This is a genomic window from Phaeobacter sp. S60 (assembly GCF_000826845.1).
Taxonomy (GTDB): Bacteria; Pseudomonadota; Alphaproteobacteria; order Rhodobacterales; family Rhodobacteraceae; genus Phaeobacter; species Phaeobacter piscinae.
Genome location: NZ_JSWJ01000042.1, coordinates 1 through 50,722, shown reverse-complemented (window position 1 = coordinate 50,722; position 50,722 = coordinate 1). Strand labels below are relative to the sequence as shown.

Here is a 50,722-nt window from a genome sequence, read left to right as displayed (position 1 = left end):
GGCGGATCCGCATTAACGCCGGTGACGGGATCATCAGCGGTCTCGATCACCGCGCGATAGAGGTCTTTGCCGATGCGGCGATCTTCACCCTCTGGCGTGGTGCCCGCCGTCCATTCGATCTCGGACAGCGGGACATCCGTGGTCATGTTTGCCTCTGTGACATCAATAGGCTCGATGATGATCATGCTGCCCCCTTCGTGGTCTGACGATCCCGTTCTGCTCGCTTCAGGGTTCGTTCTGTCGCTCCGGTCGCCTTGGAAATCGGGCCGAGATAGCCTTCATTTCCTTCCCGCAGGCGCACCACCTCTTTGCGCAATTCGCGCAATTCGGACACGGTGCCATCGTCTCGCGCGCTGCCAACGCTGGCTGAGCGAGGCTCTGTGACGATGTGCTTGCGCTCTAAGGCTTTGATCTGGGCGATACGGTTTGCTTCCGCCTGCGCGCGGGTCGCAGCAGCAATCCCGGCTGTCATTTGACCGATAGCACCGCCCAGGGCGTTCACGGCGCCAACAACATTCTGGACACCCTGATTGATACTGGGCAGCCCGTTCTCCGCTCCAAGCGCACCCTCAACCAGCTGCTCCATACTCAGACGGATCGTTTCAAGTTCCGCCATCCGGACCTCAACCCGCTCGGAAACCAGAGCATGTCGATCCGCAGTATGGGTCAATTGCGCAACTGCATTTTCAACCTTGATGGCAGCAACATACTGCCCCAACGACATATCCAGAGTTTGGCGAGCGTCCTCCAGGATCTGATCGAGGCGCTGCATCTCTTCCTGATGATGCAGCGTTGCAAGGTCGATTTGCTGCTGCAGCGCATCAACAGCCGCTTCATCAGCTGACATCTCGGATCGTGCTTCTCCGGCACGACCTGAAATGATGTTAGACGTGCGGTAATAGTCAGATAGATAATCCGCATAGTTGGAGAAACTGGCGGAGTTATCTTCCCCCAACACACCAAGAGCCTTGGATAGTTTTGCAGGATCAGACCCGCCACCCTGGACATACATCAAGGCGCGCCGACGTTCCCATTCAGCGCCCTCTGCATCTACACGCCGACGCGATTGAGCCGCCTCATCCAGAGTTTCAAACAGAGCGCGCGATGCCTCTGCCGCCGCTTCGAGCGTTTCCAGACGACCGGACAAAGTGCCAATAAGCTGCTCATGTGCGGAGGTGATCGCTTCGCGCTCAACACCGACAGAAACCTGCAGGCGCTTGAAGCGCAAACGCAACCGATCTTCAACAATACCGAGCTGGCTTTGCAAATCATCAGTTGCCGCCTTGATCGCGGCATTCAGGTCAGACAAAGCAGATCTGATATTTTGCTCTTTGAGTTTCTGCGCTTCAGCCTCCAACTGCGACAGGCTATCGCCTGCCCCTTCCAGCGCGTCCGCTGCCTCTTGCGCGTTGCCATGCACAACGGCGAATTCATCCGCGAGACTGATCAAAGTCACATAGGCGGTGCGCCCCTCTTCGGTTGTCCGGTCGAGACCACCGACCAAGTTGCGAAATGCCTCATGGGTGGTCGGCAAAGTCAGGTTCAGTTCGCCAGCGGCCTCATCAAGGGCTTTCTGCGCATATTCCTGCCGCTTGGCCTGCCGTTCCACATCGGTAAACATCAGCTCGAAGTAGGAACCGAGGCCGGTTGTGAACTGCTCAACACCGCCAAAGGCGTCCATGAGTGCTGAAGCGCTTTCAGCCGCCTTGAGACTACCCTCGAACAGAGATTGGTTTAGCAGTCCAAATCCCTCATTTGCAGTGATCAGCGACCCACCTAGCCGGGTGAGTGTTTCATACGCCCCCTCACCCTCTTTGGCATAGTCCTCCGTCTCTAAGACCAGATCGGCCATGCCGTCGCCGAGCTTTGTCAGCTGTTCCTCGAATGCCTTTGCGATCTGTTCCTGACTGCCGGCATTCTGGCCTGTCAGCCAGATCGTGAACCCTTCAGCAGTGAATTCCTTGATCGCATCGGCCCCAAGGCCCATCGCTTCCGCCATCTTCTCGACATTGGTGCGAACCGCGTCAGCACCGTCGTCCAGAAGTTTCTGGATCTCAGGTCGCGTATCATAGTTGACCTGCTTGTCACCGCGCAGGAATCCACCATCCCAGAAATCGAATTCGAAACCGTCAAACCCGTCCGGTCCAAGAGATCCACGTACCGCGCGCCCGTCGTATTCTCGTGACAGGCCCTTAGCCAGAACGGCAATGCCAATGGCGATTGGACCAAGAGCACCAGCAAAGCCTGCGATTGAGGTTAGCGAACCCGTCAAAGCCGCGGCACCCTGGGCACCTAGGAGGCCGGTATATGCACTAAGGCCACCGCCAAACAGAGTAGAGGCACCCAAGCCAAAACCGCTGACGAGGCTACTGCCCAAACCGCTGAGACCAAGTAAACCACCAGCCGGATTACCACCGCCGCCGCCAGAAGCACCACCGCCGCCCAATCCGCCCAATGCTGAGGCAGCATTTCCAGCAAGCGAACCGCCGAACCCCAAAGAAAGCATGATCCGGTTTTTGGCAGCAGTGCTGATCAATTGGATCAACCAACGCTTGAAGATATCACCCATGCTATCCAATGTGCCCTTGAACCCATTGAATAGCCCCTCTGTGAGGGTATCGGTTAAATCGCCCACCAGCGGCAGGGAATCCGCCAATTCCACGTTCATGTTGGCGACTGCCTTGGCCATCTCTTCGTCAGAGAGTAGCCCCTTGAGCTTAGCAAGTTCGGCCAACTCATCATTGTACCGCGCAATCGGGCTGAGACTGGAACGAACTGCCGCAGCTTCTTTTTTCAGCTGATTGGTCGACTTGGCACTGGCGCTCGAAACCTTCTTGAGATTGCGCTCTCTCTCACGAGCAACCGTGCGCTCTTTGTCCAGGGTCGCATCAAGTGCGAGACCATGCGCATACTGAGCGGCTTCCGCATCAACGGCCAATTTCTCCAGCCAAGTCTGAGCGTTTTGACGGCGCGCATCGAATTCCAGCTCTTTGCGAAAGCGTTCGGCTTCAACGGCTGCGCTTTTGATCGATTGGCCAGCCCGCAGAGCATCAATTTCGGTCTGCTTTGCTGCATTGCTCAAGATCCCGCCGCCGATGGCAGACAGCGATCTCATGATTGCGCTCACCTCCGCATTCACACCCGATAGAGCCGCAGCCCAGTTGAAAGTCTCCCCACTCGCCTTTTGGGTTTCCGAGACCGCCGCTGAAGCGGAGTGAATGACACCTTTCAACTGAGTAACAGCCGCAGTAAACGCCGAAGGGATCTTGACACCTTCGGGGTATATTTTCTGGATCACATCGAGTGCGTTTTGCGCCTGTCGTCGGATATCCTCCAACCCTTGCGCATTTTTCAGTTCATCGAAACCGGATTTGATGGCCATCACCTGCTCCGGCAAAAGGCCAATCGCCTGAGCCGCAATATACGCCTCATCTTCCAAAGCTTCGAAATTCTCTTGGAATATCTGCACCTGTTCAGAGGTCGCACCAAGTGCCTTGTTGCGCTCAAGCGCGCTCAGCGCATCATCCATTTGGGTAATGACAGAAGCCGCATCACTGAGGTTGGCAAACAGATCAAAGTTATCTGTTTTCAGGGCGTCCATGGCCCGCTTTACCGACACACCGGACAGATATTCATATGTTCGGCGAACATCTTCAGCGAAGACACCGAATTCCTCGATCAAATCGACGGTGCTACGGCGGGCGATCTCTGAATATCTGCTGTAGTCATCAAGCGCGCCCACTACCGCATCAACGGCTGACGCATTCAATCTTGCCTGCTCAGACATCCGTTCTGAGGCGTCACCCATATTCAGCAGCGTAGGTGCCAGGGCGGCACCAATTGCCAAAGCCGTCCCAAGCCAAGGAACAATAGTGCCGATGCTGCCACCCAGCATTGAGAAAGCACCGGCAGCTTGAGGAGCCTGCTGCGCAACCGCCCGAAACCAGCCGATCATCGGGCCAGAGACAAACACGTCCTGAATCTGAAAACCCACCTGATTTGCGATATACCCGAATTTGTTCACACCTTTCTGCGCGCCAGAGGATGCAGGGCCAACCGCCGCCAGATTTTGCTTCAGCAGCTGCAGCGTTTCAACGCGCTCACGATCAGATATCACGCCCGCTTTTTGGGCAGCGGTCAGGGTCTCAACGGCGGCTTCAAGCTGTTTTTTCCTTGCATAAACCGGGTCGATGCTGGCCCGCAGCCGCTGATAGCCCTGTGCAGCAGCCGCTGTGATGGCAGCTTCCTTCTTTTTGGCCTCAGCCATACGCTCTGCTGCAGAGGTCAGACCAAGATACTTGGTTGCCGCCAGATCCATGACGCGATTTGCATCGGCCTGACTGGCCACACCACTACTGACGGCAGTTTTGACTTTTTCGACAACCGCCTCATATTGCTTGGATTGAGCATAGACCGGATCAAGTGACGCGCGCAGGTTGTCGAAGGAACGGGCATTTCGATCAAGGTCAGCAGCCCATGCACGCGCTGACGCGGAACCGCGGCTGTTTGCCTGTACCAGCCCCATGACTGCCAGAGTGTGATCTTTGACCGATGCCTTGGTCTTACTGACATTGGTATCCCAACCACGTTCCATCGCGCTCATCGATCGCAGGGCATCGCGCGAGGTTTCGTCGAAACTCCCCCTCAAAGAGCGAAGAGAGGACCGCGTTGATTGCACGCCCGAATGGAACCCAGCAGCATCAAAGGAGGCAGAGGCGCGAACTGCGCCGATTTCATAAGCCAAAGCCATCACTCCCTTGGATGCCATTCATTGAAACGAAAAAACGCCCCCGATCAGGAGGCGCTTTTGAGAGCCGAAAAACCGGCCTTGAGTGTGTCGTTGATGAGCTGGCGCTCGTACTTGATACCGGGGTCTTTTTCCGGGCAGTCCTCATAGGCTGGAGAGACCACAAAGGGATCGCTGCCAAGGTGAAGCCCGCTCACATAATCGGCGCTCATAGCGCGCAATTGCTGGGCTTCCCAAGGTTCAAGATCCAGCCCCGCCGCCGATGAGAAAGCTTGGATTTCTGACCAGGCAATCGGCCTTGCACCACCCATCGGATCGAAGATGCACCAGCCGAGCATTTCCGGTGCCATGAAATCCAACAGGTATTCCACCCCGCTTACGTCTGGAAACCCGAATTCAAGTTCATGCTTTTGCCAAATCTTGAAACGATTTGACTGCCACTCTTCAGGACGTGCGGCAAGGAATCCCAGATGTCTGGAATAGAGCCTTAGGCGGTCGAGGCGTTTCCCAGAAACCCTGCACGCGAGGCGCTGAAGTCGCTCAGCTGTTTGACAAAGGCTTCCTCACTGGGGTGCGCGTTCAGCCGGTTCAGGTTCAGGAGCCATTCCGCATCCTCAAGGCCGATCTCTTTCTTGCCCTTGCGGATATTCTTGAAACCGATGATCCGGGGGATGATGATCTTTACCGCCTCGTTATGAAGGTCATCGAATGTGACAAAATCATCCTCGCCATCGTCTGCAGAAGGCTTTTCCTGGGCCTTGGCTTTCTGACGCATTCGGGATTGCTCACGCACCGACGCGGCCTCCTGGCCCTTCACGGTGATCAGGCAAGGCTTGCCATTATCCGCATAGGGATCTTTGTCATTGTCAAAGAGCGGTTTGCCTGTAGCTGCGCATTTGAGATGATAGTCCGCGCCCTGCTCTGAAGCCGCAACGCTGTCAAATTTCGTGAAATCCATGTGTGTTTTCCTTGTTGGTTCTGCGGTTCAAAAGGGCCGGGGGAATGAACCACTTTTCCACCCGGCCCAACCGTTCGCGAGAACGGATCAGACAGTGCTTTCGATGATCTCATCGGGCTGCAATTCGATCGTGGTGGGCGCAGTGACGACCTCACCACCCCCACCCACATTGGGGCGAAACTTCATGACCAGGCCGACCATGTAATAGACAGAGCCGTCCTGAAGCGTGATCGAGAAGTAGTAATCATCATCGCTGGCCAAGGCTTCTTTCATCAGGGCTTGACCGGCATCAGAGTTGTCGAGAGCGATGGTGGGGTTCAGCGTACCGTTGTTGAAAGTCCCCTTGCCTTTCTTGGTGCCGCGTGAAGCGAGCGGATTATGCGTCACGGCCTCCCACTCTTTTCCGAACTCACCAACATTGGTGACCTCGCCCAATACGTCGAAGCTAGCGGCATCGAAGCCCGCTGCATCGTGAGTGGCAGGTTTCGTTTTTGTGATGCCAACGATCACTCCTGACCCGGTTTGAAAACCCATGTGATTGATTCCTTCTGATGTATGGGAACTTGCGTCTTAGACGCCTGTTGAGGCTGTGCGCCTCTTACTCTGGCTTCGGCTGAAGAGCCTCTGAGAACTCAACGAGGACTTCACCGTCCACATGCGTTGCGTCGGCAACGATGCCCCGATAAGTGACGCCATTTGCGAGACTGAATTCCAAAACGTCACCGCGTTCAGGAACTGTCGATCCCTTGAACTTAGCGACAGGGTGGGCGGTTTCGTTTGCCCGCATCGGGCTACGGCCCAGCGTGACCCCCTCCACCACGGTGACAGGTGACTCCGGTTTGGTGCCAAGTGTGGCGCGCGACGGCTTGGAATGCGGGGCTTTTTCTTCTGCCACAGCTGATCTGTCCGCCAGAGCGGTTGATTTTGTGTCCATAGGAACAGTCCTTTTGCAGTGTTGTGAGTGCCGGACTACCGGCGTTCTATTCGCGCCAGGTCAGCGCAAACGTCAGAGAAACCCTTGCCGCCGCCGCAGGATCATTGCTGAACCCATCACGAATTGAAGTCAGCTGAACATTCAGGAGGGGACCGCCTAGATGGCCCTCAAGCGCCGCCCGCACATCCTTTTCAACTGGGATGCTCTCATTTACATCGCGGCCCCAGCAATCGATCTGGACAGACCCCCGCATAGGCCCGTTGCTGGCCAAATGTTGATCACGTCGCCCGCCAACCCGCGTCAATGACACGCGCGGCAAGCCCTGCCCATCGCGAAAATTCCCCCATTCAACCGGAACACTCAGAGCCGACTGGAGGAGTTGCAGGAGGTAACGTTCCATCATCGCCCCCGCGCGCCGCGACGGTTCAATGTGGCTTCAATTTCCTTGCCGATTTCTTCGGCAATCCCACTCAAGATAAGATCTTTATGGGCGTCCCAAGCCGGTCCAAGGCTGGGATCCGGAGCAACCGCGCCAACATATTTTCCGCTCTTGTGATATCGCGGTTCAGTTCCAAACTCGACCAGGTGAGCATGTGGCGCTGCCTCGGTAGAACCGACATACATCGTAACAGCTGTGTTCGATGGGCTGACCTTTGGCTGACCTTGGCGCAGCTTTTCTGATACCCCGAAGGCTTCCTGACCCGCACCGGCCCAGAGATTGTTTGCTTCCCGTGCCACCGGTTTAAGCTGTTTTTTCAACGCGCGGCGAATGACAGGCTTTCTTGCTGCGCGCGGCAGCGCGGCCAAGGAATCGTCGATTTCATCCACCCCGGCAAAATTCAAAACGGATTTCATGGGCGCTCTCCCTGCGTCATAAGAGGGCACTCTCAACGATGAGAAAAACCCATTTTTTGTCAGAGAGGGCATCCACTTCGCGCACGTTGTAGCGCGCGCCTGGCAGATCATCATCCGGCCCGTTTCCGTCGGGCAGTCCGGTGCCAACAGTTCGCATTCGCCAATCTGAAGCGATGTTAGGTGCGCATCCGATCTTACGGATTTTGATCTCAAAAACTGAGCGCCCTTGAAGGCGGGCTGCATCAACAACTTCGGACCCTCGCTTGTAGGTCACTTCTGCCCTACAAATCAGTGTCTCAAAAAAATCTGTCGCATGCCCACCATATTCACCCTCATCGCCCACTTCCGGCCGGTCAAACGCGACACGGATCATAGCGCAAAGGCCCGATATCGTTCAGTTAACCGATCAACACCCCGTTGCACTTGTTCAGGAATGCCTTTGGCTGCGTCCGCAAGTGGCTGGTCATAGTAGAACTTAACCAACTCGCGCGCTGCTGCCTTAAGATCCTCCGGCACCTCATCCACCGATGCAAACCCAGCCGTAAACTCTAACGATACAGCATCCGGGCGATCAGCAGCCAATGGCCACGAATGACCGCCAACAGCAACCAACTGGCGCAACCGGCCACGCCCAACCAGCGCGTAGCGTTCCGCCGGAATTGTTGCAACTGAACCCGCCTCTGTTTGATAACTCAGAGCCTCAACTGAGCGGATGCGCACGAAGGGCAAACGCAGGAATTGATCGTCAAAACATGCCCCCTTTCGCACCCAAGTTTGTGAGACCAGAGGAAATCCCAGCCCGCCGAAGCCATCCTGGTCTACATCCAACGCCGCAGATGCGGAGGCGATGGCTCGCGAGATTTCCGCATCCAGTTCCGGGTCCTCCCCTTCTGGTGAAATAATGCGCAGCTTGTCCTTGGCATCCGCCAAAGTGATGAGGTTGACCGCGCCCCCTGTAAGCCTCTCTAGCCACATCCACCGCGCTCCCGCTAGTCTTTGGGTTTGGCTTTGCCAGCCGCCTCTGACGGTGCCGAACCATGGCTTGCATTTTGTGGCGGCGCAGTCACCTTGTGTTCCGGCGCAACCTGCTGGCCCGCCCCGTCGCCGCCCGGTTCAGTCACCGCCTTAAGATCTGTTTCAACCGCTGGTTCACCTTGGCGCACAGGGGTAAGAACACCCTTGTCCACCAAGTGAGATACAGTTGCCTCTTTGGCCGTACGAACGTCGCCAGACCGATACGGCTTGTCGCCCAAGTGTGGGCGCAACACTTTAAAGTCCATGAAATGTCACTCCAAATTCGAGAGAGGGAAAGGCGACCTGCCGCCTCTCCGATTGATGAGAGAACGGGCGTTAGTCCGCCTGACGTCCAAAATCGCCATAGATGAAAGATTCATCACGATAGACCGCCAGAGCCAGACGCTCTTCCGCCAGGACAGTCACCTTGTTGCGTGTGAAATCATCATTCTGAAAGCCAGTTTCGATGCGAGACGTCCACTGATCGAAGATCTGAGCGCCCATATCGAAAGCCCCAACCAACACCTTATCCAGCGCCATGGCCGGGGTCGCGACCACCGGCAAGCCCCAGAGAGTAGGCGACAACGTGCCCTGTGGGTTGCCGATGATATATCGGCCCTCACCATCCTTCAGGGTTTCGATCCACGCCCAGTCCGCAGGGTGCATAACGATACCGGTGGCGGGATATTCAGCCAGCACCGCCTGCAACGCCATATAGCGCACTTTGTCAATCGAAGTCCCCGCTGGGAAACCGGCAGGTTGCGCAAAGGCCGTGGCTTGCGGAATGATGCCATGTAGATTTTCACCCGTTCCATCGCCAAACAGCAACTGCTGCTCTTCCTTAAAGGACAGCCCGTACAGCAATCGGTTGTCGATGATCGAGCGGATCTGCGACACATCGGACAAGGTCTGTTTGGAAGCCCGGATCCAGTGCGCGATGACCTTGGTGCGGGTCTGGATTTCTTCGATCTCAAAGTCAGATTGCGGCTTCAAGCCGCCCTCGGCAACCACATCTGCATTATTGGAAAACCCGGTTTCGCGGTCATAGTCGATGTTGGGCTGATCCGTCTGACCCGGCATCAGAAGGCCACGCACTGTCATCCGACGCTGAGGCAACGGTGCAATACCAGGCAGGTGGTTGGAATGCACAGCCGAGCCCATGCCGCCTGCACCACCGGTCGTGGTCGTCAGATCCGCCTTGACCATAAGTTCAGCGCTGTCGCTTTTGCGAGGATTATCCTTGAAGCGCTGGAAATCTTCGCTCTCAGTAAACTGACTGCCGACAGATTTGACTTCAGTCGCATTGCCACCGCCGGTGCGATCTAGCTTTTGTTCCAACTCTTCAAGACTACTCTTGAGTCCACCAAGCTCAGTCAAGGCATCATCGGCCTTATCTTTCATGGACTGGCTCAGCTTCTCGCCATCTTTGGCCTTGCCCAGAGCATCTTCCGCGATTGCCTTTACCGCATCAAATTTTGCTTCAAACGCAGCTTTCATTTCCACTGCAAGTTCTGCAGCAGATTTGGTTTCTCCCGACATGGGAAACCTCCTATGTATGATAGATTGAGTGTTGGGTCAGAAACCCATGAGGGTCGTTAGAAACACCCTCGCGTCAGTTTCCGCTACAGCAGGATCCCCCTGCCCTTTCAGGTGGACGCGCGCGGCACGCTCCGCCTGTGAATTCGAGAGGCCAAGCCCCTTGACCGTTGCCTCGAATTCCCGCTCCGTCAGCCGGGCCCCGGCCTTGAGCTTATCAATGAGATCTGAAGGCACATCGCCCTTGCTGGCCACTCGCGCAGTCGGCAGCATGGGAAAAGTCACCAGAGACACTTCCCAGAGATCAACCTCTTGCAACACGCGATTGCCGCCGTCGTCTTTTTGCGCACTGATGGTTCGATAACCGATCGACAATCCGTCTATCGAGCCAGCCTTTATCAAAGCAACCGCCTCTCGCCCTTTCTCGACCTCGGTCAAAATCCGACCCTTAACCCAAAGCCCACGGTCATCCTCGCGCAGCTCCTCCCAAACACCAATCGGGTGTGAGGGATCATGCTGCCATAGCATTTTCACCTTGCGACCTTGTGCAGCCAGCTTAGAAAGGCTCGCGGCATACGCACCGGGGGCAACAATATCCCCGCCTTGATCTACCTCTCCGAACAGACTGGCATAGCCCTCAATTGCACCATCTGATCCAGCCGCCTTCAGATCAAAGGCCATATCTTTTGTCTCAATGGACATCAGCTTTCTCCTGTTTCTGAAAGTGGGATATTCTGCATCTGCATCCGTACGACATCACCGCCCTCGACAGGTTTGCGACCTTCCAATTTTCGGACTTCGTTGATCGTCATCCCACCGATTTGGATCATAGTTTGATAAAAGCTGGCACGGCTTTCACTGTCGCCGCGCAGCAGCCCATCCATATTGATCCGCGCCGAAATCCCTGCCGCCCGATCCGAAGGTGTTAGAAGCTGTTTACGCACCGCCTGCTCAATCCGCTTCACCCGGCGGCGCAGGTAAAACTTGGTGAACATGAGCACCTGCTGATCCACACTGGTCGGCCAAGCTGTCGACGCGCCGGCATGCCCGATCAAAACTGGCGGCACCTGAAAAAAACGGCATATTTCTTCTACAGAATACAGCCGGGTTTCAAGAAGCTGCGCATCCTCAGGTGAAATACTCACCTGATCGTATTCCATTCCGCCTTCAGCGATGAAAGGTTTACCAGAATTCGCCGCGCCGACATATTTTTCCACAAGACGCTCAGTCGTAGCGCGCTGTTCCGGCGTCAGCCATTCCTTGAACTTGATCAGGGCGGAGGGTCGCAAGCCATTTCTGAACATGCCAGCAACAGTGCGATCTGCTGCTAAAGCCGAGGAAAAAGCTTGCATCCCGTATCGCAGTGTCGACATCCCACCAAGAGGGCTTCCCCCAGGTCCGCGAACGTGAAACACATCGCGATCAAGACCATTGAAGGGCTTGCCATCGTCCGTCCAGCGATATTCGAGCCGACCATCCTCACGACGACGTACTGACATCAAATCTGGATTCACCGGGTATAGTGCAACAACTTTGTCACCACGACGCTTCACCGAAGCATAAGCATTCCCCCACAATTCCAAAGAAAGATTCATGAAGTCCCAGAAATCCAGCGCTGTCTGGTCGTAGTTCGGGCTTTCATAGATCACCTGGTGCAATGGATGCGTGCCAGCAACCTCCGCAATCCCATCTTCCGTTTGGCGCACGACCTCAAACGGCAAGGATGACAAGGTGCCACTGATGAGGTTCGCACACCCCCAAACCGCCGAATGCCCCAAACTGGAATGTGCCGAAACATGCTCACCGGCTGCACCGACGTTCCCATCCATGCCCCGCTCATCAGTCCACTTAACAACGCTGTCGGATTTTCGCTGCAGCCCTACTGAGGCGAGCACCTTCGAAATCAAGGTCATGTAGAGGCTCCGAGTGCTGCAAAGAAGCTATTGCGACGATCCGCTTCATTGGTGTCTTCAGGCACCTGACAAAGCGGCCAGATGGCGTTCATGGTGGCGATCATTCCATCAATGGAATCCTCAGGCACCTGTTTGGTCGGATAGATGTAGTCGCCGCCCTGCACCTGCTTTTGCAGAGTGTTGCCTGCCATCCAGGTCAGCACTTCATTACCGTCATTGATCACCCTGTGATCCTCAACACTGGCAATCAGCTTGTTAAACGGTTCATTCAGGTTGGCCGCCCTAGATCGCAACTCAACAGCAGTAATCCCCGCGCTTTCCCAATTGGCGGCCATCTGTGCCGCAAAGGCGGCATCATAGACAACCATCTCAACATCAAGCGCCGGCACATCAGACCAACCCCAAGTGTCATCACCCAACCCGGCAAGCTGCATTACCAGAGCCTCAACAATGTTGAGATCTAGCTCCGCCCCCGGAGTGGTGTAAATCAAGCCACCTTTTTTCCATCCCCAAAGATGCTCGTTTCCCGGTGCATCCACCACCTTTTGCGGCAGGAAATGCCAGCTAAACAGGCGATATAGCTTACCATCAGGGATCAATGCCACAACGCTGGCAGGGTCTCTGCGAGTGGCCAGATCCACGCCGATATAGGCCTTGTGCCCACGATATTGCGCGAGCGTCATACTGGCGTCCTCACTGGCCCGCCATGCCTCCATATCGATGGCTGCAGCGCCAACACTGGTCCAAATATCCAAGTGTTTTCGCAGAAACTCGCCCATTGCTGCCGGACTAGCCGCTGCCTTTTCCCACTCGTCTTGCATGTATTCCAGCGACTTTGCGGTATGCAGACTAGGATTGGCCTTAGCCCAGGTTGCAGGATCACTGGGTTCGTCACCTTCATCGGCTTCAAAGATTAGCCCAAAATAACGTTCGTTCTTTCGGTCGCCATCCAGCAGGCTCTGCAGGTACTTACGCTGCTCGAAACAAATGCCACCAGTGTTATAACCTGCTGTCGTAATGGCAATCAGCAACGGTTGCTCACGCGCCCCAAGGGCCGAAGCCATAGAATCCCAGACATCACGCTTATCGTGCTCGTGCAGCTCATCCACGATCGCGCAATGCGGATTCTTGCCATCCTTGGATTTCGTCTGGCTCGCAATCGGCTGGAACACCGCCGCCGGATCCTGCGTCTTTATCTTATGCTCTTCGACCGTTAGCCCCAGCACCTCATCCAGACCCACACCGTCAGCCTCGCCAGTCACCGCCATGACGCGCGCCGCATCAAAGACAATCCGTGCTTGATGCGTCGATGCCGCCGCCGAATAGACCTTGGCACCCGGTTCGCCATCTGGTCCCAGAAAGTAGAGACCCACACCAGCTAATAGCGTGGACTTGCCATTCTTGCGCGGCACCTCAACATAGGCTGTCCTGAAGCGTCGCAGCCCCGTCACCATATGACGCCAGCCACCAATCTGGCTGATCATGAAGGCCTGCCAAGGCAGCAACGTCAGGCAATCACCGCGCGCCGCCCAGGCTCCCTCAATATGCGGCAATGCCTCGATAAAGGCACACATGTGCTCTGAGGCCTCGCCATCGAACACATAAGGGAACTCATCTGTTCCGGCCCGCTTAAGATCATCTTTGAACCGTTTGCAGGCCTGCTGAATCCGGTGGCAGGACGGTACATTCCCAGCCAAAACATCATCCGCCCAATCCAGCCCGCGCTGGGTCACCGGCGTTGAAAACGATGTATCCAGCATCAAGACGGACCGCGCTTGCGCGTCAGGGGGCGGAAGGGGGTAATAACCTTACCGCCTGACGTTGCTTCCTCTGACGTCGGCTCGTCGAGCAATCCCATGAAAGAGGTCTGAGTGGACTGGCCCTGCTTGGCACGAACATAAGGCGTTCCGAGAAGATCGCGCTCCAAGACCGCGAGCCGGTTTTCATGGGCAGCGCGCTGCTGTGAAAGCCCGGACATGAAGTTTCCTTCGCACGCATCAAAGCCCTCATCGACAATCATAACCGAAAGCCGGTCGAACGCCGCGCGATGGATAGCGTAGCGAACCACTTGCCCAAAAACAGGCTCATCAATCAGCCCATCGCGCTTCAGATAGCGCAAGAGACTTTCACCATGCGCCTTCTCGACGTCGTCAAAATGAGGAGGCCAGCCACCAAGTAGGTTGACAAGTTTTTGAATGTCCGTGCCAGTGTGAAGCATACCCCCCCCCTATAAATTTGTGCGCGGAAAAATCTGATTACTAGCGCCGGTTTCAGCCTTGGAGGTTCCAGACTTTCAGAGCCCCCCTCCCTTGACAGCGCGCCTCTCAGCCCGCTGCTTCTTAATGTCGTGACAGCTCTTGCAAAGTGACTGCAACGCACCGAACCAAAACAATCCATAGTCATCCCGGTGCGGGACCACGTGATCCGCGACGGTAGCCAATCGCTTTGAATGGTCAGGACAAAGGCGACACAACGGCTCGGCATCAAGTTGCTTCAAACGCCTGCCATCTTTGCCCCGCCAACCAGCACTATTGTACCATTTGCGGCTCGGTCTCGCGGTTCGCTGCTTTACCTCAGAGGGCCTGTCTCGCTCCCGCTTCTCCGACCGCGCATGCGCATCACAGTAGCCAGTCCCGACCTCGACCAGGCGGAAACATCCCTGATGCGCGCAGGGCTTCTTTGGCATCCAGCGCCCCCTTCGCAGATTTCAGATGATACAACGCAAAAGCGCCCGCCGGTTTCCCGTGGGCGCATTTCGTGATGATGTACTATTCATGCCTCGCAGGTGACTTAAGTGTCAACACCCTTTTTCAACCTGCCAGATCATAGCCCTGCATTCTGTCCAGAGCTGCACAGAGAGATAGGCGCAGCGCACCAACTGCCTGCCCGTTCTTTGCCCAGCCATGCGAAGCCAAGACGCCTTCCAGCGGCAGATCGCCAAGACACACCAAGTCAACAAGTCGCCGAACATAGATGGCCGACCGCTTGCGCCCGCCGTTCTGTGACGGACGAATACGCCGCACTTCCTTGGCCAGCCCATCGCCGATCCTACGCTGCAGCGCGCGCAACCGGTGGAAGTCACGGAAGATCGCCTCTTCCCGATCACCGCCGCCACCACTGGAATTGACCGCTTCAAGGGATGAACACTTGACACCCGATGTGCTCACCCGCTCCACCAGCGCGGCATAGTCTCGGCCCGCACTGATCTGCCCGGACGTGAACGGCGGCACATAAGGCTGCGGATCTTTCCCCTCTCGCTCCAACCGATGCTGAACTGCCCGATGCGCCTTACGCGCGGCGCGTTCCATTTCATCGAACACATCTGCGACCCGCGCGGCATCCTTACCTTCATGCCCTGACTTGACCGCCGCAAAGCCACCATTGCCCGTCGCCCGGATTTCTCGCGGTGTGAACTGGATCATGGGACCACGCCCCGGCGCCAACCGGATTTCATCACCACAGGCCAACGGCACAGCGCAGCGCGCCTTGATCGCGGCAATTCGATCCGCCTCAGCCTGTAGCCGCGCGACACCATCGGGCGCGACGATCACCACATGTTCGGTCATGCTGCACCCCCGCTCTCGACGATCGCAACAATGCGCCGGCACTTCTCTGCTGCCTGCGCCCGCGCAGCCCGCAGCCGTTGATCTTCATCGGATAAGACACCGCCGCGCTGTTCGGCCTCGGTCATCCGAGTGATGCGCCGCTTGACCTCAACTGACCGCTCGCGGATCTGGCGCACATCGTATTCGCGCGGCCACACCCGATGGCTCCGCAGATGCGCCAACAGTTCCGGCGCGAAATCCTCCGCCATCGCAGCCTTGCCGAGGGCACCGCCGAACACCGCGCGAAACAAGGGCGATGCGTCATCGGCGGGCGCTTGGATCTGCGCCGCCCAGCCCAGCACCTTGGCGGCAATCGGAAACCGATCCTTGCTCTTGCCGCTGGGCATTGATCGAACCTGTTCGGCCAACGCCTGCAGGTTCAGATCCGTCATATAGGCCAGCTTGCCGCAGAGTTCGTCCTGCATCACCTTGAACTGCGCCACGGTCATTCCCGATGGCTTCACCAACCCCAACCGGGTCAGCGGATCAATCAGGTGCTCCCGCACCCGCTTTTCGCCTGCATGCTGCTCTCTAGCGTCCATGTCTGCTCTGCCTTTCTTCTAAGCAATTCCAAGTTATCCACAGGCGTCCCGCCAGAGTTCTGCGCTAGTAAGGTGTTCTGTATTATTCTGTTTTGTGCTGTTCTGTTCTGTAGGGCAATTTCACTTGCCGGGTGAAATCGTGCTGAAATGTAGTGAAATCATTTCAGTTGTATTTCAGTAGGATTTCACGTGCGCCGATGCGCCGACAGCGGCGTCACAGCGCCGGTATACCCCAGCACCTCGGCCATGGCCGCGCGCAGGTTGTCGGGCGTGATGTAGATGTCAGCATGATCGAAATGCTCAGCCAACATCTGGATTGCACCCTTGTCCGCAGCCATATGCTCGGGAACACCCATTTCCTGCATCTTGGTGCGGATCTTGTGCCGCTTCAGCGCCATACGTGAGGAATCCCGCGCAGCGTCCCTGCCGCGCTTGCGCTTGTACATATCCTTCACCACGTCCTCGATATCAGGATGGCCGAGGCGCTCGCTCATTGCCCCCGTCCTGGGATCTTCGACCAACACGGTGATCCACCCCTTCAAGACCCGCGCCCGCACCTGCAACCACTCATCCACGCTGCGAAACCGTGCGAGGTCGGCCAACTCGATATCATCGGTCGGCAGGGTGCCTGCTGGGTCCTCCCGCATGGCCTCTGCCTGAAGGATCACGGCGGTGCCGATGTCTTCCCGCCGCCCCGCCATCACCGAGGTGCGTACGAAGGAAGAACCGAGGAACTGATGCCCATGGAACGGAAACCAGTCATGTGACGATAGGGTTTCCCCCAGTTTCAGCGGCCATGGGTCAGGCATCGCCTGCACCACGTCATTGATTTGGCCGTCCATTCTGACCTCCCTGCTGCTCAGTGTTTTTCTTACGAACCGTCTGAAACGCACGCCCATGCGCGTGGCTGTGTCGAACGAACTCAACCCCGCCCCGACGCTGCAGAAGCAGCCTGTCCAGCTCTTTGAAATCGGAGTCCCAGTCGGCAGATTGCTCACGCCGCTTGGCCACCTGCTTACAGCCATAGACCACAGTCGTATGGCACTGCTGACCGAGGGCCGAAGCGATGGCCGAGACACCCAATTGCGTATGCCTGCGCAGCATCACCATCGCCATTTGACGCGGCCAGGACACTCGCCGTGACCGGTCAGGCCCGATCAGCACATCCGCCTTCAGCTGATAGTAGTCGGCGACGGCCTGGACGACCTCGCGTGACATCAAACGGCGCTGCCGACGTGGCGATGTCCGAGACGCGCCAGCCGGGACCGAGGCGAGAATATCAGACATCAGGCACCCCCATTCAGCAGATACACAGGCCGCATCGCGCCCAGTCCGGTGCAGACAGAGCGCCAGACCTCTGCCGACTGACGCCAACCCTCGATCGGCGGCACCACGACGATCTCGGCTACGCGAGAAACTGGATCAATCTCAGCGCTGGCCGCGCCGGTCTCAAATGCCGATAGCGCAGGCGACAAGGGCAGCAGCCCTGCCCCACTCAACAATCCCGCCCATTCCGCCGCGTAGTCAGCGGCCAACACAGGACCGCTGGGAAAGTCGGAATAAGGCGTGGCGAGGCAGGCGATCCGCCCCCGTTCGCGCGCAGCAACGTCATCAAGCGTCACGCCTGCGCGTAGCAAATCTGTGATACCCCAATACCAGCGCAACCAGACCCAATCGGGCCGGTCAGGAAACGCCAAAGCGCAGGACTGAAGGTCAAGCATGGCACCACCCTTGGGAAAAGGGGCGCGCAGTGCAAACTGCACCAACGCGCCAAGGTTCCATCAGGGAGGATACGGGGGCCACATGCAGGCGCGCCTGCCCCCAATCGGCGACGAAGCGAGGGTGGCGGCCCTCTATGCCCACTGCGTTTCTTACAGAGGTAACCAAATCCGCATAACCAACTGAACGAGAGAACATCTGGTGCTGAACTATTGTCCATTCCGTCACGCGGGACACGTACCATTGGACACAGGGTGCTCCCCGAAAACCGTAAAGACAGAGTGAAATCAGCAATCTTCCACGGGGAGAGCTAATTTTCATATTACGGATCGATATCTGATACTTACGGTAATCTAGCCCTCTGAAAATTAAAGGCTTCGACAACCTTCCACAGCGTTTATCAAATAATATGGATTGAGAAACGATGGAGCCACATTTGATATTTTGTGTGCTGGGACGACGATTCGCAGTCATCGCCCCAGCTGAGGAACCCGCGCACTCATGCAAAGCGCGGGACCATAGGATCGCAGGCACAATACCACTAATGCCCTGTGCGGTCCGGCCAACCACGTCCCGAAAGGAAAAACCGACATGGCTGACTTGTTTGGGGAAGGACCCCCATACGAAAGACACCCAATTACGGGTGTCAAATTGAACGTCACCGCAAAGAAGCGACCTGCACTCGATTTCATTGAGGCAGTCACTGCGCACATCATGTTTTTTCAAGGTGTGTCGGTCACACTCATTGCGCAGAAACTGGGCACAAACCCAGCCCGCGTTGTTGAGGTATTCAAAGGTGAAGAACACCCGGACGCCAAAACTGAAGCCTACAGGCTTCTGAGAGCAGCTTAATCTAAGAAGCCATACCATCCAGGGGGAAACGGGGACCACATGCAGACGCTCGTGTTCCCAATATGAGCACCAATGAGGGTGGCGGCCCTCTGTGCCCTCTGTGTTTCGGCAACCGGCTGGATGAACCAGGGTGGAAATACGAGGTGAACCCGCGCAAAGAGTTGGCAGCGCACAGATGCCCGATACGATCCGTTCCGCAATGCGCCAAATGAAAAAACCGCCTTGACTGACGCCTGTGCAGACACCGTTCATGGGATCCTCTGTCATTTCACAGTCTCTTTTTCAGCTTCAGCAAGAGCATCGAGAATAGCCACGACCGTTCCATGCGAAGGACCGGCGATCTTCCCGCCCTCCAAACGGCAGACATAGTTGGAAGAGGGGAGGCCTGCACGACGGCACAGCTCCGCCTGTGAGAGACCAAGTTCCTCACGTCGAGTTTTGATGTCTTGAATGCAGTTTGTCATTTTTGATGCCATTTATACATTAAGGTATATAAATATACTCGAACGTATAACTGTCAACGCCTAATCCGTCTTGCGCCCTATACCGATACGTACTACCGTTTTCGTTGATTGGGAGAGCTAAGCCGAGCACATGGACAACGCCGCAAGAAACAGACTGAAAGCAGCCCTTGCGCATAGCGATTGGACCGCTGACGCGTTAAGCAACAAGCTTTTTGGAACAGCGACTTATGTTTCTCGCGTTACGACCGGTCGTATTCAGGATCCGTCACCGACACGCTTGCAAGCTATCTGCGATGCCCTTGAGGTCGACATTACCTTCATTTTGACCGGCCGATCTAGCTCTCCAGACCGTGAAGAGCTAATCAACAGTCTTGCGAACGCACCTGAGAGCGTGATCTCTGATGTTGCTGAGTTTGTTCGGCAACATGGCCTTGTGAAGAAGTAAAAACCTTCAATCTTTTCAGATAGAACTGACGTATGGCCCGCAACTCACTGTCGGACGAATGGACTATTGCGCTAGCGATGTCCTGAAAACTCGTCATGCGTGTGGCCTCACTGTCAAAATTGATATTGATTTATACATTTTGGTATACTACCTAGGGGATAGTTATGGTCAAGGAATTTGAGATGAACCCTCATGTAAAATTAGCCTTTGACACATTGTCGCGCTTCTCAGATTTCGGATGCGCAATCGGCATTTTGTTCAACAATGGTCATCCAAAATACTCCCACTTCACTTATCCTCCCACATTCTTGGAAGCCTACCATGAGAAGGATATGGCCCTAAGGGATGCCACCTTGAGGTACGGTTTGACTTGCAATGGTCGTATCGGCTGGTCTGAGCTGGAGAGGCAAGGTTGGGACGCGGCATCCTTCGAACTGGCAAGGTCATTCGGAATTGAAGACGGTGTTTGCTTCGCTCTCGAAATCGAAGGGCACAAGACCATTGCAAGCATATCTCATCGCAAAGGTTGCCCGCCGTCGGATGCCACTCTCGATAGATGCATGGACGCGTTGAGCCTAGCAACTTTGAGTTCGCTTGAAGAACGCAGGACGCTAAAACTATCGCAAGGAACTTTGGATTATCTGTCGGCGATTTCACAGGGTGGAAAATTGAACGATGTCGCCGAAGTTCTGGGACTAACCTACTCAGGCGCTCGCGCAAGGCGGGTGAACGCGCTTGACGAGATTGGCGCCAAGACAGACGCCCAGGCGGTTGTAATAGCTATCCGTGAAGGTGCATTCAGCCCTTACCGAACGGTATAGAGAAAGTCGAAAGCTTAAATCTTAAACTGCTCTTGGATTCTAAATTCAGGAGTAGAAAAATGATTTCAATCGTCGGACCAAACCCCTCCGAGGTAAGCCATCAAAACATTCTGGACTTTATGGCAATCAGGAAGGAGGAATTTGTAGATCGACTAGGATGGGATCTCGTCCATACGTCGCAAGTCGAATGGGATGAATACGACCTCCCGAATGCTCAATTTATAGTAGCATATGAAGATGGAAAATGTATCGGTGGAGCCCGACTTATGCGCACCGACAGCATAACACCTCGGCGCCAGGGGCAAGATCTGTCCTACATGCTGGCCGACTTCCTATCGGGCGCTCTGCCAGTTGACTTCGATCCCGCAGCAATGAAGGCCGAGTTACACCCGAGCGCTGATTTATGGGAAATGACCCGCTTCGTAGGAAGCCCCCATATCACTAGGGTAATACTTGCCCGTGCAAACGAATACTTGGCTGAGGTTGGGGCCCAGTCAGTCTTGACACTGTCCCCCCGCCTAATGCCTTTGGCACTCAGGCGACTGGGATACAAAGTCAGCGTGTTGAGCAAACCCGTCACGTTCGATGGCTTAGAATATGTCGCACTGAGAACCGATATTCGCAGCGACATGCGCAGAACTGGCTAGGGCAGCTTCTCACATTCATCACATTTGTACCTGTATGTATATTTACGACTTGATTTATACCATTACGTATATTTATGTACATACAGGTACAGATTTTGAATGGAGTACAGCGTGGACGATGTATTTGAGACAAACCCCGCACCTGCTAACGCCACAGGCGATATTGAGCGGGACCTACTGACCGATGCGCTCGACACTGCGGGCAACCCAATAGCGCACTGTAACAATTCAAATAAATTCATTTGGTCGTGGTCAGTCCTGAAATCCGCCCGAGGCCAGCGCGTCAATTTCGATAAGCTTGATGAACCCGCGCACCGGATTGAACCACCCAGCAGGATCGCGGACCGCATCCGACGCCACATCGCCGCGACAGGCCTTCCCGCCCGTCCGCCGGCATTGATAGCCCAAGGCGCGATCGCATGACCCGCCAGCCCTTTGCCGAGATGCCACCCGCCCAGCAGGCAGGGATCCTCTGCAATGATCCGCGCTTTCAGGAATTCGCCGCACAGCGCAGCGGCTTTCCCGGCAAATCGCTAATGTCCAGCGCCGCCGCTGAATATGTTCGCATGATCTGCGGCGTGAACAGCCGTGGCCTGCTCAACAGCAACAAGGCCGCTGCCGATCGCTTCGCCGCCCTACGCACCGAATTCGACGCCTGGACAGGCAAAATATCGACCCCTTACCGGTGATCGGAGCAACCATGCAAACCAGTGCGCATACCCAGCCCCGTGTACCTGTCACAGGTACACAGGACGCGCCAAAGCAGACCATCAAAAGCCTGAAAAAGATTGAGATCTTCGGCCTCAAGGCGCTGTGGCTTCACTTTGCCGACGAAATGGACCTGCGCCGCCTTGCAGTCCTTCACCTGCGCATCCGCAGAAAAGAACGGGCCCTGCACGAACTGAAGGAAGAACAACGCCAGATCAGGAGAAAATGCACCCGCCGAATGCAGCGCGCCAGAAGCAGCCGCTGACCACACCCGCAGCGCCAACCCTAAAAGCCGCCCCCCTTTGATGGAGCCGTTACCATGCGAAAATTCAATGCCCGAATTGATGACCGCCACTTTCAGGAAATCCATCATGCATTGGGTTGCCCGTGGCCGGATGAGGTCATGGGCGAGACGTACCGCAACTACTTCTGCACTGGCGACGACACCGAGACTGCGGAACGAATGCGCACGTCCCCGCATTGGACCGGCGGTAACAAAGCTCATGGCTCGACCTATTTCAGCGTGACTGGTGAAGGGCGGTCGGCTCTGCGAGATTACATCCTCGAAAACCTCCACATCCCTGCGCGATATGCTGTGACCTACAAGGGCCAGGGTGATTACCCTCCAAGCTTGCTGCCCGCCAAAAGCCACTCTGCCGCAAGGTATGCGGCATACCTCCACTCGGAATGCGAATGGCCCTTGGTGGAATTCATGGCCGAGATCGCATCGGTCAAGATTCATTCCCGAGCGATCAACCCTCACCTTTCCACCTAACCCCGAAACCGGAGGCACCATGACAGCGTTCATCGGACATCACTACATCAGCGACGAAGGCGCCAACGTGCTCAACGTGATGCGGATTGGCTCGAGGTTATCTGCGAAGGGCGCTGAGCCCATCTCAATCCTCGCCAGGGTTCCAAGCGATGAATGCGGATGCCCAGAGGAGCTGTGGCGCATCGATGGCCTCGATTTGCTCTTTCACTTTGAGGAGGACGGGCAGAGCGAGGCATTCATCTTCGCCGGAGATTGGGAGATGGAAACCACCCTGCAGGCGCGATCTCTCGATGATCTGCGCGCGAAAGCATTCCAATGGTTCGCGGACATTATGGATACCGCGGAAGAGTCCGAATAACCCCAACCTCTAGGAGTTGCACGATGTGGGAGCTAGACCCAGACGAACCACCAGCAACCGACGAAATGGTGCAGGTGCTTTGCGAACAACTGCACAACGAGACGGGAGCCGTTTCTATCGGTGACTACGGCGCAGGCGAAGAGTTTGTTTCCATCGGCTACATCCGCGCTGACAACATGCAGTGGGAAGTTGCGGGCTGGAACATGAGCCAGGACTGCTGGACCTCGGCAGCAGGCTACAAAATCGTAGGATGGAGTCCGCTTGCCAGCCCCAAAGAACCCTAATTCCAACAAACCCCAACCCCGAAACGCACCGAAGCGCCCGCAACCGCACCATACGCAGGAACACCGTGACCAAGCCTGAAACCGTGAAAGTGGGATATGCCCGCGTCTCGACAATAGAGCAGAACCTCGACATGCAAATTACAGCCCTCAAACAATACGGCGTCACAGACGCCATGATTTTCACCGACAAAACGAGCGGCGCGAAGAAAAACCGCCCAGGGCTGCAAGCGGCGATCTCAACCGCGGCGGAGACTGGTGGCGAGTTCGTGGTTTGGAAGCTGGATAGGTTGGGCCGTACACTGCTGGGCATCATCGGCGCGATGCAGGTGTTTGAGGCTAACAACGTCCTGCTGGTCAGCCTGACAGAGCGCTTCGACCTCGCCAGCCCGATGGGCAAAGGCATGTTTCACATCATGGCAGCCTTGGCACAAATGGAGCGCGACCTGATCAGAGAGCGCACCATCGCAGGCGTCAAAGCGGCCCGTGAGCGCGGCGCGCGTCACGGCAGACCGCAAACAATGACACTGGAACGGAGGGAGAAGGCCGCAGAACTTGCCCTAGCGGGCGTATCAGCGACCAAGATAATCCCTGTGATGAAGGCAATGCCCGGACCCAGCATAGCCAAATCTCGCGTCTATCAATGGGTCAGAGACTTCAAGGCACAACACGAATTGCCAGCCTCAAGAAATACTCAGAGCATTATCGGGAGCCAGAAATGACACAGCAACTCATCGCCGTAGATGCCAATGCGCTCGCAAGCCTCCAGGATGAGCTGACAGAAATAAAGCGTCTCCTATTGTCCTCGAAAATCAGCCCGCCAGCAAAATGGATCACAGTCGCGGAATATGCGCAAAAAGTGGGTAAATCCGAAGCGACCGTAAGACGATGGATCAGGGATGGCCAGCTTGAGCGAAAGCAAAAGTTGGTCAAGAACCCAGATGCCTAGTCCAGGCGCTTGGCCAACTCTTCAGCGCTTTCGTTATAGTAAACACGCAGCTGCCTCAGATCCGTGTGCCCTACCATCCGGGCCAGCGCTAGTACGTCAAGCTTTCGTGAGAGCGCAGTGATCGCCGCATGACGGGAATCGTGGAACGTCAAACCGGTGACATCCGCCCTATCCCGCAACTTCCTAAACAGAACATCCAGCTGGCGAGACGAAAGACCAAACACCGGATTGAGATCCGGCAAGGCTCGTAGCAGCTCAATCGCCTTGGTCGACAACGGAACCTCTCGCGGCCTGCCATTCTTGGTATGCGTTAGCAGAGCCACCCGGCGATCCAGATCAACCCGATCCCACTCCAAGCCAGCAATTTCACCCGCGCGCATTGCGCTCTCCAAAGCAAACCTGAACGCATGGAACGCCCTCGCTGTTGCTTTGGTCAGATCTTCACCCGCACTCAACTGCATCGCTTCGATTTCGTTGGCAGTCGGCAGCCGATCACGGGGCTGCGGTTTCGTAGGCTTACGCACGTCACTGAGTGGATTTGCTGCAATCAGTTCCCACTCCCTCCGCGCCACGGTCAGAACTGATGACATGAGCTGCATTTCGCGGATTACACTCGCGGGTGCAACTTCCTTTAGGCGCTGATCCCGCCACTTTGCGAAATTCTTGGCAGACAAATCCTCCAGCCGGATCTTGGCAATCTCATCTCGCCCGATCTTTTCCAGCCGTATCACCTCCCAGCGATGCCCCCGCTTTGAAGGCGAGACCTCGCGAGCATAGCGCTCAAACAGCTCGCCCAACGTCAGCTTCGCCGCAACCTTGTCGTGGTTCAATATTTCGAACTCAGCCCGAGCGGCCCAGTCTTTGGCCTCTTGCTTTGTCGGAAATACCTTTGACTTTCGGACACCATTGCGGGCAACCTCGGCCCGATATCCCGATTTTAGCTTACGAATAGACGCCATGAATTACGCACCGTGCGGAAAATATGCGTAAACGAATACACATTCCTGCACATCATGGGTAGCCACTCAGGCAAGCAAAATCCGTAACCACCTAGATTTGTATGAATAAATATTCAAACATGTTCAGTTCTGTTTGAATGATGGTGCGGACGGCGCGCACCAACATTCCGTCCGACTATATCCGTTTTTATTTGCCCGTCCACTGATATCAGGCCATAAATTCCACAGGCTGTCGCATTCTGTCCGCCCCTGTCCGATTGCAGCGGGGGCCAGTTTGGGGGCCAAAGTGGGGGCCAAGCATGGCGAGAAACAAGCTGAAGGCGGTGGAAGTCAAAAACGGCAATGGCAAGCTGTTCGATGGCGCGGGGCTGTATCTGCTGAAAAGAGAGGCCGATAAAGGCCGCTGGATCTACCGCTACAAGCACCAAGGGCGCAGCCGGGAAATGGGCCTTGGCCCCTACCCTGCGGTGAGCCTTGCAGAAGCGCGCAAGTCTCGCGACGCCTGGGAGGCGGCGCTAAGGTCCGGCGAAGACCCAATTGCGACCCGTGACCGCCAGCGGGCGGATCAGCGCGCAGAAGCCAGCCGGTCAGACCCGACATTCGCAGAGGCCGCAGAAACCACCTTTGAGGCAAAGAAGGCGGGACTGCGGCGAGATGGTGCAAGCGGGCGCTGGCTGAGCCCGATCAAGCTTTACATGGTGCCGGCCATCGGCGGGATGAGAATGTCCCAGATCCACCAGACGGACATTCACCGGGCACTGGCGCCGATCTGGAGGAAAAAGCACCCTACCGCAGAAAAGGCCATTCAGCGCACCAAGATCATATTTGAGCATATGCGGTTCTCAGGCGTGGAATGCGACCCGTTCATGGTGGACATGGCTAAGCACATGCTGGGCGAGGTGCGGCACCAGATCAAAAAGACCCCCGCGTCCGCATGGCAGGACATTCCCCGGATCTATGCGGCCTTGAACCGCGATGACGCATCCCACCTCTGCCTCCGCTTCAAGATCCTGACGCTTGTTCGATCTGCCGGGGTCCGAGACGCCCGGTTTGCCGAGATAGATGGCGACGTGTGGACGGTGCCAGAGGACCGGATGAAGGGCAGTGAGGGCAAGGTTTCTGATTTCCGCGTCCCGCTGTCATCAGCCGCGCTTGAGGTGGTTGCAAGGGCCGAGAAGTGGAAACGCAGCGCCTATATGTTTCCCGGCGGCCGATCCGGCGGCATATCTGACGTTGCAATCGGCAAGGTGTTCAAGAAGATCGACCCGACCGGGACGCCCCACGGCCTTCGCACCAGCTTTAGGACATGGGTTCAGGATACCGACGCCGCGCACTATGACGTTGCGGAAACCGCCCTATCTCACATCATCGGCGGGAAAGTCGAAAGAGCCTATGCCCGGTCTGACATGCTGGAGCGCCGACGCTCACTCATGGAAGCATGGGCGCAGTTCGTGACAGGGGCGAAAGAAAACGTGGTGCCTATTCGGGGTGGGGCCGGGTAGTGCCGGTGACACGGTGAACCTCACGAATGACGCCCTTCTGAATGGCCAACAATCGAGTGACGGTTTGATCCGGTCCCGACCCGAACTCTAAGCCGATGTTTAGCCCAGATTGTGAAGGGAGCGCAGGGGCGATAACCGCCGCGCTTGCCGCTACCAGAAATGTTCGTCTATCCATGACCTCGCTCCTATCACTTCTAGTCTTCATCTCTCGTCTTCGCCTCACGAGGATTGATGACGAAATTCAGCGCCATGCGCAGAGACCGGACCGGCCCCACCCCGAACGTAGACATGCCAGCACCCCATGACGCCCCAGCGGGAAGATTCCCACGCCTGATGCACTCGCGCGCCGCGCCGTCAGCGAGTTGAGCAAATGTATTTTCAATCTGTATTTCCTTGGTCAGGCCATCTTCTGCATAGAGTTCTGGGACCTCTGTCTTCGCCTCAACCCTCATCAGCAAGCCGCGCCGTCGCGCCTCGATCAGAATTTCGTCATCACTGTATTGATTTTCTAGGCGCAATAGGCGCTCGTCATAATCCATAACGATATCATCCGGGGTCCCGTCGCCAAAATTTACTTTCATCGCCTCGCTCCTATTTCGGTTTGTCGGTGTCTGACTGGGCGGCTTCATCGCGATCCAGCTTTTCACTGATGGCAGCGCGGACAAACTCCATCCAATGCAGCTCTTGCGCGGCGAGGTGATCGTTCACGCGATCCCACTGCCCCGGTGTAAGCGTAACCTGTTTGGGACTGCCAAACTTATCCTGCGCTCTCTTAGGTGGTCTGCCCACTGTGGCGGCCTCAACATTTGCTGCGATCATTCGTCTACCTCGCTTTTAGTTTCCGCACGATTTTTTATCCATACAAAAACGCCTCAGTTTCAATGTTCATATTTACACGTGTTTCTATATATGTAAATATAATCTCACAAACAAACCGGAGAGACCATGAGTGAAGTTTTAAAATGCGATGCAGCCGGTTGCGGGCATGTCGAACAAGTGATGCACATCACCGCAGAACACGTAGGAATGCCGTGCCCGAAGTGCGGGTCCAACTTGCTCACGAGGCAGGACTGGGAGGCGTGGCGGCCAATTCAGGCGCTGATGCTGGCCGCTTCTTCTCTGGACAGTGCCGGATCGGGCGAGAAGATCGAACTTAACGTTCGGGTGCATGGCGAAAAGACCTCAATCGAGATCACAAAGCCAAAGCCCACCTGACCCTCTCTCTGCGCGTAGCCCAACTGGATAAGGCACGGAACTTCTATTTCTGAGATTGCGGGTTCGAATCCCGCCGCGCAGTCCAACCCCGAAACGCACCGGAGGCCGCATGTCACCCCAGAAGCCCCGTTTCAATGACCGGATCATCAAGGATGGATTTCCTGATGGCTGGTTCATTCAAGATCGGATCTGCCAGAACGAGGCGCTGCTCTGCCGGAGATCAGATTTTTCGCCAGGTGGAATCACGTGCATCTGCACCCGCCCACGCGCAATGGAAACCGACGACTGGGTTCTGCATGCGCAAATCATCGCCTTCGGATTTGAGGCGGAGAACAACCGCCGCATCCAAGGGCGCAAGTCCTGCTAAACCCAACCCCGGAGGCACCATAAACTTGATGGACAGACGAATTTGGCCCTGCCCTCACAGGACGAAACGAAAGCGCTTTGCAGCCTTGGCTATCACTAACGATGGTACAATCATCAAGCATTTCCCGACACGTTTGGCGGCGGCGCTTTGGCTAAAAACCAAGCGCGAAGCGAAGGCGCAATCATAATCTTCGCGGCCAAATCCAACAATCCCCGGAGGCACCCATGGGAAATATGAGCCGCAGAGGCTTTCTAGGAAGATCCACCGCACTCGCTGCCGCAGCGATGATGCCAATTCCAAAAGCGATGGCGCTGGTGGCGCAAAGCACGCCTTCGCTTCAATGGTTTGCGGTAGGAACCGACGAATTCCTCTACCCATATCTCGCCACCTCTATGGAGAACGCGGTCGCGCAATACGCCACAGAATACGGAAGAACCGTAGGCGACGAATGCCCTGAGTGCGGAGATGCCTCCTGCTTCGAGCACAACGACGACCTCGACGCCGCGCTGCCGTGGATCAAAGATAACGGCTTCGCGTTCGACAGCGACCTGCCGGTTGATCGCGATCCGAGCCTTGCCGAATGGATCAAGGCCGGGTGCAATGTCCCATGCGAGGCCTGCGATTATGGCGAGCCGACGGAGTGCAGGATGTTCGAGGGGAAGGCCCTTTGCGAGGAATGCCTGCAGATAGCGAGGACCGATAGGCTCGACAGGATTGTCGGGACTGCACCGGGCACGCCGATCAATCAACCGCGCTGGCACCTGTCCAGCTAACCCCCCTTTGATGGAGCCAAATATGCACAAAGTGAAGAAAGGTTTCTATGCCATGAGAGGCGTCTGGAAGCACACTGAAAACCGTGATGGCGACACAGCAACAGCCAAGCTTGGCGACTTCACTATTCAAGTTCAGGATCTCGACGGTGACTTTGCTGAATACGAGATCAAGAACGCGAACGGTGAGCAGATCGCTAGCGGGCGATGTGCTGGTTACGACGACTTTGAGGCATGCAAGGCAGCCGCCTGGGCAGCAATGACCCACATAGCCTAGCCCAGAAGGCCCAACCCCGAAACGCAAAAAGCCCCGCTCACTGGCGGGGCTTACACGTTGCAGTCATGCGAGTATCTGTTCTCGTCACCCATGACAGCCAGTTATCCGGTAGCACCTCAGGATCACCGGGCATTGTCGCCCGCGCCTCCCCGTAAGAGCCGCAGCCCGCATCACCAGCTGTCAGAGTTTCGCCGCAGCTGCTCAATGTTGTCAGGGCGGCTATTACCCCGCAGATCTTCCACTGCCTCACGACCGGCCTCCTTTCGCTTTGCGCTGTCCTCCAGCGTCTCGATGTACGTTTCCTTGCGCCCCTCCGCCTTCTGTGACCGCCCATAGGCCCAGATAGCCGCGAGGATCGCCCCAGCGGCCACCAGATAGCCCCAGGAGCGGGATAGGAGGGCGGAGATCACAGATGCCACCCTTTGCGCTTGGCGAGGGCATATGACGCCTCAACCAGTGCGCCGATCAGCAACGCACACACGGCAACGATATCGGGGTCTGCGGCCAGTTGTGCGCCGACCTGATCAGAGCCAAAGAACAGCGCCCCCACGACATAACGCAGGGCGATCCGAGCAAGCGGAGAGAAGTTCATCATTTGCGAAAACCTTTCAGCAGTGAATTGATCAGAGAAAGCCACCAAGGGCGCTCTGCCGTGGCCAGTTCCGGTTGCGGCTCTACGTCGGGACGGGCGACGTGCGCCCTTGGGGCCATGTCGCCTTTGCTATATGTGCTCCATGATAGCTGCCAATGCGGCCCATCTTTGAAGCTGGTCCAGTCTCCGCCCCATTCGATATCGACATCCAGTTCCTCGGCGGCTTCCTTGATAACTGGCGCAAGCTGGTGGTATAGCGGCCAGTCCCATGACACCTCCCCGTCCAACAGAGGAGCCACGTCAACTGCATGCCCGGTCAAATGGCGGCTATTCATAGTCTTTGATGCCCCCGAATTGACCAACTGCCGCTGCCGATTTCTAGTTCGCAGACCCTCCAAAACAGTGAAGTCCACAGGGCTGCGGCTGATTGCAAGTTTCATCACCGCCACCAAGTCTGGGTGGATGCCTCTCATTCGCTTCATGCTGCGTTTTGAAAAGCTGTATGACATGCGTTATCTCCATGCGAAGAAAGCCCGCTGGCGGGCCGTCTGGTTCGATTGTTAGTGGTTTATTTCCGGCGGGACGTAATCCGGGCCAGCACCCTCAGGCACAAGCGCCTGTTGGGATAGAACGCCATTTCCGTCACAGACCACCGGGCCTGTTCTTCGTCGCTCAGGGACTTGTGCATGGCCTTGAGGTGCAGATATGCCGCCAGAGCGCCGCCGCCCTTGAACAGCAGGTCAAGCCAATTGCCAGCCCCGCGCAGCTGCGCCACGGTGAGCCAACCGAGATTGACCGCTGGATGCCCCAAGACCTGCCAGAAAGCCGTATTCCCGACCGCCGCAAGGAAACCGCAGAAGATCGCGGCCTGTAACCAGCCCGGCGCGTCAGGATCAGTCCAGCGCGTTGGTCTATACGCCCACATCACCAGCGCGCCGTAGAACAACAGGGCAACCCCAGCGCCCCAAGAAACCCAATCACCCATCTTTTGTCTCTGCCCCCCGGCTTATCTCGATTGTCTTGCGCAGGAGGTCGCGGCGACGCTTCGCCATCTCATCCCGCAGCTTGTCCGTGCGCAGTTCAGCCCGCGCGAGGGCGGCTTTCTTTGCGGCGGCATCAACCCCGCGTAGAAACTGGGGCCACTTCATTGCCCCCGCTCCCTGTCGTACCGGTCGATTGTGCGAATGGTTTCGACCAGCTCAGCACTATGTTCGCGCTCCCGGTCTAAATGCCGGTCGGTTTGGAGGCTGTTGCGACGATAGAGGTGGCCGACGGCGTAGGACAGGGCTGCGATCACAACAGCGCTAAGCCCACCTCCGATTTCCTCGATGAATAGGGAGAGGTCCATGGTTACACCGGCGGTAGCGCTAAGGTGGCCGCGCGCCATGAGTCGCCACCGGAACCACCAAATGAGCCTGGATCTTCCGCACCTGCAGTGCTGATTTTCCAAGCCAGCATAGCTGTAGCAGTGCCCCCTGCTGTGAGGCTTGCCGTGCGTGACCCTACCAAATCGAAGCCAACGGGCGGTGTTACATCAGTAACCGCGTCATCGTCTATGGCCCCGCAGGCAAGAACCAGTGAGTTTGCAGCGAAACCGGACCTTAATGGAGGGTTAGGCATACCTGTTGTACCATTGATAGAAGAAGCGGTCACGCCACCCGGATTAAACCCCCTGAATAACCCAAAAACCCAGCCGCAATAGTAACTCGGACTATCGACAGGTATTGTATTGTTGCTCGTGATGCGAGTGTTTACACCGTCCCAAGTGGCTAGAAGGAAAGCGGATCCGGGAGATTTGCTTGATTCAGATGATATTTTTTGTGCATTCAAAGAACCAGACGTGTAGATGGCTGAACCCAAGTCGTTGCGGTCCGCAGCCCCAACGCCAATCAGTGCATCGCCGACCTGCGCGTTGGGAAAAGTGCTGGCGAAATCCCAGTCTAAATACGGTCCTGCCGTGGCGACTATTGTAGTGGAGCCAACCAAAGGCCCGCCACCCCCGCCTTGGTTCGCCGCGATAAGCTGAAACAGAAAATCAACATCCATATCAGAACCCCAGTGCGCCGAGGAAGATGTCGCCGCCCTCACGGGTAGCGCCAATCAACGTGATTGCGTTGAAAGACGACGGAGGCGTATTGTTCGGCCACCTAACCGTCTCCGTAGGTGAGGCAATTGTCAGCGTATGGGTGTCGGCTCCATCAACGCGGATCATGACCTTGTCGCCCTGAATGAAGTTCACGAGGTTCAGCGTCCGCGCCGCTGTCAGTGTCACCGCCTGAAAGTCCCCGTTGCTGGGGTCAACATCGGTTGCCGCCCCAAGGTCTGAGGTCTTGGCAACCGCGCCAGCATAGCGCGAGATACCCCCCTCGACGGTGATTTCAAGGGTCGCGTTATTGCGCGCCTCGACATAGCCCAGATCAGCGCCGCCAGACATGGCCATGCCCAAGCGGCTGATCCCGATACCCACGCCATCAGTTCCAGATGGGTACAGGTTCAGCTCACCAGCATCGGTGTTTTCCTCGCCGGGAACGCCTGAGGCGATGAACTTGGCACCGTCCGCCGGGGTCTGAGAAATCAGGCCGGAGCTGCCGCCGTCCAGCGCCGACAGATCCGCCGTCAGATCGCCGCCGACCGACCGGGTGAGCGTCAGGATATTGGTTCCGCTGTCGAACGAAACGCCGGTTACAACGCCGTCAGCCGATCCACCACCGCCCACGGCATAACTCTGAACGCCAACATACTTGCCGAGGAAATCTACCCAAAGGAATTCCGTGACCTGGAACGCGCCCCCGCCGATCCGGGTATTCCCAACGCAAAGAGAGTTGTTCACCACGTCGATGTATGTGCCGGCATCAGAACTCAGACAGGCCAGCCAGTAACGCCGTGCTTCCATTTTCTCCACAGTCAGGGTGCAGGCGTATCCGGCAGTGTTGACGTAATACAGGCAGTCTTGTTGCGGGGTGAAGTTGTGCGGTTCATCAGGCAGGCGAATGCACTCATCGACGCCCACAGGGTATTCCCCGGCAAAGGACGTGGCAGCATCGAGCAGGGACCGCATTGCGCGCGGGTCAGGCTCAAGAGCGACATTTACGATATCGCCATTGCGCATTGAATGGCTGTTGTTCACATCCTGCGCCGATCCATATGGCCCCTCAGGACCGCCGGTGCTGACGAACTCGACCGGGACGCCGCGCAGCTCGTTGTCGCCGTTGCGGTTGTTGGCGGCATGGACGCGATATTTCAGGGTTCGCGCGCCCGTGGTGGCGTCTTTGTAGACCTGACGAACCCAGATCGACCCCTCAAGGCTGTTCAAGGTGCCGTCCAGATCAAGGGTGGTGACAGACGACCATGCGCCGCCGATGGGGTCAGTGGCCGAATGGATCTCAATATTGCGGTTCGCGCTGTTCTTGATGCACATGTACCACGTGTCGTCATCGGCCTGCGTAAGGTCAGGCTCAAGCATCGCGGTCGTGGTGGTGCCAACATTCATCGCGACCGGCGGGCCGAATGTCAGCGTGTCGATATCAAGGCATTCAGCAATATATGGCCGGAATGTCGGGGACTGATTGCCGAACCCGTCAGTGTAATCGTCCTGCGTCCGAATGCTGATGGTCAGATAGACCTTGTCGCCGATGTTGTGGAGCCGTGGCCCCCACAGCAGATCTGCCGCACGGGTCGCCCCCGGAAGCGTTGTCCCGCGCACCCCGCCAAAGGCGTTGCTGCCCTGTAGCTGGCATTTGATGTTCACCGGAGTGCCAAGAGCGCTCAGGACATAGACCGAGAAGTCGTAATCTAGCCCATCGCCTGCGGTTACAGGCATCAACCATGGGTCCATGCGGCGACGGCGCGCCCAGAATGGCTGGCTGTCGCGCCCGCCGGTTGTCGCGTCACCCGCGCCCCGGATCACAGGGAACTGGTTCAGGCGCTTGAGCGTCACCCCGTCATTGGAGAGGTGGAAATACTGCGCGGTCACATCTTGGTTTTTGAACGCCGACATAAGGAACAGGTTGTCAAGCTGCCCGCCCTCGCGCCGCAGCCCATCAACGTCGAACCCCCACAGGGCGCTGTCCAGACCTGTCGCGGTGCTGTCTACGGTGTGGCTCGCACCATTGCAGAAAACCCGCTGGCCGTCGCGCAGGTCACCACGCTGGATCGCGCCGCGCAGCTTGTAGATGTCGGAGAACTCAGGCCCGATCTCGAACGCCTTAACGCCGCCAATGGTGGTTAGATCAGGGTCAGTTTCCGACGCGTTAGTGACGATGTATCGGGTGTTTTCCGTCTCAGCGCTGAGAATGGTCCCGACCGGGTAGCTATCTGTTGCGTCCGCGCGCAAATCGGTCCCGTTGGCGAATGACTTGATATCGCCCGCGCCGCCTGTGCCGTCCGGCAGGGTCACGGTCGCAAGGTTTCCGGTCAGCTCCACATCGCCGCCGATCAGGTCAATCGCGGTCGCGGTGCCCAGCGGGTTGCCATCGCTGCGGATGTTGACACCCTGAACCGCCGAGGTGCTGAGAGCGCTTGCCGGGACGCGGGAGATATCGCCGTCAACCTCGACCAAAACCGTGTTCTCAGGGCCAAGCGTCTCGACCTGCGGGAGTTCGTTCGCGTTTTTCTGCGGTGTTCTTGTCATGCTCTATCCCTCAGCGAAGCTCAGACCAGTTTGTGAAGCCGCCAGTTGTCCGGTAGAAATGATCCGGCGGAATTGTTGCAGAGGCTGCGGTTTCAAACGAACCCGGCGCGCCGAGGGTGGCGATGGTCACCCATGCGCTCCCGTCAGTTGAAACCTGCGCAAGACCACTGGTGGACCCGTGGACCATCCACTGAATGGGGCGCCCGGTGGCGTTCTGATAGGAGGTATTGGCGTTGCGCGACCCGGTCAGGTTCTGCCAAGACTGCCCCACACCCAGCGCCTTGCCGTCTACCTCAGTGCCCACAAACGCCTTGACCGACTGCTGGCTGGGCGCGGCGGTTGCGCTGTCGCTTGCCATGTCGTCCTCATCGAGAAACCCGCGTGTGGCCACGGCGCCAAGGCCAAGAGTGGTGCGGGCCGACGCCGCGTCAGACGCTGCAATGAGAGACTTGCCGTAGGCCGTGACCGCGTTCCAAAGCCCGGTAAGGTTCGCAATCGCTGCCTGCACGTTGGTCGCGCTGTTCCCGGTGATCGGGGTGAACTTCACCAGCCCCGCGCCGGTCTCGTCTGTGGTGGTGACGTGCCAGTTATCTGACGGGAACCCTGGCAAGCTGGTGTTCGTGTCAGGATCGCGGATATCCAGTTTCAGAACCTTGTCCGTGAACACTGCGATGAAGTTGCCCGCGCTGTCCGCCACCAGAGGCGGAGGAACCACAACCGTTCCAGCCTTGTCCGAATAGACCGTCAGAGGGGAAACCGTGCCCTCCTTGAAAAAATACGCCATTGCACCGGGGACAATGTCGCCATTGCCATCCAGCGCACGGGGCATCAGAACCCTGTTCGCCATGGTTTTCGCCTCTATGTGGGGAATTGTGCGGACCGCTCTGGACTGGCGGCCTGTTCGTGATTAAGTTGTGTGGATGGATGTTTTAGACGCCCCGGCGGCCTTCGTGGCCGCGACCCTCCTCCTCGGCTTCATCGGCGTAAGCCGTCGCATGGATCGAGAGGAGACAGCACGCGGGAAGGTAAATTTAAGCACGAACCTTGCCTTTTGGGCGTTCCTGTTTGCCTCTGCATATGGGGTATTCTTCCACCTCGAACACCCATTCTGGGGTGACGTTATCGCGTCCTTTGTGGCAGGGCTGATCTTCCTTGGCCTGTCAGTTCTCGCAGGCGCTGCACTCCGTCACTTGCGAGGGGAGCAATCCCAGAAGTAGCCGCCCCGGCAGGCAATGAGAGCGGTATTCTCTGCGGAACCTGACCGGCCATCGCATCCTTGAGGGCATCAGCGCCGCGCATCGCTGTCCGGTCTGCCGCTGATTTTGCCGCCGCCCCCGCCGCCATGATCGGGATCGTCGCGCCTCCGGTCTGGATGCCGCCGAAGATATGCAGGGCCATCATCAGGCCGTTCCCGTTCGGTGACAGCTTGCCGACACGACGCAACACGTTTTCAGACGCCGAACCATGCACAAACTTGCGCATCATATCGACCTCATCAGCGCTAAACCAGCGGGCCTTGTTCGGGTTGTTGATGATAGAAGTGACCGCCTGCCGGTACTTGTTCAGAATGTTACCGCCGGATCCGGTTGAAGCTGTCTGATCAGCAGCCTTGCTGAAGGCATCGTCCAGAAGCTGGTATTTTGCATACCGGGAGTTGGCAGCGCGGGCCAAGCCCATCAGGTCGCTTGCCCCTGCCCGTTCATCAATCAGGTCATCAAGGCTACGGATCGCGTCAAGGATTTGAGGCTGATCTTTCGCCGAACCATACCGGCGCCACATATTCTGCCGGATATCATCCAGCTGAGAGAGCGTTGTGGGTTTGCCCTGGCGGTTCTCCAGAACCCGGAGAACCGCGCGAGAGGCATTATCCACTTCCTCAACATAGTTGCCGCTGTCAAACACGTCTGAAACGTTCTGGTAGAGGCGCTGCATGTCATCGCCGCTGAAGGTTTCGCCAGACTGATCGACCGCACGATATGCAGCATTCTTCGCAGATTTGAGCGTCTGGATCGTCGGTTTTTCCTGTGACCGTTGGAATACCCGCGAAACGCCCTTCGGAATGCCAGTCAACCCGTCGATCACCTTGGGTGCAGCGCCGCCGATGATCCCGCCAAGCGCCGCAGTTGCCAAGCCGTCAATAGCCCGGTTGCCAGCCCCGCCTTCACCCTCTGCAAACCCATAAACCGCCCCCGAAAGCGCGCCAAGTGCGGCGCCAGCCCCAGCCCGGCCCAACTTCGACTGCATCATTTGCAGCAGCTTTGCCCCGCCAAGACCGGGCAGAAGTGCCGGCGCAATCTCTGAGGCAAAAGAAAGAACAGGGTTTTCCTCCCGGAACTGTTCTTGGTTCTGACGGTAAAAATCCCGACGCTCCTCATAGCTGCCGCGACCCAAAGCCGCGTCGAACGCAGCCGCCGCCTCATCCCCGACGATGCCGAGGGTCGCGCTTTCGCCCGCCGAGTTGAGGGCCGTCCCCAGCTTTTCGCCGGGGGTCATAACCCCGTTATCCAGCCCGACCACATTGTCGATCACGCTTGTGATCATTGTTGGATCGCCCTGCACGACGTCGTTCAGATCGACGCTGCCTTGCTGACTGCCCATGCCGGGGTTTTGGCCTGCTGGCGAGGTGCGCAGGAGGCCCATCAGATCAGTGTCAGCAGGGTCCGATTGCGGCGCTGGCGCGGGCTGTGTTGCGTATTTCTCCCAAGGCCCTGCGGTCGCCTGTGGTGCGGCAGACTGCGGTGCCTGCGGCTGTGTTCGGTATTTCTCCCAAGGACCGGCCATTATTCCACCTTCACCCAATTTTCAGGATTGCCCGGATCACCGCCTTTGAAGCGATAGCCGTCCTCAGTGACGCCCGGTTGTGGCGCCTGGAGCCCACCAGATTGTGGTTCCGGCTGTTGCGGGGCCGCGCCCTGCTGGTCCATCCGGTCAACATAGGCTGCGCCGGGGCCAGAACCCAAACGGATACCTTCAATGGCGTTCGCCCGGTTGCGACGCTTTTGCTCGATCACCTGCGGGCTATCGCCCGGAACCGGGAAATACTGGATTTCGGCGTTCTCAAATTCCTGCGGGGAGATGACCGCGCCACTCTCGCGGCGCAAGATCGCGTTGATAAAGTCGCGTCGGGCCTGATCGAACCTCTGGAATTCCTCGGTGCGCATATAGTTGCCAAGGCCAAGGGGTATTGCATCGGCATTCTGCTGCAAAAACTCAAGACCCTGCTGCTCCAGCTCGTCAAGGGTCCGGCCCGCATCCTTCACACGAATTAAGAAACCAGAGTTTATCCCCTCATCAACGTTCAGATCCGGCATGTCACCGCCGCTCTGCCCGCCACCATATTGCACCGTAGTCCCGTCAGCCGTTGTGACGCTGAACCCCTGACCTTTCTTGGCCTGCGCATACTGGATGCGGTCGAGAGGCTGGCGGCCTGCGGCCCGTTCCTCTGCGGCGTAGCGCCCGTATTCGTCGGCAGGCTTCGGCGGTGCATTCAGTTCCTGAACCGATTTCAGCTTGTCCAGAACGTCGCCATACATCGCGGCGACTGTCGGGAATTCGTCAAGGCTCTGCAATGGCTCCTCGCCAACGGTGCCTAGAAGCTGGTTCAGGCCGTTCAGATCCCCGCGCTGATAGAACTGCATCCCCTGAGCGATACCCTGTTCCACGCGTGCGGCCTCTGCGGCCCGCTCTTGCGCGCCAAGAGACGCGACATAGGCTTCCGCCTCTCGCCCCATTGCAATCCGGCGCTGCTCCATCATCTGCGCGCGTGACTGCATGTTTTGCTGTGCGCTCTGCATCTGAACCGCCTGCATCGGGTCAAGCTGGGCCAGCGCATTCAGCGCCTGCGGCTGACCGGCTGCGATATCCGCGCCCTGCGTCTGGAACAGGTTACGAAGCGCGTTCTGGCTCTGGACTTGGTTCGTCTGCTGCGCGGCTGCCGATGACCGGGCCAGCGCGTTCACGATATCCGGCTGTTGGGACATCAGGGGCAAGCGGGTGTCGAGTTGGGCCATGTGCTGTCCTCAGGTGAATTTGAGTTTGGCGCGCGGTGTGACCTGCGTCAGGAAGTTGCGCGGGTCGATTTGCTGCATTTGCGGCGGCTGCGGTGGCTGTTGCTGGGTTAGGGCATTCACAGGCGCTCCCTGCTGGCCCATAGGGGCCGAAAGCGCGTTCTGCAGGGGCTGGCCCCCGAAATCACCGCCCGCCAGCGCGTTGGCCGCCTCTATGCGCCGGTCAAGGTGCGGAATGCCGGGGCGAAGGAACTGCTCGCTGTAGATCCGCGCGGCATCTGCCGGGGTTTGGGCTTGGGAAAGTGCTGCAGCGGCCCGTTTCTCGGTGTTGGCCAGCTCCCACATCGTGAAGTCAAGCTGCGTGTTCAGATCGCCCAGAGGCGCGCCTCGATCTGCAGCGTAGCTCTCAAACTGACGGCGGCGCGGGCCGGTCCACATGTTCAGACCGTAGCCACCTAGCGACCCGGGAACCACAGGGTTGTACTCGTTGATATCCGTCTGAAACCCGTCGCTCTCGATCTGCATGTTACCTGCAGCACCGATTGCGATATGGCGCGGCATCCCGCGCGCGACCAGACCGTTGATAACGTCTTGAGCGCTCGCCATGACCTACCCCCAGAACCCGCCAGAAGCCCAAGGCGCGCTGAGAGCGTTCGCAGGCTGGGGCGTGGCGCCGCTGGTCTGGTTTTGATAGTTCCAGATCCCGACGCCCTGGTTGATACCGTTGGATAGAGCGTTACCCATGCCAATTGCACCCGACGCCTGAGCGTTCCCGATGCCGGCCAACGCGCTTCCTGCTCCGCTGGCGTAATTCGCACCGGCATTGGCGATGTTGCCCGCAGCGGCTTGGCCTTGTGCAGCCTGCCCGGTCAGTCGGTTGAGATAGTCGCTGTAGAAGCTGCCCGCGAGAGCGTTACCGCGATCCTGCTGTGCCTTGATGGTCGCGCCGCTGAACAGGCTCCCTTGGCTCGCCGCGCTGCCGTCGATCTGGTCCTGAGACGTCTGAAGGACATATTGTTGATACGGGGTGGCTTCAAAGCCGCCGTATTCGGTCCCGCCAGTCGGGTTCGCCTTGGCATAGGCATCAGCTGCAGCCCGGTCGCCGAATGTCTGCTCTCCGACCCGATATCGCGTCACATCTCGCGGGCCGTAGTCACGCACCTGTTCGGTGTATTCATCAGACCACCCGGCGTTATGCACAACGTCCTTCAGAGAGCCGTCGCCATAGACCTGATCGGTGAACTCAACCACCCTCTGAGGATCGCCGCCGATCATCGGACGGTCGCCGCCCAATAGCTCAAAATTCAAGACGTTCTGATAGTTCAGGCCGCTGTCATAGAACGGCTGAAACCGCTCTTTCGTCTCATCGTAAATGCGGCCTTCAAGCTCAAGCTGGCTGTTTGCTGCCCGCTCTTGAGATTTCGCTGCCTTGCGCGATGAGGACGCGCCCAGAAGCGAGGATCCAATCCCTATTGCTGCTCCAATACCCATGGCCCCAGCTCCTTCATGATTACGTTTCCGCTATCCAGCGTCATTTTTCCGGTCTCTCGAAAACCAAGGCGCCGCGAAAAGCTCAGTGCGGCGCGGTTATTTTCAGCGGTCCAGCCGATTATCAGCTGCGGGCGCTCAGCCATCCAAAAGGCGCGCAAGATCGCCCGCGCAGGCTGGACAGTTCGCCCCCAAACTTCAGGCTTCACCCCGTAATGGGCCATCCAAACGCCGGGCCAGTGATCAGGGTGAAAAGCGCCGCAGACGCCATCGCAGGCCCAGTATTGAAAATCGCCTCCGGGCAGATCCTCAGGCGTGATGTCGCTCGCTTTTTGCTGCGATTTGTGGTGAAAGAACTCCCGCGCCTGATCAACAGATATGCGGCCTGCCTTCATGGGTGCTGCGCCTCCAGCGCCTCGACCTTCGCTTGCAGCTCCCGGATCGCCTGCGCCATCTTTTCAAGCGTGATCTGCGTTTCCATGGTGCTATGACCGTCCGGCTTGACCAGCGGGACGTTCGCCTGTGGTGTTTCAACGTTGATCATGCCAGTTCGATCTCCCCGACCGCCTCAATCGTCATATCCGTGTTGTCGCTGAGGGTGATTTCAAAGTTGGCGTTGCGGAACTGCCCCAGAGAGCGCCAGCGCACCACCTTGTCATACTCCCCTGCGCGGCCCATCGACCGCACCTTGTCCCGCGACCACGTTTTGCCGCGGTCCTTCGATACCCGCAGAGAAACCTTGCTGTCCGTGCTGACTGTGACGTCGTCGCCAGTGGCCAGAGCGGTATAGCCGTCCGTCGCCATCATGTATCCGCCGCCGATATGCAGCCCCGGTGAGCGCTGAGCCGTCAGCGTGGAATTGCCCACCGCCCCGATCAGGGTCAGGCGCGGGACACGGAACCGATTGCCGTTGTTGCGGATCGTGCGGGATACGGCCTTGCCAATCAGCGGCTGGCCGTCATCGCTCGGGATGCGATCAAGGCTGAACACCCGGCCAAAGGCTGAGCCGACGAAATCAGCGCCAAAGGCCTGCACCGAATGCGTGGCAGACCACGGCGTCAGGCTTCCACCCTCGGCGCGCTCGTGCCATTCGTCCATGACCATGTCGTAAACCCACGCCTCTCGGTCAGCGAAGCGGATAACGCAGAACTTGTGGCCCTCATCCTGATAGTAAAGGCAGTGGGTGGCGTCTTTCTGCTCCAGCGCCGTCTCAACGCCGCGCGTCGATACAGGCCGCATAGACCCGCCGGAAACCAGATAGGCAATCCCATCATTGCCGACGAAGAAAGCGCCGTTCGGGAACTTGATAAACAGGCCAAACCGCAACAGTCCGGTGTCCATGTCGCCGCCACTCATCGGTGCAAGGAAGTTCTCTCCGCCGGTCTGATACCAGCGTTCGATAGACCGCTCTTTGAAGATCCAGTAGATGCCCTGGATCACGGCACCGCGGATGATGTTGTCGTCGGTGCTTTCTGCCGTCGCAAAGCTGAGCCCGTCAAATGTCTCCGGCTCGGTCACGTCGGACCAGCCGAAGCGCCGGCCATTCAGTTCCGTGATAACAGTTCGCTGGCCAAGAAACTCGACAGAACCAACGTCTGAGAATGCGCCGGTATCAGGCTGCGTCAGCGTCTCGCCATCCCAAACGTAGTAATCCCCACCGGCCGTCACGACAGCGGACCCATTATTGCCGGAAATGGACACGTCACCGTCAGCCGACACCTGCCCCAAATCCGAAACAGTGCCGTTGCCGTCGATGCAGGACAGGTCCGCGCCGGATACCGCGAACACCTTGCCCGCTTCCTGCTCCATCGCCCGCAGTGGCGCCGATGCCAGATCGACAAAAGGCACCATGCCGGGAACGCGCTTGAGGATGGGCTTATCGCCCGCCTTCTCGCGGTAGATGTTGATCAGCCGCGCCGGATCTGCCTGCTGGTTGTCGCCGTCCTGTCGGCTGCGCCCGATCCACTCAACGCGCATCAGATCAACCGTCCAAGATGCTGCTGGAATTGCGGCGAGCAACCTTGCTCGGAACCTCAGTCAGGCCGCGCTCAAAGGAAACGGTGTCGATGGTCATATATGCCGCCTGAATTGCTCGAAAGAAGTCGTCAGCGTCGAAAAATGGCGGCACCACAAAATCCGGTGACAGCCGAGTTGCCAGCATGTAGACTACGCCGTCGTGATACTCTGGCCCCAGCGAAAACACATCCGACAGGCCAGCGTCCGTATGCTCGATATCCACGCTGCGGAGCTTCCATTCATGGAGCATGCCATTCAGCGCTTCAATGCCAACTGCGGCTTCGTCGCCGGTCGCCTCGTCATCGAGTGCAACCACGCCAGTCTTGCGATAAGCGCGGTTGATGATTTCCGCCATTGTGGTCACGCTTTTGCGCCCTTGAGCTTGGCAGGGCTATCCACCCAGCCCTTGGGCAGCTTCCCATCGGGGAAAATCTCGCCAACAGGTTCACCGTCAGGCCCGGTCTTATAACCCCAGGCCGGGCCTTTTTTCGCCTCATCTGTCATGGTTTTCGCCTCATCTGTCATGGGAAAGGCCGAGGCAATAAGCCCCGGCCCATCTGTTAGCTGGTAAGGCGCGCACCGAGGCGGGCGTCCACGGTTTCGGCCTTGTAAAGGATGTCGAAACGGAAGGTCTGGGCCAGAGTGTTACCGTCAACAAATTCCGTGCAGGAGATTGTGACCTTTTCGCCCGACTTGGTCGTGGTCTTGACACCGGAGCCGTTGGGAATATCCAAAGGCCGCGTGACAAGCGCAATCGCCTTGGGGTTCAGAAGCAGGGACTGCTTATGGACGCCATTGGCAGAGCCGGTCTTGACGGTAATCGCGGCGTTGTCCGCCGGAGCGGCAGAAACGGTCTGATACGCACCCGAAGTCACAAGGGGCGGCGACAACTGAACGGTCGCATTGCCAGAGCCGTCAGAGTTCACATCGGCTTTCACCACGAAGGTCTGAAGGCGCCCGGTGTCCTCTTTCGAGACCGGGTTGACCGCGTTCACGCCAGCGATAGTGATGACATCGCCCTTCTTGAGAAGACCCGTACGAGACGCCGACCATCCATCAGTGACCAGAGGCGACGAAAAGCTCTGTTTCGCAGCAGCATAAGTCACATTTTGAGCCGCGCCGTTCACCAGCGGGGTCCCGCCATGGTTCCCGACGGTGTGCGTCGGCGCGTAGACGGTCTGATAGTTGGTAAAACCGCCGTAACGACCAATGGTTGCTTCTTCAAAGGCGGTCTTGGCCTTGCCTTGGACATAGACACCCTTCAGCCCATCGGCCAGCTCAAGAGACGCGTCCGTGCCGTGAAACGCAACGCGGCCAGAGTTCGAGACCGCGCCATCGGTTAGGATCGCCCCAACTCGCCCCAAGTCCTTGAATGTGGACGGGACGGTGCCAGGAGTGCCGGAGAAGTGATAGAAGTCGGAGTATTTCGACGCGATATGCGCTTCCACCCGATCCTTCATCGTGATCATAGCTGGCTTCAGGATATCCTCAGAAAACCGGTTGAAGTCAAAGGTCCGCTCAAGCGCCCCGATCTGGACCGGGACGGTGTGCGTCTTGTCCAGGGTGATCGGGATGGTGGCCTGCTCGATATCTTCGCGGTAGCCTGTGATGTCGATATCATCCGCTTGGCCCTGATACTGTGTCGGACGGCGAATGCTGATCGTGTTGCCGACCTTCTCCGCGCCTCCGGGAGCCTGCCCTTGCAAGTCGGTGTGGACAGCGTTGCCCATGACCAGCTCATTCTCAAGGAGCATGATAGCTTCCTTAAGGATCTTGTCGGTAGTGTAGAAGTCGTTTGACATTTTTCAGGGTCCTTAGTGGGTTCCACCGGCCTCACGCCAAGCGCGGTACTCCGCTGCCGACATTTTTGAGGGGTCCTTGCTGACACCCGCTCCACCTTTCAGGGGCGTGACCGGGTCCGGTGCTGTGGTTGTGGTGCGGGGCTTTGGCGTCTGCGCCTTCACGGTGCGTTCAAGCATCCGCATGGCCCCTGCAAGTTCGGGCGCTGGCATAGCGGCAAGATCAGCCGCCAATTCCTTGTTGCTGCCAAGGTAATAGGCAACGTCAGCGCCATTGTCGGATAGGCCCATGAAATAGGCCATGTCCTGACTGATCGGCACGCTGTTGTCGCGGGCCACGGCGTCAAAGTCTGCATAGCGGGTGCGGGCGTCATCGAATTGGGCAGCCAGATTTCCAAAGGCTTCCTCAACTTGCTTTTGATGCAGTGCCTGCGTCTGCTTTGTGCTTTCCTCGGTCTCGCGCTCAAGATCCTTGACCTGACGGTCTTTCAAGCGTTGCTCAGCCTTGTAGGCCGACAATTCCGCAAGATATTCGTCGTGGTCTTGGAAGTCCTCAGCGTTGGGCCGGTTGCTCTCAACACCTCTGACGCGGTCAAGCTCTGCCTGCAATTTGGCGGCTCGGTCCTGCGCGTCTTTGGCCTCCTGCTTCACGCGGTCCATCTGTGCCTTTCGGCGCTGGTTCCGCGTTGTGCGATCACTCTTATCCTCGGGTTCCGGCTCTGCGCCTTCTACCTCGGCGGGCTGACCATCAGTCTGCCCTTCTGTGTTTCCCGTCGCTTCCGACGCCTGATCTGCCTCAGGGGTCACGGCTTCTGGGGCTGCCTCCGCTTCGGGGGCAACCTGCGCTTCTTCCGTCATTGCTCATTTTTCCTTAGAAAATGGGGGTTGGCCCCTGCTGCTGTTGCGCCGCCATCATCGACAGCGCCCGCGCGACCTCCGCTTGTACAAGCTGGGATACCGCTGCGTTCAGTTGACCGTTCTTGGCGGCCAATTCGAGTTGTTCGTTCATGACCTCAAACTGCGCTTTCTGAGCGTCGGCCTCAGCCTCGGTGGCCTCGGCTCCCGCCTTGCGCATTTCGATCTGCATCGCGGCCTGTTGAGCCTGCGCCTGTTGCGCTTGCTGTTGCATGGCCGCCTGCATTTGCTGCTGTTCCTCCGGCGACATGTCCTCTGGGTCGCGGAACTGAGGGGGCAGGCCCTTCTTCAGGCGCTCGGCAAACTGATCAGCGTTTGGCCAATCCATGGCGTCCGCGATAAGATCGCCTGTAACCTGAGCCGCGCCCGGAACAACGCGGATGAACTCCAGCATGCCCTCAGCGGTTTCCTGCCGCTTGGTGGCGTAGTTAGGGCCAACATTGACGCGGATGTCGTACTTTCCGACCGTCAAATCATTCACCGGCACTGCGACGGCCTGCCCGTCTGGCGAAAGCGCAATCTGCTGGTCGTTGATTGTCGTCATCTTCTCAGCGTCATCCTTGCCGAGAATGCGAACGTTGCGCTTGGTGTCGTAGATCTTGGGGATCATATCGACCAGAATACGGCCAGCCGTGGCGATGGCCTCTGCCATGTTGTCGGAATAGATCGAGGTCGAAACGTCGCTTTCCATCTGCCGCTGACGAATTGCGACACCTGATTTCTCGTTGCTCGACTGGCCTAAGGCGCTGTCATAGATACCCGTCGTGGCCTTCATATCCTCGGCTGCGCCCATGACCTGCTCAAGCATGGCCTGAGAGCTGATAGGAGGCGTCGCGCGCTGAGGTGCGCCAGGGGCTTTTTCGTCGGGGTTGTAAGGGAGGTATGGCCGGTTCCTTGAGTTGGCCTCGTTCCAGAACTGCTCAAGGCCTGCGATCTGCTTTGCAGTGACCAGATACGGCGCCTTAGGTTGCATCCCGGCAAACTCGGTCTGAGCCGAACGCCAGTAATTGTACATCTGCTGCGCGTCTTTTGCGTAGCGGATCACGCTGGAGCGGTGAACGCGGTCGCCGACGTGCCACTCCTCACCAGTGACAGCGACGACAGGAATAAACCGGGATGGCACCTCCTGCGGCCCTTCTAGGACGTCCTGCCCGCTGATCTTGGACCACATTACCTTGTGGGTGTTGACCTTGCGGCGCTTGACCTCAAACATGGGCGCAACGAAGTCCTCGGCGTCAACAACGGAGCCATCGGCCAAAAGCACAATCTCGCGGCTGACCGGCTCTTTCCAGAAGTATTCAGCAACGACAACCTTATCGCCTTCCTGCCAATGCTCAAGGCCGTCCGTGGCGCCATCGACCTCAACATCAGACGCAGACTTGCCTGGGTATGCCTCTTCAAACTCATCGCGCGTGATCTGCTCTGTGATAAACAGGTAACCGGCATCCTCGCGGGTCGGCATCTCTGCCTTAGGGTCGCAATAGACGCTGAGAGAGTTGCGGATACCTTTCAGCTTGATCTCTTGCAAAAAGCTGTCGTCGCTCTCGTATTCCGTCAGGATGCGGAACCAGCCAATAGACGAACCAGCTGCCAGTTCTGCCGACCGCTCATAGACGCGGCTGGCATTGCTGGCATATTCGATTTGTCGGATCAGGCCTTCGTAAATCTCGGCAGTTTCGCTGCTGGCGCCCTCGTCGGCAGGCATCACATTAATGGCAGGGTTCATGCGGCGGATGTCGCCCGTGACCTGCCGCACGAACTGGGGCATGCGGTTCAGGGTCAGGCAAGGCTTGCCCTCAGCCTCGCGCTCTTTGCGGATATCATCCGGCCACTGTTTGGCAACCAGCTTTTCCAGATCGTCAAGCGCTTCCTCGCGGTTCTCTCGATCTGCCTCAATCGCTTCGGCCATCCGGCTCCGCGCCAGCTTCAAGATCTTGTCGTTTTTCATGTTGCCAAGAACCCTTTGCCGCCTGCGCTGCCATAGAACCGGGACACATCAGGGATAGTGTCCACCATGTCGGGGAAAAGCTCAGTGCAAGCCCAGACCAAAGCGTCAGCCCGATCCGGGCTGTTGTCGCCCTGATATCCCTCGTTTGTGAATTGCGTGAGCTGGTTTTCCAGCTCCGGGTATTGCCCTACGTGTCGAATGCGGCCCTGCGCGTAGAGGGCTGCGACCGGCTCAGCCCGAACGTGTTTGCCGCGGCTGGCGCGGACCTGAATGACATTGACGTGTGGCGCGACTGTGCGGATCGTATGTTCCACCATGTCGCCGCCCTGGTTGACCTCTGCGACAATCGCGTCGGCCTGATGCTTGTGATAGAGCGTAACGGCGGCCTTGGCCCATTCTGCGGGTGAACCACTTTGGCTGCCATCCTCAAGGACATAGCCTGCCTGATCACTGTCTGTACCCGACGCCCCAACGGCAACAATGCCGTGTTCGTCGCTTTCCTCTGTGTTCGTAACCGCCGGGTCCACCGCAATCACCGTGCGCCGCAGCTCTGGCGGCGTTGCAACCCGGTATGTGTCGATTGTCCCTTGGGACCACAAAGCCCCCGGCAGGTCGCCAAGGATCTCCGCGTTAAGCTCCTGCCTGCCAAGCCGCGTCCCGGCGTAGCGCTCCTGCACTTTGCGTAGGAACGACTTTGCGAGGTTGGCCCGGTTGTCCATCGTGCTGCCGCGCGTAACGTGAACCTCGCCCTCTTTGCTGGCCACCAGCGCCTTGATCAATTCGGTTGGCCTTGGCGTTGTTGTCACCAGCGCCTGCGGATGCTTGCCCAGACGAAGGCCGAACTGGAGCATATCCCACGTTTCGCGGGCATAACGCCATTTGGCCAGCTCGTCACACCATGCGGCATCGAACTGAGGCCCGCGAAGCTGGTTCGGCTCTGTCGCATTGTAGCCCAGAGCAATCGCCCCGTTCTTGAACGTGACGCGCACCGGCTTATAGCGAACGTGCGGCTTTTCATCCTCAGGGAACACAGAGAGCAAACCGCTGTCCCCGTTTATCATGACCTCCTCAAGGTCTTTTTGCGTCTCCGCGATAAGCGCTATCCTCTGCGCGCCCGCTTCAATCTGCTCTCTGATCCACTCCGCCCCGGTGCGGGTTTTCCCCCAACCACGACCCGCGAGGCACAGCCAAACGTCCCATTCACCATCGGGTGCAATTTGATCCGGTCGCGCCAGGAAGCCCCGCCAATCGTAAAGAAGGGCCTCGGCCTCCTGATCGGATAGCTGCGAGAGAGCCTTGGCCCTTTCATCCGCAGGGAGGGCGGCAAGCCGCTCGGCAAGTGAGCTCATTCACTGGTGCGATCTGCAAGCGCGTCGAGGAAGGTGGCCAGCTTTGAAGACCCCGTTTCCGTCTGGATCGGCCCACCATTAGGCCCTGAGTGTTCGACCTTGGAGCGGTCAACGAACATGCCTAGATGCTTGCCCAGCTTCTCCAGCGCGGCCATCTTGTCCCATGCCCGGATCTTGTGGACGTGGTCGATAATCGGGTTTCCATCCTCATCATATTCGCCGCTCGGCTTCTTCACCACCTCAACAGTGCTGACGAAACCAGCGACGTCGTCTTCCCAATCCTGCGCATCGATCAGTGCGCCGCCAGTCGTCAGCACTTTGCGAAGATCAGAGAATGCCACCTTGGCAAGCTCTTGCAGCACTTTGTCCTGCGTGATCTCGGTGCGCTTTGACCGCGCCTCCTGCGCATCACGCACGGCCTCCATAACTGAAGTTTTCTGAAGCAGCTGATACCCCTGCTGCTCTGCGGTCCTCTCGCTGTATCCAGCACGAATGGCCGCCTGCGTGGCGTTCAGGTCAATGAGGTATTCTTCCGCGAAGCGCTTCTGCTTCTCGTTCAGTTTCGCGTTATCGCCGCTCATAGGGGCAACCTCCGCTGATATTGTTGATTTATGGATATCGAAACGCGCCCAAGCGGGTATTCACCACCGGGCGCAATGTTCCATTTGTGCAATTATGCGCGCGGATTGGCCACTTAATCCGCAACGATAAGCCAATCATCGGCCAGCATATCGGCCTGGGAGGCAAGCCAGCCGGGCTGCCACTTCTTGTCCGCAGTCCACATGGCCAAATAAGGCTGACAGTCGAGAGGAGTTTCCTCACCAATCCATTTCGCGGTGCGATCATTCACCTTTCGGGCCGTGCCTTGAGTGTTGAACGGCGGGAGCTCCAAGCGCGGCATCAGGACAATGAACATTCCCTTGCCGTTCCAGCCCGCCCGAGCAACACGATGGCCTTCTTTGACGGCTTGGAGCGCATGGCCAAAATTCATGCTCCCGGACGACTGATAGGCCCGCTCAAAAACATCAGCGGGCGACCAGCTGATATAGCCTTCATGATCGGGATGATTGGAGGCGCCGCCATCTACATATTCGACCAAAAAACCGGCATCGCTACCGTCTTCATCTGCGGGCAGCTCCCAGCCGCGATAGTCGTTGTACGCCTGCCGGTTCATAGGTACGGCTTTGATCTGCTTCGTGCCGTAGTAGACTTCAGACATAAGGCTTCCTTTACTGTGCTGGATTTAGGATTTTCCCCGTCGCCCCACATTCAGCATCGTCCTGAAAGCTCTCGCTTCCCCGCACATGCTGTTGACGCCTGAGCGCATGATGGGTTCTGGCCGGTGACGGGGAGTGCCGGAGAATGGAGTGGTGCGGGACGTATTGAAATCCGACGCGTACCCAAAGGCAGAGGCGCCGGACAGGTCTGGGACGCATTGCGAACCAGGATTAGCAAGTTGAACGCGGGCCGGTCGCTACTCCGGCTCCGGCCTAGGTCGCTACACCCGGCTCCGCCCCTTTGGATCGGGGTGCTCGCATCCGAGCTCTCACGGTCTGGTCGCGCTATCTCCGTCAGGTTCCGCCATCAGGTTCTAGCGATCTTCTAAGCGTGTCTGCTTTCCACGCCGCCGCGCTCAGGTGGTGCCCCGGCCCTTTGGATTGGTTTGCAGGTGATCAATCCCGCCTTATCCCCGGCCCCCAAAGGTGGTAGCCGTAGCCCCAGAACACCGCCAGAAAGCGGTTGTGCGGGTCTTTCCCCGCCTGTCAGCCCTGCGCTGGACCTGCGAAAGGGGCGCGACCCCAATATGCTCTGAATTGCAGTAGCACCCAAGGCCGCTGGGGCTTTGGGTTGCGCTCGCACCTACCGTCTCACCGGGTCTGGCGGTCACCGGCTGGGCCGGATACGAAAAATATACCACCCGAAGTGTCACCCGGCAACCCTTTGCACAAGCCCTTGCGTATCTTCACCAGATACACGCCGGTCGCCAAATGTCATTTCATACCAAACCCGACCTGCCTCAACCCTTTTCACATCCACAAAGAAGCCCTTGAACGGGCCGCTGATCAGCTTGGCCGGCTCCCCCGCGCACGGCATGAATGCGCGGATGCGCTCTTGCTCTTGCCGCTCCTGTTCAGTCGGCAGGCCCATTGCTTGATCAACGTCGTCTTGCGTCAACCGTACAGGCTTGTCAGCTATTGAGAACACGCCAGACACGATGCGGCGCTGACGCATAACGTCCCAATGGGGTTCGTAACTGAACTTGGCATAGATGATGCGGGCTATCATCGGCGACACGAATTCCCTATCCTGGCCGTTCACCTTGCGGAACTTGGATACCTCCGGGTAAACGACTTGCACCCCCGCGCCATCAAAGACACGCTCTAGCACCTCCTTGGTGCGGGCCTCTTTCTGCGGGGCGGTGATAAGGGCATGCCATACGGGTTCGCAGGGCTTGCCCACGATCCCGCGTGACGACCGGAACGGCCACGGGTCCCCTTCTTTCAGGTCCAGCGTCATTGCTTTCCCCCTGCCCGCTCTCGGTGCAGCACAATCCCCCGGCTGATGCATCCGCCATTCCGGCCCCCGAACACCTCGCCAATGACGGCCTGCGGGATGCAGTGGTTGTCGAAAAGATCCGCCCAGCACTCGCGGCGCAGGAGGGCAAGCGGGGTGATGGTGCTGCCGCTGAGTGGGTCACGCCCGAGGAACTGCTTCACCGGGAAGCGGCGATCTTTGGCAAGCTGCGATGCGATCCGGCGAACCTT

Annotated in this window: 66 protein-coding genes, 1 tRNA gene and 1 pseudogene; 18 read left to right on the top strand and 50 right to left on the bottom strand. The window is 57.8% G+C overall.

The annotated features are described in order from the left end of the window. From OO25_RS22025 to OO25_RS21920, 20 genes and pseudogenes are all read right to left on the bottom strand, one after another. Nucleotides 1-185 (bottom strand): hypothetical protein (locus OO25_RS22025; RefSeq protein ID WP_040182967.1); only part of this gene is annotated, 185 nt, incomplete at its 3' end. Beyond that, nucleotides 182-4,750: a hypothetical protein gene (locus OO25_RS22020; protein WP_040182966.1), complete on the bottom strand. Its 4,569-nt coding sequence runs from the start codon at nt 4,748-4,750 to the stop codon at nt 182-184. The genes OO25_RS22025 and OO25_RS22020, both read right to left, overlap by 4 nt. A 44-nt stretch (nt 4,751-4,794) precedes the next feature. Continuing rightward, complete coding sequence (locus OO25_RS22015; protein WP_242407098.1) at nt 4,795-5,097, bottom strand: hypothetical protein; 303 nt, start codon at nt 5,095-5,097, stop codon at nt 4,795-4,797. A gap of 137 nt (nt 5,098-5,234) precedes the next feature. Further along, nucleotides 5,235-5,705 carry a hypothetical protein gene (locus OO25_RS22010; RefSeq protein ID WP_040182963.1) on the bottom strand — a complete coding sequence of 157 codons (471 nt, stop codon included), beginning with the start codon at nt 5,703-5,705 and terminating at the stop codon, nt 5,235-5,237. Between the two features lie 87 nt (nt 5,706-5,792). Beyond that, the gene (locus tag OO25_RS22005; protein WP_040182962.1) at nt 5,793-6,239 is read right to left on the bottom strand and encodes a hypothetical protein; all 447 of its coding nucleotides are present in this window, start codon (nt 6,237-6,239) and stop codon (nt 5,793-5,795) included. Nucleotides 6,240-6,303: 64 nt separating this feature from the next. Further along, nucleotides 6,304-6,639, bottom strand: a complete 336-nt coding sequence (locus tag OO25_RS22000; RefSeq protein WP_040182959.1) for a hypothetical protein — start codon at nt 6,637-6,639, stop codon at nt 6,304-6,306. Nucleotides 6,640-7,038: 399 nt separating this feature from the next. Beyond that, a complete protein-coding gene (locus OO25_RS21990; protein WP_040182957.1) occupies nt 7,039-7,494 on the bottom strand; it encodes a hypothetical protein in 456 nt (151 codons plus the stop codon). A gap of 16 nt (nt 7,495-7,510) precedes the next feature. Next, complete coding sequence (locus OO25_RS21985) at nt 7,511-7,867, bottom strand: head-tail adaptor protein (RefSeq protein WP_040182956.1); 357 nt, start codon at nt 7,865-7,867, stop codon at nt 7,511-7,513. Then, complete coding sequence (locus OO25_RS21980) at nt 7,864-8,424, bottom strand: hypothetical protein (protein ID WP_242407097.1); 561 nt, start codon at nt 8,422-8,424, stop codon at nt 7,864-7,866. Before OO25_RS21980 ends, OO25_RS21985 begins: the two co-directional genes overlap by 4 nt. Nucleotides 8,425-8,483: 59 nt before the next feature. Continuing rightward, nucleotides 8,484-8,774 carry a hypothetical protein gene (locus OO25_RS23105; protein ID WP_175304869.1) on the bottom strand — a complete coding sequence of 97 codons (291 nt, stop codon included), beginning with the start codon at nt 8,772-8,774 and terminating at the stop codon, nt 8,484-8,486. Nucleotides 8,775-8,844: 70 nt separating this feature from the next. Beyond that, nucleotides 8,845-10,047, bottom strand: coding sequence for a phage major capsid protein (locus tag OO25_RS21970; protein WP_040182951.1), 1,203 nt, complete (start codon nt 10,045-10,047; stop codon nt 8,845-8,847). A gap of 228 nt (nt 10,048-10,275) precedes the next feature. Next, nucleotides 10,276-10,746: pseudogene (locus OO25_RS21965) on the bottom strand (HK97 family phage prohead protease); the annotation flags it as partial. Beyond that, on the bottom strand, nt 10,746-11,957 hold the full coding sequence (locus OO25_RS21960) for a phage portal protein (RefSeq protein ID WP_040182947.1): 1,212 nt from the start codon (nt 11,955-11,957) through the stop codon (nt 10,746-10,748). The pseudogene OO25_RS21965 and the gene OO25_RS21960, both read right to left, overlap by 1 nt. Then, nucleotides 11,954-13,531 (bottom strand): terminase large subunit, encoded by a 1,578-nt coding sequence (locus tag OO25_RS21955; RefSeq protein WP_255352607.1) that lies wholly within the window; start codon nt 13,529-13,531, stop codon nt 11,954-11,956. The genes OO25_RS21960 and OO25_RS21955 overlap by 4 nt, the downstream gene beginning before the upstream one ends. 185 nt (nt 13,532-13,716) lie before the next feature. Then, entirely contained in the window at nt 13,717-14,175 is a 459-nt protein-coding gene (locus OO25_RS21950; protein WP_040182943.1) for a hypothetical protein, read from the bottom strand. A gap of 592 nt (nt 14,176-14,767) precedes the next feature. Continuing rightward, nucleotides 14,768-15,523, bottom strand: coding sequence for a hypothetical protein (locus OO25_RS21940; RefSeq protein ID WP_040182942.1), 756 nt, complete (start codon nt 15,521-15,523; stop codon nt 14,768-14,770). Continuing rightward, nucleotides 15,520-16,104, bottom strand: a complete 585-nt coding sequence (locus OO25_RS21935) for a hypothetical protein (protein ID WP_040182940.1) — start codon at nt 16,102-16,104, stop codon at nt 15,520-15,522. Before OO25_RS21935 ends, OO25_RS21940 begins: the two co-directional genes overlap by 4 nt. A 185-nt stretch (nt 16,105-16,289) precedes the next feature. After that, entirely contained in the window at nt 16,290-16,946 is a 657-nt protein-coding gene (locus OO25_RS21930) for a hypothetical protein (RefSeq protein ID WP_242407096.1), read from the bottom strand. Further along, nucleotides 16,927-17,391 carry a helix-turn-helix domain-containing protein gene (locus tag OO25_RS21925; RefSeq protein WP_082035401.1) on the bottom strand — a complete coding sequence of 155 codons (465 nt, stop codon included), beginning with the start codon at nt 17,389-17,391 and terminating at the stop codon, nt 16,927-16,929. The genes OO25_RS21930 and OO25_RS21925 overlap by 20 nt, the downstream gene beginning before the upstream one ends. After that, entirely contained in the window at nt 17,391-17,825 is a 435-nt protein-coding gene (locus OO25_RS21920; RefSeq protein WP_139044826.1) for a hypothetical protein, read from the bottom strand. Before OO25_RS21920 ends, OO25_RS21925 begins: the two co-directional genes overlap by 1 nt. 589 nt (nt 17,826-18,414) lie before the next feature. Between OO25_RS21920 and OO25_RS21915 the strand changes: the two genes are divergently transcribed. Next, a complete protein-coding gene (locus OO25_RS21915; protein WP_040182934.1) occupies nt 18,415-18,675 on the top strand; it encodes a hypothetical protein in 261 nt (86 codons plus the stop codon). Between the two features lie 263 nt (nt 18,676-18,938). On the opposite strand, the gene OO25_RS23515 is transcribed toward OO25_RS21915, so the two are convergent. After that, entirely contained in the window at nt 18,939-19,139 is a 201-nt protein-coding gene (locus OO25_RS23515) for a helix-turn-helix domain-containing protein (protein WP_158526322.1), read from the bottom strand. 130 nt (nt 19,140-19,269) lie between these two features. Between OO25_RS23515 and OO25_RS21910 the strand changes: the two genes are divergently transcribed. The 5 genes from OO25_RS21910 (at nt 19,270) to OO25_RS21895 (ending at nt 21,741) form a co-directional block, all read left to right on the top strand. After that, nucleotides 19,270-19,584, top strand: a complete 315-nt coding sequence (locus tag OO25_RS21910; RefSeq protein WP_040182933.1) for a helix-turn-helix domain-containing protein — start codon at nt 19,270-19,272, stop codon at nt 19,582-19,584. A 164-nt stretch (nt 19,585-19,748) separates the two neighbouring features. Next, nucleotides 19,749-20,405, top strand: a complete 657-nt coding sequence (locus tag OO25_RS21905) for an autoinducer binding domain-containing protein (RefSeq protein ID WP_040182932.1) — start codon at nt 19,749-19,751, stop codon at nt 20,403-20,405. Nucleotides 20,406-20,464: 59 nt separating this feature from the next. Beyond that, nucleotides 20,465-21,052, top strand: a complete 588-nt coding sequence (locus tag OO25_RS22355) for an acyl-homoserine-lactone synthase (protein WP_052465773.1) — start codon at nt 20,465-20,467, stop codon at nt 21,050-21,052. A 111-nt stretch (nt 21,053-21,163) separates the two neighbouring features. Continuing rightward, a complete protein-coding gene (locus OO25_RS22885; protein WP_139044825.1) occupies nt 21,164-21,475 on the top strand; it encodes a hypothetical protein in 312 nt (103 codons plus the stop codon). After that, nucleotides 21,472-21,741, top strand: a complete 270-nt coding sequence (locus OO25_RS21895) for a hypothetical protein (RefSeq protein ID WP_040182931.1) — start codon at nt 21,472-21,474, stop codon at nt 21,739-21,741. The genes OO25_RS22885 and OO25_RS21895 overlap by 4 nt, the downstream gene beginning before the upstream one ends. Here OO25_RS21895 and OO25_RS21890 read toward each other — a convergent pair. Further along, the gene (locus OO25_RS21890) at nt 21,732-22,133 is read right to left on the bottom strand and encodes a hypothetical protein (protein WP_052465772.1); all 402 of its coding nucleotides are present in this window, start codon (nt 22,131-22,133) and stop codon (nt 21,732-21,734) included. The two genes, OO25_RS21895 and OO25_RS21890, sit on opposite strands and share 10 nt — an antisense overlap. A gap of 30 nt (nt 22,134-22,163) precedes the next feature. Here OO25_RS21890 and OO25_RS23155 point away from each other — a divergent pair, with 30 nt between their 5' ends. From OO25_RS23155 to OO25_RS21865, 5 genes are all read left to right on the top strand, one after another. Further along, nucleotides 22,164-22,535: a hypothetical protein gene (locus OO25_RS23155; RefSeq protein WP_052465771.1), complete on the top strand. Its 372-nt coding sequence runs from the start codon at nt 22,164-22,166 to the stop codon at nt 22,533-22,535. Between the two features lie 19 nt (nt 22,536-22,554). Further along, the gene (locus tag OO25_RS21880) at nt 22,555-22,893 is read left to right on the top strand and encodes a hypothetical protein (protein ID WP_040182928.1); all 339 of its coding nucleotides are present in this window, start codon (nt 22,555-22,557) and stop codon (nt 22,891-22,893) included. A gap of 23 nt (nt 22,894-22,916) precedes the next feature. Continuing rightward, on the top strand, nt 22,917-23,177 hold the full coding sequence (locus tag OO25_RS21875; RefSeq protein WP_040182926.1) for a hypothetical protein: 261 nt from the start codon (nt 22,917-22,919) through the stop codon (nt 23,175-23,177). Between the two features lie 65 nt (nt 23,178-23,242). After that, a complete protein-coding gene (locus tag OO25_RS21870; RefSeq protein WP_052465770.1) occupies nt 23,243-23,896 on the top strand; it encodes a recombinase family protein in 654 nt (217 codons plus the stop codon). Continuing rightward, a complete protein-coding gene (locus OO25_RS21865; protein WP_052465769.1) occupies nt 23,893-24,123 on the top strand; it encodes a hypothetical protein in 231 nt (76 codons plus the stop codon). The genes OO25_RS21870 and OO25_RS21865 overlap by 4 nt, the downstream gene beginning before the upstream one ends. Here OO25_RS21865 and OO25_RS21860 read toward each other — a convergent pair. Then, entirely contained in the window at nt 24,120-25,082 is a 963-nt protein-coding gene (locus OO25_RS21860) for a site-specific integrase (protein ID WP_040182924.1), read from the bottom strand. The two genes, OO25_RS21865 and OO25_RS21860, sit on opposite strands and share 4 nt — an antisense overlap. Nucleotides 25,083-25,381: 299 nt before the next feature. Here OO25_RS21860 and OO25_RS21855 point away from each other — a divergent pair, with 299 nt between their 5' ends. Beyond that, nucleotides 25,382-26,584, top strand: a complete 1,203-nt coding sequence (locus OO25_RS21855; RefSeq protein ID WP_040182923.1) for a site-specific integrase — start codon at nt 25,382-25,384, stop codon at nt 26,582-26,584. 194 nt (nt 26,585-26,778) lie between these two features. On the opposite strand, the gene OO25_RS21850 is transcribed toward OO25_RS21855, so the two are convergent. Together OO25_RS21850 and OO25_RS21845 are read right to left on the bottom strand one after the other, a co-directional pair. Further along, nucleotides 26,779-27,165, bottom strand: a complete 387-nt coding sequence (locus OO25_RS21850; protein ID WP_040182922.1) for a hypothetical protein — start codon at nt 27,163-27,165, stop codon at nt 26,779-26,781. 10 nt (nt 27,166-27,175) lie between these two features. Then, on the bottom strand, nt 27,176-27,403 hold the full coding sequence (locus OO25_RS21845; RefSeq protein ID WP_040182921.1) for a hypothetical protein: 228 nt from the start codon (nt 27,401-27,403) through the stop codon (nt 27,176-27,178). A gap of 126 nt (nt 27,404-27,529) precedes the next feature. On the opposite strand from OO25_RS21845, the gene OO25_RS21840 reads away from it, so the two are divergent. The 5 genes from OO25_RS21840 (at nt 27,530) to OO25_RS21820 (ending at nt 29,213) form a co-directional block, all read left to right on the top strand. Next, nucleotides 27,530-27,799: a zinc ribbon domain-containing protein gene (locus tag OO25_RS21840; protein ID WP_052465768.1), complete on the top strand. Its 270-nt coding sequence runs from the start codon at nt 27,530-27,532 to the stop codon at nt 27,797-27,799. Nucleotides 27,800-27,807: 8 nt separating this feature from the next. Further along, a tRNA-Arg gene (locus tag OO25_RS21835) sits at nt 27,808-27,884 on the top strand. Nucleotides 27,885-27,908: 24 nt separating this feature from the next. Then, nucleotides 27,909-28,166: a hypothetical protein gene (locus OO25_RS21830; RefSeq protein WP_027247895.1), complete on the top strand. Its 258-nt coding sequence runs from the start codon at nt 27,909-27,911 to the stop codon at nt 28,164-28,166. Between the two features lie 224 nt (nt 28,167-28,390). Next, nucleotides 28,391-28,939, top strand: a complete 549-nt coding sequence (locus tag OO25_RS21825; protein WP_139044823.1) for a twin-arginine translocation signal domain-containing protein — start codon at nt 28,391-28,393, stop codon at nt 28,937-28,939. Between the two features lie 22 nt (nt 28,940-28,961). Next, a complete protein-coding gene (locus tag OO25_RS21820; protein ID WP_040182918.1) occupies nt 28,962-29,213 on the top strand; it encodes a hypothetical protein in 252 nt (83 codons plus the stop codon). 170 nt (nt 29,214-29,383) lie between these two features. Here the strand turns inward: OO25_RS21820 and OO25_RS21815 are convergent, their stop codons facing one another. From OO25_RS21815 to OO25_RS21715, 25 genes are all read right to left on the bottom strand, one after another. Beyond that, nucleotides 29,384-29,623: a hypothetical protein gene (locus OO25_RS21815; protein ID WP_040182917.1), complete on the bottom strand. Its 240-nt coding sequence runs from the start codon at nt 29,621-29,623 to the stop codon at nt 29,384-29,386. Further along, a complete protein-coding gene (locus OO25_RS21810; RefSeq protein ID WP_052465767.1) occupies nt 29,620-29,808 on the bottom strand; it encodes a hypothetical protein in 189 nt (62 codons plus the stop codon). Before OO25_RS21810 ends, OO25_RS21815 begins: the two co-directional genes overlap by 4 nt. Further along, nucleotides 29,805-30,314 (bottom strand): M15 family metallopeptidase, encoded by a 510-nt coding sequence (locus OO25_RS22430; RefSeq protein ID WP_082035398.1) that lies wholly within the window; start codon nt 30,312-30,314, stop codon nt 29,805-29,807. Before OO25_RS22430 ends, OO25_RS21810 begins: the two co-directional genes overlap by 4 nt. Nucleotides 30,315-30,373: 59 nt before the next feature. Next, complete coding sequence (locus OO25_RS21800) at nt 30,374-30,790, bottom strand: hypothetical protein (protein ID WP_040182916.1); 417 nt, start codon at nt 30,788-30,790, stop codon at nt 30,374-30,376. Further along, entirely contained in the window at nt 30,783-30,953 is a 171-nt protein-coding gene (locus OO25_RS23100) for a hypothetical protein (protein ID WP_175304868.1), read from the bottom strand. The genes OO25_RS21800 and OO25_RS23100 overlap by 8 nt, the downstream gene beginning before the upstream one ends. Beyond that, nucleotides 30,950-31,153 carry a hypothetical protein gene (locus OO25_RS21795; protein ID WP_139044822.1) on the bottom strand — a complete coding sequence of 68 codons (204 nt, stop codon included), beginning with the start codon at nt 31,151-31,153 and terminating at the stop codon, nt 30,950-30,952. Before OO25_RS21795 ends, OO25_RS23100 begins: the two co-directional genes overlap by 4 nt. Before the next feature lie 2 nt (nt 31,154-31,155). After that, nucleotides 31,156-31,851: a hypothetical protein gene (locus OO25_RS22880; protein ID WP_139044821.1), complete on the bottom strand. Its 696-nt coding sequence runs from the start codon at nt 31,849-31,851 to the stop codon at nt 31,156-31,158. Nucleotide 31,852: 1 nt separating this feature from the next. Next, a complete protein-coding gene (locus tag OO25_RS21790; RefSeq protein WP_040182911.1) occupies nt 31,853-34,435 on the bottom strand; it encodes a hypothetical protein in 2,583 nt (860 codons plus the stop codon). Nucleotides 34,436-34,445: 10 nt separating this feature from the next. Further along, nucleotides 34,446-35,282, bottom strand: a complete 837-nt coding sequence (locus OO25_RS21785; RefSeq protein ID WP_040182910.1) for a hypothetical protein — start codon at nt 35,280-35,282, stop codon at nt 34,446-34,448. Nucleotides 35,283-35,554: 272 nt separating this feature from the next. Beyond that, nucleotides 35,555-37,216: a hypothetical protein gene (locus tag OO25_RS21780; protein WP_040182909.1), complete on the bottom strand. Its 1,662-nt coding sequence runs from the start codon at nt 37,214-37,216 to the stop codon at nt 35,555-35,557. After that, nucleotides 37,216-38,445, bottom strand: a complete 1,230-nt coding sequence (locus OO25_RS21775; RefSeq protein ID WP_040182908.1) for a hypothetical protein — start codon at nt 38,443-38,445, stop codon at nt 37,216-37,218. Before OO25_RS21775 ends, OO25_RS21780 begins: the two co-directional genes overlap by 1 nt. Nucleotides 38,446-38,454: 9 nt before the next feature. Beyond that, nucleotides 38,455-39,048, bottom strand: coding sequence for a phage tail tip lysozyme (locus tag OO25_RS21770; protein WP_040182906.1), 594 nt, complete (start codon nt 39,046-39,048; stop codon nt 38,455-38,457). Nucleotides 39,049-39,051: 3 nt separating this feature from the next. Then, entirely contained in the window at nt 39,052-39,933 is an 882-nt protein-coding gene (locus OO25_RS21765; RefSeq protein WP_040182904.1) for a hypothetical protein, read from the bottom strand. Next, a complete protein-coding gene (locus OO25_RS21760) occupies nt 39,912-40,325 on the bottom strand; it encodes a GNAT family N-acetyltransferase (protein ID WP_040182902.1) in 414 nt (137 codons plus the stop codon). Before OO25_RS21760 ends, OO25_RS21765 begins: the two co-directional genes overlap by 22 nt. Next, nucleotides 40,322-40,474, bottom strand: a complete 153-nt coding sequence (locus OO25_RS23095; RefSeq protein WP_175304867.1) for a hypothetical protein — start codon at nt 40,472-40,474, stop codon at nt 40,322-40,324. The genes OO25_RS21760 and OO25_RS23095 overlap by 4 nt, the downstream gene beginning before the upstream one ends. Further along, on the bottom strand, nt 40,471-41,907 hold the full coding sequence (locus OO25_RS21755) for a hypothetical protein (RefSeq protein WP_040182900.1): 1,437 nt from the start codon (nt 41,905-41,907) through the stop codon (nt 40,471-40,473). Before OO25_RS21755 ends, OO25_RS23095 begins: the two co-directional genes overlap by 4 nt. Nucleotides 41,908-41,911: 4 nt before the next feature. After that, the gene (locus OO25_RS21750; protein ID WP_139044820.1) at nt 41,912-42,310 is read right to left on the bottom strand and encodes a hypothetical protein; all 399 of its coding nucleotides are present in this window, start codon (nt 42,308-42,310) and stop codon (nt 41,912-41,914) included. After that, complete coding sequence (locus tag OO25_RS23090; protein WP_175304866.1) at nt 42,307-42,450, bottom strand: hypothetical protein; 144 nt, start codon at nt 42,448-42,450, stop codon at nt 42,307-42,309. The genes OO25_RS21750 and OO25_RS23090 overlap by 4 nt, the downstream gene beginning before the upstream one ends. 56 nt (nt 42,451-42,506) lie before the next feature. After that, nucleotides 42,507-43,748, bottom strand: a complete 1,242-nt coding sequence (locus OO25_RS21745; protein ID WP_040182897.1) for a P22 phage major capsid protein family protein — start codon at nt 43,746-43,748, stop codon at nt 42,507-42,509. Nucleotides 43,749-43,760: 12 nt separating this feature from the next. Continuing rightward, on the bottom strand, nt 43,761-44,603 hold the full coding sequence (locus OO25_RS21740; RefSeq protein ID WP_040182896.1) for a hypothetical protein: 843 nt from the start codon (nt 44,601-44,603) through the stop codon (nt 43,761-43,763). A 13-nt stretch (nt 44,604-44,616) separates the two neighbouring features. Next, nucleotides 44,617-46,608, bottom strand: a complete 1,992-nt coding sequence (locus tag OO25_RS21735; protein WP_040182894.1) for a portal protein — start codon at nt 46,606-46,608, stop codon at nt 44,617-44,619. After that, complete coding sequence (locus OO25_RS21730) at nt 46,605-47,957, bottom strand: DNA-packaging protein (protein ID WP_040182893.1); 1,353 nt, start codon at nt 47,955-47,957, stop codon at nt 46,605-46,607. The genes OO25_RS21735 and OO25_RS21730 overlap by 4 nt, the downstream gene beginning before the upstream one ends. Beyond that, nucleotides 47,954-48,538 carry a terminase small subunit gene (locus tag OO25_RS21725; RefSeq protein WP_071233301.1) on the bottom strand — a complete coding sequence of 195 codons (585 nt, stop codon included), beginning with the start codon at nt 48,536-48,538 and terminating at the stop codon, nt 47,954-47,956. Before OO25_RS21725 ends, OO25_RS21730 begins: the two co-directional genes overlap by 4 nt. Before the next feature lie 113 nt (nt 48,539-48,651). After that, nucleotides 48,652-49,176 carry a DUF2829 domain-containing protein gene (locus OO25_RS22425; RefSeq protein ID WP_040182891.1) on the bottom strand — a complete coding sequence of 175 codons (525 nt, stop codon included), beginning with the start codon at nt 49,174-49,176 and terminating at the stop codon, nt 48,652-48,654. A gap of 707 nt (nt 49,177-49,883) precedes the next feature. Then, nucleotides 49,884-50,474 carry a transcription termination/antitermination protein NusG gene (locus OO25_RS21715; protein WP_040182890.1) on the bottom strand — a complete coding sequence of 197 codons (591 nt, stop codon included), beginning with the start codon at nt 50,472-50,474 and terminating at the stop codon, nt 49,884-49,886. Here OO25_RS21715 and OO25_RS23085 point away from each other — a divergent pair. Beyond that, the coding region (locus OO25_RS23085; RefSeq protein WP_175304865.1) for a hypothetical protein at nt 50,474-50,722 on the top strand (249 nt) is incomplete at its 3' end. The two genes, OO25_RS21715 and OO25_RS23085, sit on opposite strands and share 1 nt — an antisense overlap.

What these genes read in the sequence shown, in the direction of transcription:
- OO25_RS22020 (WP_040182966.1), bottom strand. Translation starts at nt 4,750, where the DNA reads ATGGCTTTGGCTTATGAAATCGGCGCAGTTCGCGCCTCTGCCTCCTTT.
- OO25_RS22015 (WP_242407098.1), bottom strand. Translation starts at nt 5,097, where the DNA reads ATGGCACCGGAAATGCTCGGCTGGTGCATCTTCGATCCGATGGGTGGT.
- OO25_RS22010 (WP_040182963.1), bottom strand. Translation starts at nt 5,705, where the DNA reads ATGGATTTCACGAAATTTGACAGCGTTGCGGCTTCAGAGCAGGGCGCG.
- OO25_RS22005 (WP_040182962.1), bottom strand. Translation starts at nt 6,239, where the DNA reads ATGGGTTTTCAAACCGGGTCAGGAGTGATCGTTGGCATCACAAAAACG.
- OO25_RS22000 (WP_040182959.1), bottom strand. Translation starts at nt 6,639, where the DNA reads ATGGACACAAAATCAACCGCTCTGGCGGACAGATCAGCTGTGGCAGAA.
- OO25_RS21990 (WP_040182957.1), bottom strand. Translation starts at nt 7,494, where the DNA reads ATGAAATCCGTTTTGAATTTTGCCGGGGTGGATGAAATCGACGATTCC.
- OO25_RS21985 (WP_040182956.1), bottom strand. Translation starts at nt 7,867, where the DNA reads ATGATCCGTGTCGCGTTTGACCGGCCGGAAGTGGGCGATGAGGGTGAA.
- OO25_RS23105 (WP_175304869.1), bottom strand. Translation starts at nt 8,774, where the DNA reads ATGGACTTTAAAGTGTTGCGCCCACACTTGGGCGACAAGCCGTATCGG.
- OO25_RS21970 (WP_040182951.1), bottom strand. Translation starts at nt 10,047, where the DNA reads ATGTCGGGAGAAACCAAATCTGCTGCAGAACTTGCAGTGGAAATGAAA.
- OO25_RS21960 (WP_040182947.1), bottom strand. Translation starts at nt 11,957, where the DNA reads ATGACCTTGATTTCGAAGGTGCTCGCCTCAGTAGGGCTGCAGCGAAAA.
- OO25_RS21955 (WP_255352607.1), bottom strand. Translation starts at nt 13,531, where the DNA reads ATGTGTGCCTTTATCGAGGCATTGCCGCATATTGAGGGAGCCTGGGCG.
- OO25_RS21950 (WP_040182943.1), bottom strand. Translation starts at nt 14,175, where the DNA reads ATGCTTCACACTGGCACGGACATTCAAAAACTTGTCAACCTACTTGGT.
- OO25_RS21940 (WP_040182942.1), bottom strand. Translation starts at nt 15,523, where the DNA reads ATGACCGAACATGTGGTGATCGTCGCGCCCGATGGTGTCGCGCGGCTA.
- OO25_RS21935 (WP_040182940.1), bottom strand. Translation starts at nt 16,104, where the DNA reads ATGGACGCTAGAGAGCAGCATGCAGGCGAAAAGCGGGTGCGGGAGCAC.
- OO25_RS21930 (WP_242407096.1), bottom strand. Translation starts at nt 16,946, where the DNA reads ATGGACGGCCAAATCAATGACGTGGTGCAGGCGATGCCTGACCCATGG.
- OO25_RS21925 (WP_082035401.1), bottom strand. Translation starts at nt 17,391, where the DNA reads ATGTCTGATATTCTCGCCTCGGTCCCGGCTGGCGCGTCTCGGACATCG.
- OO25_RS21920 (WP_139044826.1), bottom strand. Translation starts at nt 17,825, where the DNA reads ATGCTTGACCTTCAGTCCTGCGCTTTGGCGTTTCCTGACCGGCCCGAT.
- OO25_RS21915 (WP_040182934.1), top strand. Translation starts at nt 18,415, where the DNA reads ATGGCTGACTTGTTTGGGGAAGGACCCCCATACGAAAGACACCCAATT.
- OO25_RS23515 (WP_158526322.1), bottom strand. Translation starts at nt 19,139, where the DNA reads ATGACAAACTGCATTCAAGACATCAAAACTCGACGTGAGGAACTTGGT.
- OO25_RS21910 (WP_040182933.1), top strand. Translation starts at nt 19,270, where the DNA reads ATGGACAACGCCGCAAGAAACAGACTGAAAGCAGCCCTTGCGCATAGC.
- OO25_RS21905 (WP_040182932.1), top strand. Translation starts at nt 19,749, where the DNA reads ATGGTCAAGGAATTTGAGATGAACCCTCATGTAAAATTAGCCTTTGAC.
- OO25_RS22355 (WP_052465773.1), top strand. Translation starts at nt 20,465, where the DNA reads ATGATTTCAATCGTCGGACCAAACCCCTCCGAGGTAAGCCATCAAAAC.
- OO25_RS21895 (WP_040182931.1), top strand. Translation starts at nt 21,472, where the DNA reads ATGACCCGCCAGCCCTTTGCCGAGATGCCACCCGCCCAGCAGGCAGGG.
- OO25_RS21890 (WP_052465772.1), bottom strand. Translation starts at nt 22,133, where the DNA reads ATGATGGATTTCCTGAAAGTGGCGGTCATCAATTCGGGCATTGAATTT.
- OO25_RS23155 (WP_052465771.1), top strand. Translation starts at nt 22,164, where the DNA reads ATGGGCGAGACGTACCGCAACTACTTCTGCACTGGCGACGACACCGAG.
- OO25_RS21880 (WP_040182928.1), top strand. Translation starts at nt 22,555, where the DNA reads ATGACAGCGTTCATCGGACATCACTACATCAGCGACGAAGGCGCCAAC.
- OO25_RS21875 (WP_040182926.1), top strand. Translation starts at nt 22,917, where the DNA reads ATGTGGGAGCTAGACCCAGACGAACCACCAGCAACCGACGAAATGGTG.
- OO25_RS21865 (WP_052465769.1), top strand. Translation starts at nt 23,893, where the DNA reads ATGACACAGCAACTCATCGCCGTAGATGCCAATGCGCTCGCAAGCCTC.
- OO25_RS21860 (WP_040182924.1), bottom strand. Translation starts at nt 25,082, where the DNA reads ATGGCGTCTATTCGTAAGCTAAAATCGGGATATCGGGCCGAGGTTGCC.
- OO25_RS21855 (WP_040182923.1), top strand. Translation starts at nt 25,382, where the DNA reads ATGGCGAGAAACAAGCTGAAGGCGGTGGAAGTCAAAAACGGCAATGGC.
- OO25_RS21850 (WP_040182922.1), bottom strand. Translation starts at nt 27,165, where the DNA reads ATGAAAGTAAATTTTGGCGACGGGACCCCGGATGATATCGTTATGGAT.
- OO25_RS21845 (WP_040182921.1), bottom strand. Translation starts at nt 27,403, where the DNA reads ATGATCGCAGCAAATGTTGAGGCCGCCACAGTGGGCAGACCACCTAAG.
- OO25_RS21840 (WP_052465768.1), top strand. Translation starts at nt 27,530, where the DNA reads ATGAGTGAAGTTTTAAAATGCGATGCAGCCGGTTGCGGGCATGTCGAA.
- OO25_RS21830 (WP_027247895.1), top strand. Translation starts at nt 27,909, where the DNA reads ATGTCACCCCAGAAGCCCCGTTTCAATGACCGGATCATCAAGGATGGA.
- OO25_RS21825 (WP_139044823.1), top strand. Translation starts at nt 28,391, where the DNA reads ATGGGAAATATGAGCCGCAGAGGCTTTCTAGGAAGATCCACCGCACTC.
- OO25_RS21820 (WP_040182918.1), top strand. Translation starts at nt 28,962, where the DNA reads ATGCACAAAGTGAAGAAAGGTTTCTATGCCATGAGAGGCGTCTGGAAG.
- OO25_RS21810 (WP_052465767.1), bottom strand. Translation starts at nt 29,808, where the DNA reads ATGATGAACTTCTCTCCGCTTGCTCGGATCGCCCTGCGTTATGTCGTG.
- OO25_RS22430 (WP_082035398.1), bottom strand. Translation starts at nt 30,314, where the DNA reads ATGTCATACAGCTTTTCAAAACGCAGCATGAAGCGAATGAGAGGCATC.
- OO25_RS21800 (WP_040182916.1), bottom strand. Translation starts at nt 30,790, where the DNA reads ATGGGTGATTGGGTTTCTTGGGGCGCTGGGGTTGCCCTGTTGTTCTAC.
- OO25_RS23100 (WP_175304868.1), bottom strand. Translation starts at nt 30,953, where the DNA reads ATGAAGTGGCCCCAGTTTCTACGCGGGGTTGATGCCGCCGCAAAGAAA.
- OO25_RS21795 (WP_139044822.1), bottom strand. Translation starts at nt 31,153, where the DNA reads ATGGACCTCTCCCTATTCATCGAGGAAATCGGAGGTGGGCTTAGCGCT.
- OO25_RS22880 (WP_139044821.1), bottom strand. Translation starts at nt 31,851, where the DNA reads ATGGATGTTGATTTTCTGTTTCAGCTTATCGCGGCGAACCAAGGCGGG.
- OO25_RS21790 (WP_040182911.1), bottom strand. Translation starts at nt 34,435, where the DNA reads ATGACAAGAACACCGCAGAAAAACGCGAACGAACTCCCGCAGGTCGAG.
- OO25_RS21785 (WP_040182910.1), bottom strand. Translation starts at nt 35,282, where the DNA reads ATGGCGAACAGGGTTCTGATGCCCCGTGCGCTGGATGGCAATGGCGAC.
- OO25_RS21780 (WP_040182909.1), bottom strand. Translation starts at nt 37,216, where the DNA reads ATGGCCGGTCCTTGGGAGAAATACCGAACACAGCCGCAGGCACCGCAG.
- OO25_RS21775 (WP_040182908.1), bottom strand. Translation starts at nt 38,445, where the DNA reads ATGGCCCAACTCGACACCCGCTTGCCCCTGATGTCCCAACAGCCGGAT.
- OO25_RS21770 (WP_040182906.1), bottom strand. Translation starts at nt 39,048, where the DNA reads ATGGCGAGCGCTCAAGACGTTATCAACGGTCTGGTCGCGCGCGGGATG.
- OO25_RS21765 (WP_040182904.1), bottom strand. Translation starts at nt 39,933, where the DNA reads ATGGGTATTGGAGCAGCAATAGGGATTGGATCCTCGCTTCTGGGCGCG.
- OO25_RS21760 (WP_040182902.1), bottom strand. Translation starts at nt 40,325, where the DNA reads ATGAAGGCAGGCCGCATATCTGTTGATCAGGCGCGGGAGTTCTTTCAC.
- OO25_RS23095 (WP_175304867.1), bottom strand. Translation starts at nt 40,474, where the DNA reads ATGATCAACGTTGAAACACCACAGGCGAACGTCCCGCTGGTCAAGCCG.
- OO25_RS21755 (WP_040182900.1), bottom strand. Translation starts at nt 41,907, where the DNA reads ATGCGCGTTGAGTGGATCGGGCGCAGCCGACAGGACGGCGACAACCAG.
- OO25_RS23090 (WP_175304866.1), bottom strand. Translation starts at nt 42,450, where the DNA reads ATGACAGATGAGGCGAAAAAAGGCCCGGCCTGGGGTTATAAGACCGGG.
- OO25_RS21745 (WP_040182897.1), bottom strand. Translation starts at nt 43,748, where the DNA reads ATGTCAAACGACTTCTACACTACCGACAAGATCCTTAAGGAAGCTATC.
- OO25_RS21740 (WP_040182896.1), bottom strand. Translation starts at nt 44,603, where the DNA reads ATGACGGAAGAAGCGCAGGTTGCCCCCGAAGCGGAGGCAGCCCCAGAA.
- OO25_RS21735 (WP_040182894.1), bottom strand. Translation starts at nt 46,608, where the DNA reads ATGAAAAACGACAAGATCTTGAAGCTGGCGCGGAGCCGGATGGCCGAA.
- OO25_RS21730 (WP_040182893.1), bottom strand. Translation starts at nt 47,957, where the DNA reads ATGAGCTCACTTGCCGAGCGGCTTGCCGCCCTCCCTGCGGATGAAAGG.
- OO25_RS21725 (WP_071233301.1), bottom strand. Translation starts at nt 48,538, where the DNA reads ATGAGCGGCGATAACGCGAAACTGAACGAGAAGCAGAAGCGCTTCGCG.
- OO25_RS22425 (WP_040182891.1), bottom strand. Translation starts at nt 49,176, where the DNA reads ATGTCTGAAGTCTACTACGGCACGAAGCAGATCAAAGCCGTACCTATG.
- OO25_RS21715 (WP_040182890.1), bottom strand. Translation starts at nt 50,474, where the DNA reads ATGACGCTGGACCTGAAAGAAGGGGACCCGTGGCCGTTCCGGTCGTCA.